The organism is Anaerozeibacter quisquiliarum (assembly GCF_051162045.1).
Classification (GTDB): domain Bacteria; phylum Bacillota; class Clostridia; order Christensenellales; family Aristaeellaceae; genus Anaerozeibacter; species Anaerozeibacter quisquiliarum.
Window position 1 is genome coordinate 1 of record NZ_JBISDI010000017.1, and the last position, 55713, is coordinate 55713.

General features: G+C 63.8%; 53 protein-coding genes, 1 tRNA gene and 1 pseudogene (1 of these 55 only partly in view). 18 read left to right on the forward strand and 37 right to left on the reverse strand.

Translation table 11 applies throughout. The annotated features are described in order from the left end of the window. Window positions 1-73: 73 nt before the first annotated feature. Window positions 74-158 (reverse strand) — tRNA-Leu (locus ACH6CV_RS08960). A gap of 150 nt (window positions 159-308) precedes the next feature. Between ACH6CV_RS08960 and ACH6CV_RS08965 the strand changes: the two genes are divergently transcribed. Beyond that, window positions 309-1004 (forward strand): D-lyxose/D-mannose family sugar isomerase, encoded by a 696-nt coding sequence (locus ACH6CV_RS08965; protein ID WP_456357843.1) that lies wholly within the window; start codon window positions 309-311, stop codon window positions 1002-1004. Between the two features lie 114 nt (window positions 1005-1118). Here the strand turns inward: ACH6CV_RS08965 and ACH6CV_RS08970 are convergent, their stop codons facing one another. The 3 genes from ACH6CV_RS08970 to ACH6CV_RS08980 all read right to left on the reverse strand — a co-directional run bounded on the left by ACH6CV_RS08970 (window position 1119) and on the right by ACH6CV_RS08980 (window position 4159). Next, entirely contained in the window at window positions 1119-1775 is a 657-nt protein-coding gene (locus ACH6CV_RS08970; RefSeq protein WP_456357844.1) for an SdpI family protein, read from the reverse strand. Further along, the gene (locus ACH6CV_RS08975) at window positions 1772-2041 is read right to left on the reverse strand and encodes an autorepressor SdpR family transcription factor (protein ID WP_456357845.1); all 270 of its coding nucleotides are present in this window, start codon (window positions 2039-2041) and stop codon (window positions 1772-1774) included. The genes ACH6CV_RS08970 and ACH6CV_RS08975 overlap by 4 nt, the downstream gene beginning before the upstream one ends. Window positions 2042-2164: 123 nt before the next feature. Continuing rightward, entirely contained in the window at window positions 2165-4159 is a 1995-nt protein-coding gene (locus ACH6CV_RS08980; protein ID WP_456357846.1) for a thioredoxin domain-containing protein, read from the reverse strand. Window positions 4160-4316: 157 nt separating this feature from the next. Here ACH6CV_RS08980 and ACH6CV_RS08985 point away from each other — a divergent pair, with 157 nt between their 5' ends. Genes ACH6CV_RS08985 through ACH6CV_RS08995 form a run of 3 tightly spaced genes read left to right on the forward strand, consistent with a single transcriptional unit; the run spans window position 4317 to window position 7863 of the window. Then, entirely contained in the window at window positions 4317-4976 is a 660-nt protein-coding gene (locus ACH6CV_RS08985; RefSeq protein ID WP_456357847.1) for a response regulator transcription factor, read from the forward strand. Continuing rightward, a complete protein-coding gene (locus ACH6CV_RS08990) occupies window positions 4973-6418 on the forward strand; it encodes a sensor histidine kinase (RefSeq protein WP_456357848.1) in 1446 nt (481 codons plus the stop codon). The genes ACH6CV_RS08985 and ACH6CV_RS08990 overlap by 4 nt, the downstream gene beginning before the upstream one ends. After that, a complete protein-coding gene (locus ACH6CV_RS08995) occupies window positions 6415-7863 on the forward strand; it encodes a hypothetical protein (RefSeq protein WP_456357849.1) in 1449 nt (482 codons plus the stop codon). Before ACH6CV_RS08990 ends, ACH6CV_RS08995 begins: the two co-directional genes overlap by 4 nt. A gap of 164 nt (window positions 7864-8027) precedes the next feature. Here the strand turns inward: ACH6CV_RS08995 and ACH6CV_RS09000 are convergent. Then, window positions 8028-8198 (reverse strand): annotated as a pseudogene (locus ACH6CV_RS09000) (DUF255 domain-containing protein); the annotation flags it as partial. A 184-nt stretch (window positions 8199-8382) separates the two neighbouring features. Between ACH6CV_RS09000 and ACH6CV_RS09005 the strand changes: the two are divergent. Continuing rightward, complete coding sequence (locus tag ACH6CV_RS09005) at window positions 8383-9525, forward strand: dimethylarginine dimethylaminohydrolase family protein (RefSeq protein WP_456357850.1); 1143 nt, start codon at window positions 8383-8385, stop codon at window positions 9523-9525. Window positions 9526-9700: 175 nt separating this feature from the next. Here ACH6CV_RS09005 and ACH6CV_RS09010 read toward each other — a convergent pair whose 3' ends face one another. Then, entirely contained in the window at window positions 9701-9838 is a 138-nt protein-coding gene (locus ACH6CV_RS09010; RefSeq protein ID WP_456357851.1) for a hypothetical protein, read from the reverse strand. A 64-nt stretch (window positions 9839-9902) separates the two neighbouring features. Further along, window positions 9903-11324: an FAD-dependent oxidoreductase gene (locus ACH6CV_RS09015; protein ID WP_456357852.1), complete on the reverse strand. Its 1422-nt coding sequence runs from the start codon at window positions 11322-11324 to the stop codon at window positions 9903-9905. Window positions 11325-11878: 554 nt separating this feature from the next. On the opposite strand from ACH6CV_RS09015, the gene thrS reads away from it, so the two are divergent. Next, window positions 11879-13780: a threonine--tRNA ligase gene (thrS, locus tag ACH6CV_RS09020; protein ID WP_456357853.1), complete on the forward strand. Its 1902-nt coding sequence runs from the start codon at window positions 11879-11881 to the stop codon at window positions 13778-13780. A gap of 264 nt (window positions 13781-14044) precedes the next feature. Further along, complete coding sequence (locus tag ACH6CV_RS09025; RefSeq protein ID WP_456357854.1) at window positions 14045-14896, forward strand: hypothetical protein; 852 nt, start codon at window positions 14045-14047, stop codon at window positions 14894-14896. A gap of 85 nt (window positions 14897-14981) precedes the next feature. Here ACH6CV_RS09025 and ACH6CV_RS09030 read toward each other — a convergent pair whose 3' ends face one another. The 4 genes from ACH6CV_RS09030 to ACH6CV_RS09045 all read right to left on the reverse strand — a co-directional run bounded on the left by ACH6CV_RS09030 (window position 14982) and on the right by ACH6CV_RS09045 (window position 18747). Beyond that, window positions 14982-15488 (reverse strand): Gx transporter family protein, encoded by a 507-nt coding sequence (locus ACH6CV_RS09030; protein WP_456357855.1) that lies wholly within the window; start codon window positions 15486-15488, stop codon window positions 14982-14984. Then, the gene (locus tag ACH6CV_RS09035; RefSeq protein WP_456357856.1) at window positions 15485-16048 is read right to left on the reverse strand and encodes a NusG domain II-containing protein; all 564 of its coding nucleotides are present in this window, start codon (window positions 16046-16048) and stop codon (window positions 15485-15487) included. Before ACH6CV_RS09035 ends, ACH6CV_RS09030 begins: the two co-directional genes overlap by 4 nt. 849 nt (window positions 16049-16897) lie before the next feature. Beyond that, window positions 16898-17305: a hypothetical protein gene (locus ACH6CV_RS09040; protein ID WP_456357857.1), complete on the reverse strand. Its 408-nt coding sequence runs from the start codon at window positions 17303-17305 to the stop codon at window positions 16898-16900. Window positions 17306-17424: 119 nt separating this feature from the next. Next, a complete protein-coding gene (locus ACH6CV_RS09045) occupies window positions 17425-18747 on the reverse strand; it encodes an aspartate kinase (RefSeq protein WP_456357858.1) in 1323 nt (440 codons plus the stop codon). 359 nt (window positions 18748-19106) lie between these two features. Here ACH6CV_RS09045 and ACH6CV_RS09050 point away from each other — a divergent pair, with 359 nt between their 5' ends. The 5 genes from ACH6CV_RS09050 (at window position 19107) to ACH6CV_RS09070 (ending at window position 23677) form a co-directional block, all read left to right on the forward strand. Then, a complete protein-coding gene (locus tag ACH6CV_RS09050) occupies window positions 19107-19847 on the forward strand; it encodes a TrmH family RNA methyltransferase (protein WP_456357859.1) in 741 nt (246 codons plus the stop codon). Then, on the forward strand, window positions 19837-20406 hold the full coding sequence (locus ACH6CV_RS09055) for a TIGR01440 family protein (RefSeq protein WP_456357860.1): 570 nt from the start codon (window positions 19837-19839) through the stop codon (window positions 20404-20406). Before ACH6CV_RS09050 ends, ACH6CV_RS09055 begins: the two co-directional genes overlap by 11 nt. A 52-nt stretch (window positions 20407-20458) precedes the next feature. Further along, window positions 20459-21280: a hypothetical protein gene (locus ACH6CV_RS09060; protein WP_456357861.1), complete on the forward strand. Its 822-nt coding sequence runs from the start codon at window positions 20459-20461 to the stop codon at window positions 21278-21280. 58 nt (window positions 21281-21338) lie between these two features. Next, on the forward strand, window positions 21339-22034 hold the full coding sequence (locus ACH6CV_RS09065) for a zinc metallopeptidase (RefSeq protein ID WP_456357862.1): 696 nt from the start codon (window positions 21339-21341) through the stop codon (window positions 22032-22034). A 437-nt stretch (window positions 22035-22471) separates the two neighbouring features. Beyond that, a complete protein-coding gene (locus ACH6CV_RS09070) occupies window positions 22472-23677 on the forward strand; it encodes an EAL and HDOD domain-containing protein (protein ID WP_456357863.1) in 1206 nt (401 codons plus the stop codon). A gap of 216 nt (window positions 23678-23893) precedes the next feature. On the opposite strand, the gene ACH6CV_RS09075 is transcribed toward ACH6CV_RS09070, so the two are convergent. The 3 genes from ACH6CV_RS09075 to ACH6CV_RS09085 form a co-directional block, all read right to left on the reverse strand. Further along, window positions 23894-24172 (reverse strand): zinc-ribbon domain containing protein, encoded by a 279-nt coding sequence (locus ACH6CV_RS09075; RefSeq protein WP_456357864.1) that lies wholly within the window; start codon window positions 24170-24172, stop codon window positions 23894-23896. A gap of 359 nt (window positions 24173-24531) precedes the next feature. Next, a complete protein-coding gene (locus ACH6CV_RS09080) occupies window positions 24532-25275 on the reverse strand; it encodes a ComF family protein (RefSeq protein ID WP_456357865.1) in 744 nt (247 codons plus the stop codon). Further along, complete coding sequence (locus tag ACH6CV_RS09085) at window positions 25272-25505, reverse strand: helix-turn-helix domain-containing protein (protein WP_456357866.1); 234 nt, start codon at window positions 25503-25505, stop codon at window positions 25272-25274. The genes ACH6CV_RS09080 and ACH6CV_RS09085 overlap by 4 nt, the downstream gene beginning before the upstream one ends. 140 nt (window positions 25506-25645) lie before the next feature. Here ACH6CV_RS09085 and ACH6CV_RS09090 point away from each other — a divergent pair, with 140 nt between their 5' ends. Beyond that, window positions 25646-25930 carry a hypothetical protein gene (locus tag ACH6CV_RS09090; protein ID WP_456357867.1) on the forward strand — a complete coding sequence of 95 codons (285 nt, stop codon included), beginning with the start codon at window positions 25646-25648 and terminating at the stop codon, window positions 25928-25930. Then, entirely contained in the window at window positions 25927-26472 is a 546-nt protein-coding gene (gene yfcE / locus ACH6CV_RS09095) for a phosphodiesterase (protein WP_456357868.1), read from the forward strand. Before ACH6CV_RS09090 ends, yfcE begins: the two co-directional genes overlap by 4 nt. 153 nt (window positions 26473-26625) lie before the next feature. Here the strand turns inward: yfcE and ACH6CV_RS09100 are convergent, their stop codons facing one another. From ACH6CV_RS09100 to apgM, 16 genes are all read right to left on the reverse strand, one after another. After that, complete coding sequence (locus tag ACH6CV_RS09100; protein WP_456357869.1) at window positions 26626-27429, reverse strand: amidohydrolase family protein; 804 nt, start codon at window positions 27427-27429, stop codon at window positions 26626-26628. Between the two features lie 13 nt (window positions 27430-27442). Continuing rightward, entirely contained in the window at window positions 27443-28225 is a 783-nt protein-coding gene (locus ACH6CV_RS09105) for an amidohydrolase family protein (protein ID WP_456357870.1), read from the reverse strand. Continuing rightward, window positions 28222-29616, reverse strand: coding sequence for an FGGY-family carbohydrate kinase (locus ACH6CV_RS09110; protein ID WP_456357871.1), 1395 nt, complete (start codon window positions 29614-29616; stop codon window positions 28222-28224). The genes ACH6CV_RS09105 and ACH6CV_RS09110 overlap by 4 nt, the downstream gene beginning before the upstream one ends. Next, window positions 29613-30812, reverse strand: coding sequence for a TIM barrel protein (locus tag ACH6CV_RS09115; protein ID WP_456357872.1), 1200 nt, complete (start codon window positions 30810-30812; stop codon window positions 29613-29615). The genes ACH6CV_RS09110 and ACH6CV_RS09115 overlap by 4 nt, the downstream gene beginning before the upstream one ends. A 23-nt stretch (window positions 30813-30835) precedes the next feature. Continuing rightward, window positions 30836-31828: a sugar phosphate isomerase/epimerase family protein gene (locus tag ACH6CV_RS09120; RefSeq protein ID WP_456357873.1), complete on the reverse strand. Its 993-nt coding sequence runs from the start codon at window positions 31826-31828 to the stop codon at window positions 30836-30838. Window position 31829: 1 nt separating this feature from the next. Beyond that, window positions 31830-32147, reverse strand: coding sequence for an L-rhamnose mutarotase (locus tag ACH6CV_RS09125; protein ID WP_456357874.1), 318 nt, complete (start codon window positions 32145-32147; stop codon window positions 31830-31832). A 1-nt stretch (window position 32148) separates the two neighbouring features. Beyond that, complete coding sequence (locus ACH6CV_RS09130; protein ID WP_456357875.1) at window positions 32149-33156, reverse strand: ABC transporter permease; 1008 nt, start codon at window positions 33154-33156, stop codon at window positions 32149-32151. A 3-nt stretch (window positions 33157-33159) separates the two neighbouring features. Then, window positions 33160-34632 (reverse strand): sugar ABC transporter ATP-binding protein, encoded by a 1473-nt coding sequence (locus ACH6CV_RS09135; RefSeq protein ID WP_456357876.1) that lies wholly within the window; start codon window positions 34630-34632, stop codon window positions 33160-33162. 100 nt (window positions 34633-34732) lie between these two features. Next, the gene (locus ACH6CV_RS09140; RefSeq protein WP_456357877.1) at window positions 34733-35695 is read right to left on the reverse strand and encodes a sugar ABC transporter substrate-binding protein; all 963 of its coding nucleotides are present in this window, start codon (window positions 35693-35695) and stop codon (window positions 34733-34735) included. Window positions 35696-35781: 86 nt separating this feature from the next. After that, entirely contained in the window at window positions 35782-36279 is a 498-nt protein-coding gene (locus ACH6CV_RS09145) for a secondary thiamine-phosphate synthase enzyme YjbQ (protein ID WP_456357878.1), read from the reverse strand. Between the two features lie 18 nt (window positions 36280-36297). Further along, window positions 36298-36906: an SIS domain-containing protein gene (locus ACH6CV_RS09150; RefSeq protein ID WP_456357879.1), complete on the reverse strand. Its 609-nt coding sequence runs from the start codon at window positions 36904-36906 to the stop codon at window positions 36298-36300. A 10-nt stretch (window positions 36907-36916) separates the two neighbouring features. Next, on the reverse strand, window positions 36917-37414 hold the full coding sequence (locus ACH6CV_RS09155) for a secondary thiamine-phosphate synthase enzyme YjbQ (protein WP_456357880.1): 498 nt from the start codon (window positions 37412-37414) through the stop codon (window positions 36917-36919). A 20-nt stretch (window positions 37415-37434) separates the two neighbouring features. Next, window positions 37435-38139, reverse strand: coding sequence for a triose-phosphate isomerase (locus ACH6CV_RS09160; protein ID WP_456357881.1), 705 nt, complete (start codon window positions 38137-38139; stop codon window positions 37435-37437). 164 nt (window positions 38140-38303) lie between these two features. Further along, window positions 38304-39092: a DeoR/GlpR family DNA-binding transcription regulator gene (locus ACH6CV_RS09165; RefSeq protein ID WP_456357882.1), complete on the reverse strand. Its 789-nt coding sequence runs from the start codon at window positions 39090-39092 to the stop codon at window positions 38304-38306. A gap of 149 nt (window positions 39093-39241) precedes the next feature. Beyond that, entirely contained in the window at window positions 39242-42358 is a 3117-nt protein-coding gene (gene ileS, locus ACH6CV_RS09170) for an isoleucine--tRNA ligase (RefSeq protein WP_456357883.1), read from the reverse strand. Between the two features lie 324 nt (window positions 42359-42682). Next, entirely contained in the window at window positions 42683-43897 is a 1215-nt protein-coding gene (gene apgM, locus ACH6CV_RS09175) for a 2,3-bisphosphoglycerate-independent phosphoglycerate mutase (protein WP_456357884.1), read from the reverse strand. Window positions 43898-44013: 116 nt separating this feature from the next. Between apgM and ACH6CV_RS09180 the strand changes: the two genes are divergently transcribed. Continuing rightward, on the forward strand, window positions 44014-44979 hold the full coding sequence (locus ACH6CV_RS09180; protein ID WP_456357885.1) for a 3'-5' exoribonuclease YhaM family protein: 966 nt from the start codon (window positions 44014-44016) through the stop codon (window positions 44977-44979). Window positions 44980-45234: 255 nt separating this feature from the next. Here the strand turns inward: ACH6CV_RS09180 and ACH6CV_RS09185 are convergent, their stop codons facing one another. Next, window positions 45235-47667, reverse strand: a complete 2433-nt coding sequence (locus ACH6CV_RS09185) for a GH36-type glycosyl hydrolase domain-containing protein (protein ID WP_456357886.1) — start codon at window positions 47665-47667, stop codon at window positions 45235-45237. Between the two features lie 231 nt (window positions 47668-47898). Between ACH6CV_RS09185 and ACH6CV_RS09190 the strand changes: the two genes are divergently transcribed. Together ACH6CV_RS09190 and ACH6CV_RS09195 are read left to right on the forward strand one after the other, a co-directional pair. Continuing rightward, on the forward strand, window positions 47899-48912 hold the full coding sequence (locus ACH6CV_RS09190) for a LacI family DNA-binding transcriptional regulator (RefSeq protein WP_456357887.1): 1014 nt from the start codon (window positions 47899-47901) through the stop codon (window positions 48910-48912). Window positions 48913-48943: 31 nt separating this feature from the next. Continuing rightward, window positions 48944-50296 (forward strand): GH1 family beta-glucosidase, encoded by a 1353-nt coding sequence (locus ACH6CV_RS09195; protein ID WP_456357888.1) that lies wholly within the window; start codon window positions 48944-48946, stop codon window positions 50294-50296. Window positions 50297-50402: 106 nt separating this feature from the next. Here ACH6CV_RS09195 and ACH6CV_RS09200 read toward each other — a convergent pair whose 3' ends face one another. From ACH6CV_RS09200 to ACH6CV_RS09210, 3 genes are read right to left on the reverse strand one after another with little or no spacing between them, the layout of a single operon-like run. Next, window positions 50403-50879, reverse strand: a complete 477-nt coding sequence (locus tag ACH6CV_RS09200) for a pyridoxamine 5'-phosphate oxidase family protein (RefSeq protein WP_456357889.1) — start codon at window positions 50877-50879, stop codon at window positions 50403-50405. Beyond that, window positions 50879-51226, reverse strand: a complete 348-nt coding sequence (locus ACH6CV_RS09205; RefSeq protein WP_456357890.1) for a cupin domain-containing protein — start codon at window positions 51224-51226, stop codon at window positions 50879-50881. The genes ACH6CV_RS09200 and ACH6CV_RS09205 overlap by 1 nt, the downstream gene beginning before the upstream one ends. A gap of 15 nt (window positions 51227-51241) precedes the next feature. Continuing rightward, the gene (locus ACH6CV_RS09210) at window positions 51242-52378 is read right to left on the reverse strand and encodes a Gfo/Idh/MocA family protein (protein WP_456357891.1); all 1137 of its coding nucleotides are present in this window, start codon (window positions 52376-52378) and stop codon (window positions 51242-51244) included. A 167-nt stretch (window positions 52379-52545) separates the two neighbouring features. Between ACH6CV_RS09210 and ACH6CV_RS09215 the strand changes: the two genes are divergently transcribed. Further along, window positions 52546-52671, forward strand: coding sequence for a hypothetical protein (locus ACH6CV_RS09215; protein ID WP_456357892.1), 126 nt, complete (start codon window positions 52546-52548; stop codon window positions 52669-52671). Between the two features lie 117 nt (window positions 52672-52788). Here ACH6CV_RS09215 and ACH6CV_RS09220 read toward each other — a convergent pair whose 3' ends face one another. The 3 genes in view from ACH6CV_RS09220 to ACH6CV_RS09230 are tightly spaced (each overlapping or abutting the next) and all read right to left on the reverse strand, a layout consistent with a single transcriptional unit that may run on beyond the window. Continuing rightward, complete coding sequence (locus ACH6CV_RS09220) at window positions 52789-53160, reverse strand: DUF1667 domain-containing protein (RefSeq protein WP_456357893.1); 372 nt, start codon at window positions 53158-53160, stop codon at window positions 52789-52791. Next, a complete protein-coding gene (locus ACH6CV_RS09225; RefSeq protein ID WP_456357894.1) occupies window positions 53157-54404 on the reverse strand; it encodes an NAD(P)/FAD-dependent oxidoreductase in 1248 nt (415 codons plus the stop codon). Before ACH6CV_RS09225 ends, ACH6CV_RS09220 begins: the two co-directional genes overlap by 4 nt. Continuing rightward, window positions 54401-55713 carry the 3' portion of an FAD-dependent oxidoreductase gene (locus ACH6CV_RS09230; protein ID WP_456357895.1) on the reverse strand. 133 nt of this gene lie beyond the right edge of the window, so only the last 1313 of its 1446 coding nucleotides appear in the window; its start codon lies beyond the right edge, outside the window — the gene reads right to left on this strand; its stop codon occupies window positions 54401-54403. Before ACH6CV_RS09230 ends, ACH6CV_RS09225 begins: the two co-directional genes overlap by 4 nt.

Consider the following 55713-nt stretch of genomic DNA (forward strand, 5'->3'; position numbering starts at 1 on the left):
ACAAAAACGCCCCGGAGCCCAGCAACCACGGGCTTTTCATAGGGAAAGGCCCGTCCTCATTGGACGGGCCTTTTGGTGCGGTCGACGGGACTTGAACCCGTACTCCTTGCAGAACACGCCCCTCAAACGTGCGCGTATGCCAATTCCGCCACGACCGCATGTCGCTGTGCAACAGAGATCATTATACCGGGAGCGCGACCGTTTGTCAACAGATTTTGTGGCAAAAAACAAGACATCCCCGGGTTGCCAATACCCGGGCGGTGCGCTATACTTATGTGGCATACCGACAAAATGGGGAGGATTGCATCATGAAACGATCGGAAGTCAACGCCTGGATTCGCTGGTCGAACGAGTTGCTTGAGAAAAACAACATCCGCCTGCCCGAGCTGGCCTACTGGTCGCTCGACGAGTGGCGCGCGCATAAGGATCGGATCGGGGGCATCCGCAAGACGATGCTGGGCTGGGACATCAGTGATTACGGCCGCGGCGAATTCGAGCGGCTGGGCGCGGTGCTGTTCACGGTGCGCAACGGCCTGGTTACCGACCCGTCGGTCGGCGTGCCCTACTGCGAGAAGTACATCCTGATGAAGGACGGCCAGCGCCTGCCCAAGCACTACCATGTCTACAAGACCGAGGATATCATCAACCGCGCCGGCGGCACGCTGGCGCTGACGCTCTACGCCGTCGATCCCTTGACCGGCCGCGAGACCGGCGAGCCGGTCAGCGTGTACATGGACGGCATCGAACACACCTTCAAGACCGGCGAGACCATCTTGGTCAACAAGGGCGGAAGCGTCACCCTGCCGCCCTACGTCGCGCACATCTTCGGGCCCCTGCCCGGCGGCGGCGACCTGGTGGTCGGCGAGGTCTCCAAGATCAACGACGACGTGACCGACAACTACTTCCTCGAGGAGATCGCCCGCTTCGCCGAGATCGAGGAAGACGAAGCCCCGCTGCATCCGCTGTGCAACGAGTACGACGCGCTGCTGGCGCGGGTGGAATGAAATTTACCCTGAGGGCAAGCGAAACGCGCCCATAGCGCGCGAAATGTGTTGAGGCACATGGGAGAGGGCGCCCTCCCATGTGCCTCAACGCATTTCACACCGAGCAGCGATATTTCATTCGGCCTCATGCCGCTGCTTATACAGCCCCCGAGCATAGAAGACCGGCAGCAGCACGAAGACCGCCAGCGCGCCGAAGAACAGGATAAACGCGGCTTTTTCGTGTCCGGCCACCCCGGCGAGCCCCCCGGCGATCATCACCGCGCCCAGCGCCACGCCCGCGTAGCCCATCAGCCGGTGCGTCTTGTTCCACACCACCTCGTCCTTGAGCGTCCAGAGAATCTTGAAGCCCAGGGTGCGGTTTCGCTTAACCTTGCCCATCAGGTTGCTCATATACACCATCAGCAGGCCGAGCGCCACGAAGATCAGGCTGAAATGCCGGGGCTGGACGTGCTCGCCCGAGCGAGCGGCCAGCAGCGCCACCCAACCCACGGCCCCCAGCGCCAGCGCGATCATCGGGATGAGCCGATCCTCGACCGCCCGGTTGCACACAATGCGCTCGTTGTGCCTCGTCAGGCGGATGTACAGCAAATATAGCCCCATCACCAGCAGCGGCAGCGCGCCCGTGAGCAGGTACCACCAGCGGCTGCCCAGCCGGTCGACTTCGCCCATAAGATTGAAATGCACCGGCACGGTGTCAGGCAGCGCGCCGATCACCCAGACCGCCAGCAGCAGGTTCACAACCGCCAGCAAAAAATACAGCATGCGTTTCATGATTCCTCGCCCCTTCCCGTCAGGTTGGCCAGCAATTCCATCAGGTCCTCGAGCACGCTGGTGCTCAGCGCGTACACCACGTTTTGCCCTGCCTTGGTCGCGCGCACCAGCCCCGCTTGCTTCAGGATGCTCAGGTGGTGGCTGATCGACGGCTTGCTCATGTCAAACCGCGCCGCGATTTCGCCCGCGTTCATGTCGCCTACGCGCAGCATTTCGAGAATCGCCCGCCGCGTCGGGTCGCCCATCGCGTTCCAGGCATCGCCCATGCCGTTCGCCCCCTTCATTTAGATATTTAGAAGATTATCTAACTAAACCAATTATATGCGCCGCCCCCGCCGTTGTCAAGCGGGGCGGCGCGATTTAACGAAGTTGCAAGCGGGGTAGACCGACTACGCGAAGCCCGGCGGCAATTGCTCGAACGCGTCGACCGGCTGGCCGCACGCGCCCCTCTGGCAGGGGTAGAGCCGCGCGCCCGCGGCGGGCAGGGGATAGTCGGCGGTGAAGGGCGCGAGGCGATCGAGCGCTTGGGCGTTGCCCGGCGTTTTGACGAGGACGTACAGCGCCCGGTCGCCCGAGGCCGACAGGCGTTCGCGCACGACACGCGCCGCGTCCTCGTCCGCGCAGGCGCACACCAATTCGCGCGAGGGGGTCAAGTGGCGCGCCGCGACCAGCAGCGCGAACGCGCAAGCCCCCGGGTGGCTGCGCGCCGCGGCGCACAGCGTGCGCAGCTGCCGCTCGGCGGCCTCGCGCCAACGCGGTTGGGCGGTGTAGCGACCCAGCTCCAGCATTGCCAGCGCGGCCACCGCGTTGCCCGAGGGCATAGCGCCGTCGTAGAATTCCTTGGGCCGATGGATCAGCCCGGCGTCCGCCGCGTTCAGGAAGAAGCCGCCGTTTTCGGCGTCACGGAACCGTTCGACCAAGATACGGGCCAGCGCCTCGGCCGCGATAAGCAGCGACGGGTCGAGCGCGGCGCGGTACAGCTCGATCAGCCCCCAGGCCAGAAAGGCGTAGTCGTCGAGCAGCCCGTCGCCCGCCGCCTGGCCGTCCGCCCAGCGGATGAACAGCCGTCCGTCGGCATCTTGCATGTGCGCCCGGATGAAATCCCACGCCTTAAGCGCCGCGTCGCGGTAGCGTGGGGCGTTCAACGCCCGGGCGGCGCGCGAGAGCGCCGCGATCATCAGAGCGTTCCAGGCGGTCAGCACCTTGCGGTCGGTGCCCAGCGCCATGCGGTCCTTGCGGTAGGCGTAGAGCGCCGCTCGGGCCGGAGCGAGCGCCGCGTCGTCGCCCTCCCAGCCTTCGTTGCCCAGCAGGTTCAGGATGTTGCGCCCCTCGAAATTGCCCGCTTCCGTTGCGCCGTACCAATCGGCCAACTCGGGTCCGGCCACGCGCTCCAGCTCCGCGCGCTCGAACAAATAGAACGCGCCTTCGCCGCCCTCGCTGTCGGCGTCCTGCGCGCTGAAGAAGCCGCCGCCCTCGCTCGTCAGCTCGCGCAGCACGTAGTCCGCCGTGCGCTCGGCCGCGACGCGATAGACCTTTCGCCCGGTCAGCGCATATGCCTCGGCGTAGGCGTAGGTCAAAAGCGCGTTGTCGTAGAGCATCTTCTCGAAGTGGGGGATCAGCCAGCGTCGGTCGGTGGCGTAGCGCGCGAACCCGCCGCCGACGTGGTCGAACAACCCGCCGCGGTACATCATCGCAAGCTGCCGCTCCGCCATAGGCAGCGCCTCGGCATCATCCGGCGCCTGTTCCATCAACAGCAGCAGATTTTGCGGCATCGGAAACCGGGGCGGCGCGCCGAAGCCGCCGTCCTTCGCGTCAAACGAGCGCTTGAGTCCGTCTACCGCGCGCGCAATCAGCGCCCGGTCGGGCGCTCGCTCGCCGGGGTTTTCCTCCCTGGCGAGGTGCTCGGCCAGCCGGGCGCCCGACGCCTCCACCGCCGCGCGGTCCTCCCGCCACAGCTTGGTCGCGCGCCGGAGCAGGCTCATCAACTGGGGCTTCGTCAGGTAGGTGCCGGCGAAGAACGGCCGGCCCTCGCTCGTCGCCAGCACGGTCAGCGGCCAGCCGCCAGATAAGTTCATCGCCATGCAGGCGTCCATGTACACCTTGTCGATGTCGGGCCGTTCTTCGCGGTCGAGCTTGATTGCGACGTAACCCTCGCGCAGCCATTGCGCCACTTCCTCGTCCTCGAACGACTCGTGGGCCATGACGTGGCACCAGTGGCAAGTGGAATACCCGATGGACAGGAAGACCATCTTGTCTTCGCGCCGTGCTTCTTCAAAAGCGTCGTCCCGCCACGGCCACCAATCGACGGGGTTGCTTGCGTGCTGCAGCAGGTAGGGGGATTTTTCATTGGCCAATCTGTTGAGGGTTGCATTTTTGTGGGTCATTTGGGATCACCTTCTATATCAAAAACTATAGTCATGCTTTTATTATCACCATTTTTCGCCCGCTCCATTCTATGGATCATGGTTAAGAGCATTTGTTACAACTTATTGAATATCCTCAGCGTCATATGTGGTACACTACACCCGCGGAGGTGTGGAGATGAAGCACATACTCATCGTAGAAGACGAGCGTCCGATCAACGATCTTATGGAGATGAGCCTGCGCATTGCAGGATACCGTGTCACGCAGGTTTTTAATGGGTCTGAGGCTTTGGATGCGCTGAACACGCACTCGTTTGACCTGATGCTGCTCGATCTGATGTTACCTGGTATTGACGGCCTTGATTTACTGAAGCACATCCGTGAACGGCGCTTGCCGGTGATTATCGTCTCTGCGCGAATAAACCTCGCGGATCGGGTCAATGGGTTGGCGCAGGGCGCGGACGATTATTTGGTGAAGCCATTTGAACCGCTGGAGTTGGTTGCGCGCGTGGAGGCGCTACTCAGACGCGCATCACCGGGTGCGTCCGAAATCCATCTGCGCGGCCTGACCATTCACCCAGATGAGCAGCGCGTTCGGCGCGATGGCTGTGAGATCGCGCTTACCAACCTCGAATTCCAACTGTTGATGGCGTTTGTCCGCCGCCCGGGGGTCGTGTTTTCGCGTGAACAGCTGTTGGCACAGGTGTGGGGCATCGATTATATGGGCGAGACGCGCACTGTGGACGTACATATCCAGCGCCTGAGAAAAAAGCTTAATTGGGAGCGGGTGATCACGACCGCGCACCGGTCGGGCTATCGATTGGAGGAAGAAGAATGAGCTTCCGATCGAAGTTGCTGCTGTGCGTCCTGCTGCTGGTAACCATCACGCTGGATGCTTGTCTGTTGCTGGCGGTGCGCCAAAGCACACAATTGAATTTGGACCGCGAGCGGGCGCGCGCACTGGCAAGCCATTATGATTTGATTCGGTCCGCGTCCGGCCATCTGCACTCGCTCCCAGACAGTGCGGACGCGATGAACACACTGCCGCTGGTTCATAACCTGCTGGTGCGCAATCTGGCCGGTGCGAGGCTTAGCTGGTATGTGGATGGTTTACCGGCGCTGAATGATGCGCCGGCATCCGTGCCGGAAGAGCTGCTTGAAGCGGATGGGCTCCGGCGCACCGTCGTCAGTGGCGGGTGGCTATATGCGGCGTCCAGCCTGCCCACGCCTTATCAGAACATCACACTGCTCAGCGCCACAAGCCTGCTACCGCTGATGGAGAGAAACAGGCAACTTACACAGCAGATGCTGATCATGGCGATGGCCGCTTCGGCGCTTTTGCTGCTATTGTCCTGGGTGCTGCTGTCCGGCCTGCTCGCGCCCGTTGCGCGACTGTCGGGTGCCATGCGCCGGGCAATGGACGGAGATTTTTCCGTGCGGGTCAAGGTTAAGGGAAATAGCGAGTTGGCGCAGCTATCGCGCGGGTTTAATCGCATGGCACATACGACTGAGCAGCACATCGCGGAGCTTTATGAATCTGTCCAGCGCAGCCAACGGTTCGCGGACAACTTGGCGCACGAGATGCGCACGCCCGTCACTTCGATAGGCGGTTGCGCGCGCTTGCTGCTGGAGCAGCCGCTAGAGGAGGCTGACCAGCGCAGGGCGCTTAAGTACATTGCCACAGAGAGCATCAGGATGCAGAAGATGAGCGAGGCGCTGTTGACGCTGGCGGGGATCAGGCAGGACGGCATCCGGCTTGAACCTGCGCCTGTGAGCCTCTTGCTTGAGCATGTCGCGCAAGCAACCGCACCGGAGCTTGATCAGAAGCATTTGCGCCTATGTGTCACTTGCCAGTTGGATAATCTGATCTGCGACGCGGCGCTGATCGAGGCCTTGCTGATCAACCTGATCGTGAACAGCGTGCGCGCGTCCGAACCCAATGGGCAGATAAAACTGAGCGCCGGGATACACCATGGCGCGGCATGCCTTACGGTCAGCGATCGTGGGCGTGGCATGACAGAGGAACAAGCCAATCACGCCACGGAGCCCTTTTACCGCACCGACAGAGCGCGCTCCCGCGAGCATGGCGGCGCAGGGCTGGGGCTGGCGCTCGTGAATCAGATTGCGCAGGCGCATGGTGCGACGCTCCACATTGAAAGCGCGCCGGGTAGCGGCACCACGGTCCGGGTCGAGTTTACAGCCCACTTACAACCGTGTGAGGACGCGGTTACACCAAATCCCCTAAACTTGAACCATAGAAAGGGGATGCGACAAACATGAAGAACAAGCATGGAATCCTGTCTGTGCTGTTGGCACTGGCTCTACTGTTGGGCAACGCGCTGATACTGCCCCGGCTATTGGCATACGCGCAGGGGTTGCCGGACGGCGAGGTGGTCACGCAGCAACCCGCGGCGGGCGGCGAGCGCGTACCACTGCCGAAGTTGCCGGAGGGATTTGGGGAACCGTACAAACTGGCGTTTTCGCGGCCGTTGAGCGAAGGCGAACAGCAGATTTGGGATGCACTGCTGGCGGAGATGGGCGACGACTACGATACTTGGTCGGGATATCCCGGCACTGATCTGACATATACCCAGCGGGTATATGACGACCTGATCGAGTTCTGGCGTACGGTATATAATGCGAGCGCATTTGAGCGATATCAGGAGAAGACCAAGATCGGGGGCGGAGCACCCGGCACGATATTGATCGACTACGGCACGGCCACGGTATGCGTCGGTGATGATCCGCTCACCCGCGAGACCGCGCTTCCATTGGTGAGAATGATCGCACCGGTCAGCGGCGTTTCGAGGGACGACGTATGCATGTCCGAGCTGGACGTGGCTTTTGAGGATGTTTACTGGCAATTCAACTGGATGGAGCCGCAAAAGAATGCGTACTATTCTACGACGCGCAGTCTGACCGGCAACGAGTTTTTGAACCAGAGCCGCCTCAAAACCGAGTACTTGCTCAGCGGGCTGCGCCCGGGTACGCCATTGGCAATCTCAGAGACGCCGGACGGTAAACTGTGGATGGACGAACAGAACACCATCCACTTGCCCATGCAGTATGAGTTGACGGACGACGAAATGCTAAACTACATCGAATTGGTGGACTCGCTCACACGTCGGGCGGTACTTCACGAGGTGCCGGATATGATCACTCAGCAGCAGGCGGAACAGCTCGCCAGGGATTGGGCGAAAAAGCTGTTTGACATGGACACGGGCGAGTTGTTTGTATTCACAGGGCTGTATGACGATGATTTCTTCGGAGGATCAAATGGTCAGCCTGTCTGGCGGGTGAAAATTGGACCGGAGGACATGTTGATTTGCCAACAACGCGCCGGTGATACGTTCGATGGCTACGAGATCATTCTGAATGTCCGGGATGGTACGCTGGATTCGGCGTCGCGATTCCATCATAATGGCAACGTTGGTGTGCGGATGGACAGGACCATTCAAGAGGTCAAGTCTGATCTGGAAAAGAAGGCCGTTGGAATTACCATGACATTGTTTGAAGGCGGCAAGAAACCGGAGAAGACCGTTATCAACACCTACAGCTTCGTGGAAGCGAAGAACAGCTGCAACGAAGACGTGGACATGATGCACGAGATCAGTTATGTGGTGAGCATGCCCGATGGCGTTGACCATGAATTGAACTTCACCACTTACGATTATGCGCTGACTTATTATCGGTACTGGCCGGATGGCTGCCGGAATATGGGTTAGCACACCCATGCAACCAGCCTGAGAAACATCGCCTGATGGGTCATGGTTGACGCCCTTTCCAAGAGTCCGAAGTCTGATGATTCCGGACTCTTTTTCACACCGCCAATGATTCACCTGTTCGAGATGCAAATGAGTATGGAATGGCGTCATTGGCGAACATGTCACCAGTGACAGGTGGAGCGGCCGATGCTCGGGAATATCGGCTTGTTTTCCCGTCGCGCCTTTACAAAAGCGACATCGCCCCGCTCCATCCAATCAACCGGGTTATAGGCGTGCTGAAGCAGATAGGGCGATTTGCTATTGATTAGTCCATTGGGTATTCTGTTACCGTTCATGGGATCACCTCCTTGCATCACGCAAATTCAAATCCAATATCAATACAATATCATTTCCATTGCGTGCCCAAACAATTCTATCAATAAATCTAAGCATTCTTTATGATAGGAAACCGTTGATCCCATATGACTTTCATGGTATAATGGCATAGAAATGGGAATCAACGCATAGGGGGATGCCACAATGTTGAAGCGCCATTCTAACTCGGTTCATGTCATCATGGCGGTTCTAACCATTGTATGTTCGTTTTCAACAACGCTGGCAGCGTATGCGGATATTCTTAATGAAACCGGGACGACGAAAACACATGTTTATATCGGCAGCGAATACGGCGCGCTAAAAGAAGTGGTCGTAGGCGAGGCCAGCGGCCTCAACCCATCCCTGGAGGCGGCATGGCTTCAGGAAGCGCTGAAGGTGTTGCCGGAGGCTGAACAAAAGGTTGCGATAGACAACGCCGGGAAAAGCTGGGATGAGTGTATTGTCGGTGCGGAAAGCGGCATAACGGAATACGACTTAATCAAGGCGGAAAACGATGAATTTGTCAGAATCCTGGAAAGCCTTGGTGTGACAGTTTACCGCCCAACGCTCCTCAGCCAACAGGATGTGGAAACTCTCTATGGCAGTGAGGCGTTGATTAACGGTTATTCTCAGGATTTTCCCCGGGATAACCTGATAATCATAGGAAATAATGTCATTGAAGCCAACTTGCGTACACCGCTGAGAAGAACGGATATTGAAGGGCTCCGGTCATTGCTTACGGAGAAATGTAGCGTGGCGCAGGTCAAGTGGACGGCTATGCCGCATATGCCTTTGCTTGGCGAATATTCCAACGATTCGCCGCTGCTTGAAGGCGGCGACATCATCGTATTGGGCAAAACCATACTGGTTGGCAATTCTGCAAACGCGTCGGTAGGCTCGAATGAAGCGGGCTATGAGTGGCTGAAAAACTATCTGGGTAATGAATATGACGTGGTCAGGGTTCCGCTTTGCGAAAATGTCCTGCATCTGGACTGCGCCCTATCCGTACCACGGAACGGGCTTGCGATCATATGCCCCGATGCATTCGAAGAAGGCATACCTGAAATATTGATGGATTGGGATTTGATCGAAGTCGGCATGGAAAAGCTCCAGTACCTTGTGGTAAATGGACTTCCAATCGATGAGAACACTTACGTCATGGGATATAACGAAAACGAAGACAACTCCGAAATCAAGGAGGCGCTGGAGAAACGCGGTATTACGGTTTATCCGATATTCTTTGGCGCGCATAATGCGCAGGGCGGTTCTTTGCGCTGCGCTACGCAGGCACTATTGCGCGAGGATTAACCGAGGCGTGTCGCTGCCATGGCCTGCCCCCAATTGTTGTGCCAAAACGAACGTCAGGAAATGCCGGCAATCGGCGTAGGAACCCTTGCTGCTGCCCGGCTGTATCGCAACGGATTCCGGCTCGGCCATCAAGGGCGGCGAAGTCGTTTGTCCTTGATTGGGCAAAACGGCTGTGCTACTGATATCCCCCGGATGGCGCGCATGGCGGCAGCTTGTTTGTTTTATTTCTTTTACGACCTCTTCTCTCGGAAATTCCTTCCCGCCAAAGCCCATTCAGGGCTTGGCTTTTTATTTGCTGGCTGTTGCCGTTCATGCGATCACCTCCCCGGGCTATCCAGGCTCATTTCTTATGCCAATGATCCCCCTTTTCTATGAGCCTACGCATCCGGCGCAACCTCGGCATCCCGCTGCGCCGGGCCGTCGAGCAGCCGGCCGTCGACGTCGAAGCGCGAGCCGTGGCAGGGGCAGTCCCAGGTGATATCGTCGGCGTTCCAGTTCAGGCGGCAGCCCATGTGCGTGCAGGCGGGCGAGGCCAGGTGGATGTGCCCGTTTTTGTCCCGATAGACGGCGGCGGCACGGCCCTCCCACAGCATGATGCGCGCCTCGCCCGGCGTGAGCGGGGTTTGCGACGCGTCCGGGGGAATCAGCCGGGCGGACAGGCCCTGAACCGCCGCGCCCGCGCCTTCGAGCACGCCCGGCAGCACGCCGAGCGGCGAGCGAGCCGGGTCGAACGCGCGCGCCCAGTCAGGCGGCTCGCGCCCGCGGATCAGGTCGGTCAGCGCGATCGCGGCGGCCATCGAACCCGTCATGCCCCACTTGCGAAAGCCGGTGGCCACATACAGCCCATCGGCGCCCGGCGCATAGCGTCCCGCGTAGGGCAGGTGGTCGGCGCTGACGGCGTCCTGCGCCGACCAGCGCGCCGCCACCCGCGCGCCCGGGTACAGCTGCGCGATCCACTGGTCGAGCCGCGCAAACTGCGTGCCCTCGTTGTGGCCGGTCGGCTCGTCGCCGATCAGGATGACCGTGTAGCGCCCGTACGGTCGAATCGACAGCCCGCCGGGCGCCGCGTCCAGGTGCATGGCCTCGGGCGGCGGGACGCCCTCGATCGCGGCCGCAAAGCTGCGCGACTGGCGCAGGTGCAGGAAGTAGAGGCCCGGCGCATTGATAAACGGGTAGTTGGTCGCGACGATGATGTGCGGGGCCCTTACCTCGCCGCGGGCGGTCGCGACGCGCCCGGCCGTAACATGCAGCGCGCGGCTGTGCTCGTAGATCGTCAGGCCTTCCGCGATCGCGCGCGCGTAGCGCAGCGGGTGGAAACAGGCCTGCGCCCCGAGCCCTACCGCGCCCGCGAGCGAAAGTTTGAGTTCTGTCTCGTCGGCCCAGAACGCGTCCAGCCCCGCTTCGCGCATGGCCTCGAGCTCTTCGCGCAGCGGTTGTCCGTCCTCGAGCGCGAACAGGTAGTGGTCGCGCTGCTCCAGAGCGAAGTCGTACCGTTTGGCCAGTTGCCGATAGCGTTCGAGCGCCATGCGCTGGGCTTCGGCGTAGTGCGCCGCATGCTTCCCGAGCTTGCTGTATACGATCTCCTGCCCGGCGCTGATCTTGCCGGTGGTGCGCGCGGTCTGACCGCCGGCGATGCGCTCGGCCTCGAGTACCACCACGCGCGCGCCCGCCTCCGACAAAAGGCGCGCGCAGTTGAGCCCGGCCAGCCCCGCGCCGATTACGCATACGTCGGCGTCCACCTTTTCTTCGAGCGCCGCGCGCGGCTCGATGGAGACCTCCTGTTCCCAGATCGACGGCATGTACATCGCCCTCCCGTAGCGATAGTGTGCGGGGGGAAGGCGCGATTTATACCGTCGCGGGGATAGGGTGCCGACCGGAACCATTTCCGCATCCATCAGGGAATGAACACAAAGGCGATCGGCCACCTTCTCCAGGGATGCGAAGATCCCGTTTTAAAGCCTTTCCTGCGGAATCGGTTGCGCAGGAATCAACTGCGGCTCACGCCATCCTTCGCCCCCTGCGCGTTGCCGGCGCTTGGCCGGCGACGCGGCCTCAATCGTCCATGAGTATTAACTTGACACCGTCCATGAGCCGGGCCTATACTCTGACCATATCCATCCACCGGGATGACGGGGAACGATCGGGCCGGATTGCCGTGATAGAGAGAGCGCGCCGTGGCTGAAAGCGCGCTTGGCGGCGGGGCGCGTGGACCAGCCTCCGATCGGTGGCGCGTGGGCGCGATATCGCCCGCATAGAGCGGCCGCGTACGCGGTCAGTTGGGTGGAACCACGGGTAAACAAACCCGTCCCTTCGCGAGGGGCGGGTCATTTTCTTTTTGGGGAGGATGGTTCACATGATGCTTACGGTCAACGGCGAGGCACGCGAGTTTCGGGACGGCATGAACGCGCTGGACATCGCGGGCGAGATGCAGGGCGATTTGAAGAAGAAGGCGCTGATCGCGCGGCTGGACGGCGAGGTGATCTCGCTGGTTGCGCCGATTGCGGGCGGCAAGGAACTGGAAATCCTGGGCTTTGAGGACGCGGCGGGGCGGCACGCGCTCAGGCACACCGCCAGCCACGTGCTGGCGCAGGCGGTGCTGCGCCTGAACCCGAAGGCGAAGCTTGCGATCGGCCCGGCGATCGACAACGGGTTCTACTACGACTTCGACGTGGAAGAGCCGTTCACGCCCGACTTCCTGGCCGCGGTCGAGAAGGAAATGCAGAAGATCGTCAAGAAGAACGACCGGCTCGAGCGCTTCGAGCTGCCGCGCGGGGAGGCCATCGACTTCGTCGAGCAGCAGGGCCAGCCCTACAAGGCCGAGCTGATCCGCGACCTGCCCAGCGACGCGGTGATCTCGTTCTACAGACAGGGCGAGTTCACCGACCTGTGCGCGGGGCCGCACCTGCCCTCGACCGGCAAGGTCAAGGCGTTCAAACTCTTGAGCATCGCGGGCGCCTATTGGCGCGGCGACGAGAAGAACAAGATGCTGCAGCGCATCTACGGCACCGCCTTTTTTGACAAGGAGGAGCTCGACGAGTACCTTCGGCGGATGGAGGAGGCCAAGAAGCGCGACCACAGGCGGCTTGGGCGCGAGCTCGACCTGTTCGCCATATTCGACGAGGGCCCGGGCTTCCCGTTCTTTTTCCCGAAGGGCATGGTGCTCAGAAACGAGCTGGAGAAGTACTGGCGCGAGCTGCACGCCGAGCACGGCTATGTGGAGTGCCGCACGCCCATCATGCTGAACCAGCACCTGTGGGAGGAGTCGGGCCACTGGGACCACTACAAGGAGAACATCTACTCGACCAAGATCGACGATCAGACCTATTGCCTGAAGCCCATGAACTGTCCCGGCGGGATCCTGGTCTACAAGCGCAAGACCTGGAGCTACCGCGAGCTGCCGCTGCGCATGGGGGAGCTGGGCATCGTGCACCGCCACGAGCTGTCGGGCGCGATGCACGGGCTGATGCGGGTGCGCTGCTTCACGCAGGACGACGCGCACCTGTTCATCACGCCCGAGATGATTAAAGACGAGGTCATCGGCGTGCACAGGATGGACGACCTGGTCTACAACCTGTTCGGGTTCAAGTACCGCGTGGAGCTGTCCACCCGGCCCGAGAACTCGATGGGCACCGACGAGATGTGGGAAGCGGCGACCGCGGGCCTCAAGGGCGCGCTTGACGAGTTGGGCGTGCCTTACACGATCAACGAGGGCGACGGCGCGTTTTACGGGCCCAAGATCGACTACCACCTCGAAGACTCGATCGGGCGCACCTGGCAGTGCGGCACGATCCAGCTCGACATGAACATGCCCGAGCGCTTTGACATGAGCTACGTCGGCCCCGACGGCGAGAAGCACCGCCCGGTGATGCTGCACCGCACGATCTACGGCTCGATCGAGCGCTTCATCGGCATCCTGACCGAGCACTTCGCCGGCGCGTTCCCGCTGTGGCTGAGCCCGGTGCAGGCGAGGATCATGACGATCACAAACCGCGCCGACGACGCGGCCCGCGCGCTCGAGGCACGGCTCACCGCCGAGGGCATGCGGGTGGAACTGGATTTGCGCAACGAGAAGATCGGCTTCAAGATCCGTGAGGCGCAAATGCAGAAGACGCCCTATATGCTGGTGTTGGGCGACAAGGAGGCCGAGCAGGGCGCTTGCGCGGTGCGCTCGCGCAAGGAAGGCGACCTGGGCGTGATGGCGGTCGAGGACTTGGTCCGGAAGCTGCGCGCGGAGATTGATACCAAGGCACTCTAGGTAAGCGCCGATCAAATCCCACGCGCGATGGCGGCTGCCTTTTCGCCATCTCGCGCCCGCAAAATCCTCGACGTAGCAGCGCTACGTCGAGGATTTTGCGAGCACGATCTGACGAAAATTCAACTCGCCATCGCACGCGCGCTTTAATCAGCGATTACCTAGCATCCAAAGTCATCTTAAATAACCCCCGGCGATATTCCCGTCGAACGATAATTCGCCCGGCCCCCCCTGCATATAACCAATCCATGCGAGGGGGGCCGTTTTATGCGCGGATGGATTCGGACAAGCCTTGTGGCGGTGCTGTTGATGGCGGTGGGCATGGCGGGGGTTGGCGCGGGCGAAAAGACCGGAGCGGCCGGTGCAACCGGCGCGACCAGTGCAACTGGCGCGACCGGCGCGGTCGGGTGCACGGTGCGGCTGAAGCTTACCGCCGAGGCGGCGTTTGACGAGCCGCTGTCGCGCTGGCTTTCCGAGGTCGCGGGCATGGTGCGGCTGACGGTGCGCTCGGCGCGCTTTCCGGACGCGCGCTTGGCGGTGCTGTCACTGACGATGGGCGAGGTGCGCGCATTCGACCTGTCGCTTAGCAGCGAGCGGGGAGTGCTTACGCTGGACGGCTCGCTGCTCGATCAGCCGGCGAGGCTTTCGCCGCTCACCGATGTGACCGGTGCGGCCGACTGGGCGCAGGCGCTGTTGGGCGCCGCGGAATCGGTTGCGGCGATGCCCTCGCTGGGGCGTCAGGTCGCGTTGTCGGGCGAAGGGCTGGCGCGGGTACTCAAGCTGGCCGCCGTGCGGCTGCGCGCCTGGGCGGCGACCGCGCGCGCCACGGCGGGCCAGGCGTGCGAGTCGTGCGGGGCATGCGCGGTGTGCAAGCGGGTCGACGTGTCGGAGGCCGTCGCGCTGGTCGCGGACGCGCTGGCCGAGCGGTTCGATATGGTGGTGGATCAAAACGTGTTGGTGATCGAGGTCGTGCCGTTCGAACTGGCGGAACAGCCCGCGGCTGTGCGGCCGGCCGAACCGGCGCCCGACGACCTCAACGTGCGGCTGGTCAAGGATGGGCTGTGGGCGATCGCGCGGGCGATTGCGGGCAACGACGCGTCGGCCTGCAGGTCGCAATGAAATTCGCCGCGGCACATAGGGGGAGCCTCCCCCTATGTGCCGCGGCGAATTTCACATCGGCGTAGACGATATTTCATGCGCCCCATCAGGAGCGCGGCGGCCTCATCGACGGCGGCAACCTGCGCATCAGCAGCTGAGCGACCGAGCCGGTGACCGCGCCCATGATGCCGCCGACGACGATCAGGTAGGACATGGGCAGCAGCAGGTTGGTCCCGAGCATGGCCATGGCCACGGCCAGCTGGCCCACGTTGTGCAGCACCCCGCCCACCACGCCCACCCCGATGGGGCTGATGTCCTTGACGCGGTGCAGCAGCGCCATGCCGACCAAGCTGAGCAAGCCGCCTGCCAGGCTGTACAGCGTGGCGGGACCCAGGCCCGCGAATGTCACGCCCGACAGCAGCACCTTTGCGCCCATCAGCAAGAAGGAGTTGGGCACGCCCAGCCAATAGAGCGCGATCAGCAGCACGCTGTTGGACAGGCCCAGCTTGATGCCCGGCACCCCGGTAGGGATCATGTGCTCGATATAACCGGTGATCATCATCACCGCGACCAACAGCGCCGACAGCGCCAATCCCTTCGTGTTTAGCTTCATGCGCCCATGTCCTCGTAGGCCGCCTGCGCCTCCTCGGGCGTGAGCAGCTCCAGCACCACCTTGTTGGGCAGACAGATCACCATGTTGCCGAGGATGCGCATGTCCTTATTGTCCGTCGTGACCTCTCCCTGCTGCACGCAGTCCTGGTTGTCGCAGGTGGACGAGTGCATCGATACGCGGCCCGGGCCGATCGAGACGACGTTCTCCTGCCCGCCCGGCTGGCGGACGTCGTAGGTAGTATCTTCGATCAGCGGCAAGAGCGCGACGACCCGGCCGTTCGCGGTGATGCGCACGTAGGCCTCGGCCGGGCGCAGCGTGGGCCGCGGGGCCGGGGTGGGGGACAGGATCATCGAAGACAACGTCGGCCCCGGCGTCGGCCCCGGCGCGGGTTCCGATGCGGGCGTCGGCGCGGGTTCGGCGGTGGGCTGGGCGGTCGCCGCAGGCAACGGAGCGCCGCCGAACATCTTCGCCAGCATCCCCCGCCCCTGCGGCGCCGCCACAAACAATGCCACCGCCGCCGCCAACACCAACACGATGATCCAAGCATCCCGTCGCTTCATGAAAATGCGTCCTCCAAAGCAAAAACACTGTCCCGCAAATTATGGCGCATTGTGATGAATTCGTCAAGCGCAGTCGTGTTAGCGTTGGCCGGTAAAAAAGTGCCCGGCCCAAAAGCCGGACGATTTGCCATCCCTGTCCCCATAAGGCGGAAAGACGCCGTGGGCAGGAACCGGAAAGCGCCCTGCGGGGGCCACCACCCCGCCTGCGGGCACCCCTCCCGGGAGGGGAATAGGAAGGTAGCCATTCCCCTCCTCGGAGGGGTGGCGCGAAGCGACGGGGTGGTGAGCCTGATGGCAGAACACGAGAAGCGGGTACGGGGGCTTGGGGGTACGCCCTGCGGGGTTACGCCCTGCGGGGGCCACCACCCCGCCTGCGGGCACCCCTCCTGGGAGGGGAATGGGAAGGGCCGCCCGCACGGCAAGTCGCGCGACAAGCCCAAGCGACCTCAGATTACCTGGCGAGCGCGAAGCGCCTCGCCGTCCGTTCTTTCATCCCGTCGTTCCCCGCGTCCCCACCCCGGGGAACGGGGGGCCGCAGCCCCCGCCACAACGCGCCCACGGGCATGTACCGGGGGCGTGAATGCGATTGCGACCAAGGGAGGCCGCAGCCGACCGACTCGCAATCGCTTCCCGTCCGCCTGCCGCCCGGGAGGGCCCGCAGGCCCGAGAGGCAGGCGGCCCCGTCCCCCTCGTTCCCCCGCCTGCCGCCCGGAATTGCCCGCAGGCGATTCAGGCAGGCGGCCCCGTTCCCCCGTCACCCAACGGACTCGAAAGATTTCCGCCCGGCCGACCGGAAGCCCGCGAAGCGGGCAAACGGGCGACCGGGCGGAAAGATTTCGAGTCCCGGCGTCAGCCGATCATCGCCATACAATCCTGCGCGAACTGTGCCGCTCTTTCGAGGTCTTCACCCTGCGGGCCGGCTCCGAACAGGTGCTTGAGCGGCGCGCTCAGCGTCAGGTCCAGCACATTGACGCCCCGCGCGGTCAGCGCCCGGCGCATTTGCGCGAGCGCCTGCCCGGCGTTGCCGCAGTGGAACAGCGCCGCGTTGGTCACGCGGTTGGGGCTGAGCGCCGCGATGAAATCCATCGTCACCTTGTCGGCGCGGTGGCCTTCGCAGCCGAGGAACATCAGAGAGACGCTCTCGGGCATGTAGGCCGGCATCAGCGGCTCGCGCGTGCATTTGAGGCTATGCGCGATCGCCTGCGCGATCTGCGCCGCCGACTCCCGGGTGCTCACATAGTAGACGCGGGGCTTCATGGTTCGCCACCTCCATCCCAATGGACGTCAACGCCCCTATGATAGTACACCCGCGTGTTAAGACTCAAGGCTGGCAGACATTCTTCACCAGGTCGAAATAAATTCGTCATATCAGACGATCAGGTACGGGATCGTTCGACGAATTCGTCGTAAATCGCGCGGACCGCGTGCTCGAACTCGGCCACATCCACGCCGACGATGATGTTGAGCTCGCTCGAGCCCTGGTCGATCATGCGCACGTTGATGCCCTCGCGCGCAAGCGCTGAGAACAGCCGTGCCGCGGTGCCGGGCGTGCGCACCATGCCGCGCCCCACGGTGGCGATCAGCGCGAGGCCGCCGGACAGCTCGATGCTGTCGGGGTGAACGAGATCCTCGATGTGCTCGATCAGCTGCTCGCGCCGGTCCTTGAGCGCGGAGTCGGCGATGATGACGCACATCGTATCGATGCCGGTGGGCAGGTGCTCGAACGATACGCCGAAGTCCTCGAGCGCTTGCAGCACGCGCCGCCCGAAGCCGATCTCGCTGTTCATCATAGCCTTTTCAATCGAGAGCAGCGTGAAATTTTTGTGCCCGGCCACGCCGGTGATGGGGTTGGCGCCGCAGTCGTCGGCATTGACCACGATCAGCGTGCCCGGATCGTCGGGGGCGTTGGTGTTGCGGATGTTGATGGGGATGCCCGCCCTGCGCACCGGGAACACGCTGTCCTCGTGCAGCACCGTCGCGCCCATGTAGGACAGCTCGCGCAGCTCGCGGTAGGTCAGCTGTTCGATCCGATGCGGGTTGTCCACGATGCGCGGGTCGGCCATCAAAAAGCCCGACACGTCGGTCCAGTTCTCGTACAGATCGGCGTTCACGGCGCGCGCGATCACCGCGCCCGTGATGTCCGAGCCGCCGCGCGAGAAGGTGCGCACCTCGCCGCCCGGCAGAGAGCCGTAGAAGCCGGGCACGACCGCATACGCGTGCTTTTTGAGCTCCTCGGCCGCCAGTTCGTTGCTCCACTCGGCCGCGTAAGCCCCCTGGCGGTCGAACTTGAGCATGTCCTTGGGATCGACGAAGTCCCAGCCCAGGTAGCTCGCCAGCACCAGCCCCGAGAAGTACTCGCCGCGGCTGGCCGCGAAATCAGGCGAGGCGTCGGCCAATTGGCGGTCGGTCTCGTCGAGCAGCGGCTCGATGTCGAGCGCCAGGCCGAGCGATTGCACGATGCCTATGTAGCGCGCCTTGATCTTCGCGTACACCTCGGCGTAGGACTCCCCGCGCCGCGCCAGCTGGTAGCACCGGTAGAGCATATCGGTGATTTTTTCGTCGTCCGCTCCGCGCTTGCCCGGCGCCGACGGCACGACGTAGCGGCGCGATGGATCCGACAGCAGGATAGCCCTTACCTTTTGGAACTGGCCGGCGTCCGCCAGTGAGGACCCGCCAAACTTGCACACCTTTACGCCCATGTGACTCCTCCGTTCTCATATAGACAAATTAAAAACGGTGATTGGCATTATATAGTGCCTGCCGGAACCGGTCAAGCACATTCCTGTTAGGGTCACGCGCATCCGGCCGCAGCCGGATGCGCGTGAGGGGGGCTGCGGAACCGGATTGCTGAATTTTCCGCGGGAGATTCCGGGCGCAATCCGGCTGATGGAGGCCTCGGCCCGGAAATCCCCGGCGAGAGCGTAAGCGGTCCCCGCATTGTGTCTTATGCCTTATTCGAACAAGAGGTGACGATCGCAGGCGGTTGCATTTGCGCGCGCGTTGGGATAGAATATACTTGAAAAAGCGATTTGCGCCGATACAACCCGGAGGGATCATCGTGCCAAAGCTCGAACCGTACGACAGGAAACTTTCCTACAGCTACGCGCTGGGCGTGTTCCCGGCGCTCCATCTGCTTAACGCGCGCCCGGAAACGGTTGTGCGGCTGCTCACGCACCCGGACGGGGCGCGCAACGAAGGCGTGCTTAAGCTGAGCGAGCGCTGCCGCCTGCTCGGCATCCGCGAGGAGGAGGCCGAGCGCGTGATTCGGCGGGAGGCGCGCAAGGACAACTGCTACGCCGCGCTGGTGTTCGATAAGTACGAAGATGCGCTTCGGGCCGACCGTCCGCATGTGGTGCTGTGCCAGATTTCAGACTTCGGCAACCTGGGCACGGCGCTTAGGGCCTGCCTGGGCTTCGGGTTTGAGGATGTGGCGCTGATCCGCCCGTGCGCCGACGTGTTCGACCCGCGCGTGATCCGCGCGTCGATGGGCGCCATTTTCCAGATGAACGTGGCCGTGTTCGATTCGTTTGAGGCCTACCGCGCGCGCCATGCGGCCCACGCGCTCTATCCCTTCATGCTTACCGGCGCGCAGCCGCTGGGCAGCGCGGCGCGCGCGGCGCGCGCCCTGTACGCGCTGGTGTTCGGCAACGAGCAGACGGGGCTGCCCGCGCAATTTGCCGAGCTGGGTACGCCGGTATTTATTCCCCAATCGGACAAGATCGACTCGCTGAACCTGGCGATGGCGGTGTCGATCGGGACCTACGCGTTTCGCGCGGCGGAGGAAGAACATGGAGATTAAGCTTCAAACGGTATTCGAGCGGGTGACGCAGCTGGTGTGCGCGCTGCTCGATGAGAATCGGCCGGGCTTCTACCCGGTGCGGTTGCTGGCGGTCGGCTGCTCGTCGAGCGAGATCACGGGCGGGCTGATCGGACAGGCGTCCTCGCCCGAGGTGGGCGAGGCGGTGGCGCGCGCGGTGATCGAGGCATGCGCATCGCGCGGGGTGGACCCGGCGTTCCAGTGCTGCGAGCATCTCAACCGCGCGCTGGTGGTTAGGCGGCCCGTCGCCGAGCGTCTGGGCCTCGAGACGGTCTGGGTGGTGCCGCAGCCCAAGGCCGGCGGTTCGCTCGCCAGCGCGGCCTACCGTATGCTTACAGACGCGGTGGTGGTGGAATCGATCCGCGCCGACGCCGGGCTCGACATCGGCGGCACGCTGATCGGCATGCACCTGCGCCCGGTCGCGGTGCCGGTGCGGCTGAGCGTCGATCGCATAGGCGCGGCCCCCGTGCTGGCGGCGCGCACCCGTCCCAAGCTGATCGGCGGGGAGCGGGCGAGGTATGTAGATACCCGGCAGGCATAGCGCCCCGGCTCCCCGCATACCCTTCAAGACCAACGTGGCGGGGGGTGCTTTTGTGCAGCCGGTGCTGATGCTTGCGTCGAAGGTTAAGGGGCTGATCTACGTAAACGGCAGGCCGGTGGGGGAGACGAGCGGGGAGGCCGGCGCGACCGGCGCGGAGGCGGTGGTGCCGGTCGCGCCGCGCGGCGCGGTCTACGTGGAGCACCGCCCGCTGGTGAACGGCTACCTGCCGCTTGCGCGCCGGCTGACGCTGTCGGGCGGGCGGGTGATGCCGGGCTCGGTCAGCGAGGAGCCGGGGCTGGCGGCGGTGCTGTGGCCGGGCGGGGTGGTCGAGATCGAACTGACCCCCGAGCCGATCGCAGCCGCAGAGCCCGAAACACGGGGCACGGCGGCCGATCCCAACGCGGTGCAGATGGACGACGGCACGGTGCGGCTGGTGGAGACGCTTGACGACGTGGTGGGCCACGCGCGGCTCAGCGTGTTCGAGGCGACGGGCGGCGATTGGCGCTTGACGCACAGCGAAATCCTATGGGACGAGGGCGCGCCGCGCTGGCCGCAGACGAGCGAGGACGCGGCGCTGGCGGCGCTCGAGGCCTGGTTCCTGGGGCTTGAGGAGGAGGCGCGGGGTTACCTGACGCCCGCGCTGGCGCAGCGGCTGCCGGCGCTGATGGCGGAGCTGACGCAGGAAGGGACGCTGGGGGCGGTCAAGCTGCGCTACGCCGCGCCGGGCGCGCGCGCGGCGGTGGGGCTGGTGCGGATGGCGCACGCGCAATGCGCGTGGGTCTGCGCGCTGCAAACCCAGGCGGTGGCGATGGGCGGCCCGCAGGGAACGTGGCGCATTTCTGATATTTCCGTTGAATCGCCGAGCGGTTATTGATTTGCCGACCGGGGTATATTATACTTATCTGAACGTATCTCACAAGGGAGGTGGCGGCATGGTTTATCCGTATATGGATTGGACGATGCTGATTGTTCTGCCGGGGCTGTTGTTGGCGATGTTGGCGCAATTCAAGGTGAGCGGCGCGTTCAGGAAGTATGCGCAGGTGCGCTCGCGCTCGGGGTTGACGGGCGCGGAGGTGGCGCGGCGGATGCTGGATCGGGCGGGGCTGGGCTCGACGCGGGTGGAGTTGGTGCGGGGCCGGCTGACCGACCACTACGACCCGCGCGAACAGGTGCTCAGGCTGTCGGACGAAGTATACGCTTCGAGTTCGATCGCGGCGCTGGGCGTGGCGGCGCATGAGTGCGGCCACGCGCTGCAGCACGGCGAGGGCTACGCGCCGCTGGGGCTGCGCAGCGCGATCGTGCCGGTCGTGGGGATCGGCTCCAACCTGAGCTGGCCGCTGTTCCTGCTGGGGCTGGTGTTCAGCTGGGACCCGCTCATCTTGGCGGGAATCGCACTGTTCGCGCTGACGGTGGTGTTCACGCTGGTGACGCTGCCGGTGGAGTTCAACGCCAGCAGCCGCGCGCTGGCGGCGCTCGAGGGCGGCGGGTACCTGGACGGGGAGGAGCTGGTCGGCGCGCGGAAGGTGCTCAACGCCGCCGCGCTGACCTACGTGGCCTCGGCGCTGAGCGCGATTTTGCAGCTGGTGCGCCTGCTGGTGCTGTCGGGCAATCGCCGCAGCCGGGACTGATTCCGGACGGTCCTCAATGGGATCCTACCCGCATGGTTAACCGGCACTCCGGTGAGTTGCCGTCAATGAAGCGATTCGGTCCATGAAAAAGTTATTCATATCCTCGCTCACGCTTGTGGCGGTCGTCATCGCGGATGCGCATTTGTCGCGCCGATGCCGGCCGCCTCTGGTTATGTCATGCCAATCTCAACCATTCCCGCGCTCTGAGCTCGGCCGGCTTATTTTACGGGAAGCATCGGTCTAAAAAAGGCGAAACTCGGATCGATATATCATTTAACAATACCGGCGCGGTTTGTTGCCGGCGGCAGTCGGGCAGTATGCGCGTTGAAGCCCATTGGGCCAAGGCGTTTGCTGCGATGGTTCGGGCGATAAATCGATGTTGCATGGAGGGATAAAGTCGGACGTCGGCGTATTCACAGGATAAGGAGGGCCTGAAAATGGACATCTATGTGGCGCGGCAGCCGATCTTCGACCGGTATATGAAGGTATATGGGTACGAGCTTCTGTATCGCCGGGACAGGATGAACAGTTTTTCCGGAATGGACGACGACGTGGCCACGGCGGAATTGATCTACAACTCCTTCCTGGTGATGGGGCTCAATGACCTGACTGATGGCGCGCTGGCTTTCATCAATTTTTCAAAAGGCCTTATCGGCAGCGAGATCCCGTATCTCCTGCCCTGCGAAAATGTCGTGCTCGAGGTGGTCGAACGTGGCGAAGTAACACAGGCTACGGTCGAGGCCTGCAAGAGCCTCAGGGCCAAGGGGTACAAGGTGGCGCTGGACGATTTTGTCCCGGACGAGAACAACTTTGTTCTTCTGGAGCATACGGACATCGTCAAGGTGGAATTCCCGGCCGTCAGCATCCCGGAACAGCGCACTTTGCTAAAACAATTCGGCGCCGCCAAGACGTTCCTGGCCGAAAAGATCGAAACCAGAGAAGAATACAGGATTGCCGCCGATTTGGGGTATAGCCTCTTTCAGGGGTACTTTTTCAGCAAGCCCGCGATCATGAACGCAAAGGAGATCGGCAGCCTCAACACCGACCTTATTCAAATAATAAAAGAACTCAATGCGGAGGAACCGGATCTCAATGCGATCGCGGCGCATGTCGAACACGATCTCGGTCTTTCCTACAAATTGCTCCAACTCGTGAACTCCGTCTATTACGGGCCGGTCTACAGGATCAAGACAATCTGGCACGCGCTGATGTACCTGGGCGTCGAGGACCTGCGCCGTTGGTTCTCAATCATGATGCTCAAGGGCCTGAAGAACGTCGAAAACGCCGAAATGATTAAGGTTTCGCTGGCCCGGGCGAAGTTGATGGAGTTGCTGGTTGAGGAACTCGGCGACGCGGACCACCGATCGGAGTACTTTTTTACCGGCATGTTTTCTTTCATCGATGTCTTGTTGAACAAGCCTATGAAAGCGATACTCAAGGGGCTCCCGATATCGGACAAAACCAAGCGGGCGCTGCTTGCGGAGGATAACGAATACCGCAGGGTATTGGACTGCGTTATCGCAAGCGAACAGGGAAGATGGGGGGAGTTGGACGAGCAAAGCCCCGCGGGGAGCATCGGCGTAAAGCGGTTCATGGAGCTTACCCTCGAAGCGCTTAAGTGGGCAAGGCGGCTGGAATACTGAGGCGGCCGCAGACGGCCTCTTTGGCGCCTGCAATCTGCCTTGGCGACAGGCTTCCCGGTTGAGCCGCGCCGCGCGCCATCGCGGGCGGTCGGGATGCCAAGGCCGCCATCCGGCGCGTCGGGCGCGGATGCGCCGCCATAGACCCGTACATATGAAACGAGGCCGCCGCGCCCGAAAGCGCGACAGCCCCGTCCTCATCTGATCTGTCAGGCCGATTTATTGCCTCTTGGCGGCAAAACACTCGCTGCAGTAGATGGGTCGGTCGTTCTTGGGAATGAAGGGCACGCGCGTGGGCTTGCCACAGTCGGCACACACGGTGTCGAACATCTCGCGCGCCTCGCCGCTCGAGCGGTTCGCCTTGCGGCTGTCGCGGCAGCCCTTGCAGCGGGTGGGTTCGTTCTGGAAACCCTTCTCCGCGTAGAACGCCTGCTCGCCCGAGGTGAACACGAACTCACTGCCACAATCCCTGCAAACCAGCGTCTTGTCATCGAACATCGGAATTTCCCCCTGTATTGATAGTTGGGTCCCTTGGCTGCCTGGTTGCGCCTGTTCAGCTGACCTGGTCTTTGCCCCCACACCCGCCGGCCGGGGTGCTCGCTCCTAGGCCGAAGCCCCCCACTACGAACCCTCTCGGCGGCCGAAAATGACCGCCGGCCGGACTGACGTCTAAGCCGCACCATGCTCGCCGGCGCTTTGGCCGGTTTATGTGGGTCGTTTTGCCTGCGACTGGCATCGACTTTCAACCACAGACCTGAACAATGGCAACCACCGCTTATTATAGCGCATAGGCATGATTCGCGCAAGTGTTTTTTAACTGGGGTTTTACTCTTTTTATGTGGCAATGAGGCATTTCTTCACAAATGCCCATGCGGACCGGCCAGCGCGATCAGCATGACATCCAGCGCGCCTGCCTGTCTAAGCGCCTCGGCCGAGCAATTGGCTGTCTCGCCGGTGGTCAGCACGTCGTCCACCAGCAGCACCCGCTTGCCCAAGACCGCGCCGGTTGCGCGGAACGCGCCTTTCAGGTTGTGTCCGCGCCGGTTCGTCGCCAGGCGCGCCTGCTGGCGGGTGCGCCTGACGCGCGCGAGGCAAGCCTCGTCCACCGGCACGCGCAACTGCGCCGACAGCGCGCGCGCCAAGAGCGCCGCGTGGTTGAACCCGCGCGCGAGCAGCCGCGCCCGGTGCATGGGCACCGGCACCAGCAGGTCGAACGGGGGGAAGTTCTCGGCGATCACGGCGTTGGCCAGCTGCACGCCCATCCAGTCGACCAGGCGGTAGACGCCGCCGTACTTCATGTGCGCGATCATGCGCCGCACGGGCCGGGCGTAGAAATGCGTGTAGCGCGCAAACGACAGTCCGTCGGGCGGCCAAGCCCCGCACAGCGCGCAGCGCTTCCCGCCGCCCGTGGGCCGGCCGCAGCGCGGGCAGCGCTCGGCGGACATACGCGCCACCGGCATAAGCAGGTGCGCGCACTCGCCGCACAAAAAGCCGTCCTCCGCGCCCAGCGCGCTGTCGCAGCCCAGGCAGTTGGCCTGCGGCGGATACAGCAGCCCGAGCGCGCCCTCGAACCAAGCGCGCAGCCCCTCGCGCGCGCTCACAGCTTCGGGCGGCGGCTGCCCGGATAGGGCGTCCGTTCGTCGGTGCGGCCGATCAAATAATCGACGCTGGTGCCGTAGTAATCGGCCAGCTTGTCGGCCGCCGCCAGTGAAAGGGCGCATTTGCCCGATTCGTAACCCGAATAAGTGCTTTGACGCACATGTAGATAGGCTGCCAACTCCATCTGCGTCTTGTCTCCGTCCTCCCGCAGATCGCGCAAGCGCAGGTTCATAAATGCTCACCTCAAGTGCATTATGAAATATCGATACCACCTATATTCAATTTTATAGCTCATATTGATAATTGCTCTTTTCAACGGGCGGCGCTTGGGGTATAATCATGATAGGACAGAGAGGAAGGGAGGCGGCGCGCATGTTCACGCCGAAAAAGCCCCCGATCGAGGGCGCGGAACTGGTGACGACGGTGTATACCCCGGTGGACGCCGCGATCATCGAGGATCTGCTCCGGCAGGCGGACATCCCAAGCATCAGGCGGCCCAAACACGGCCTCGACCCGCTGCCGGTGCTGGCCGGATTCAGCGTGCTGGGCGAGGAAATTTACGCGGCGAGCGCGCAGGCGGACGAGGCGCGCGAGATTGTGCGCGCGTTCACCGAAGGCGGCGCGCAGATTCTGCACGGGGAAGACGAGCATTTATGAAGCTGATGATCGCGTCCGACCTGCACGGCTCTGACACCCATAGCGCCAAACTGATCGGCGCGTTCGAGCGGGAAGCGCCCGAGCGGCTGATCCTGCTGGGCGACCTTTTATACCACGGGCCGCGTAACGACCTGCCGGAAGGCTACGATCCGAGAAAGGTGTTTGAACGGCTGAACCTTCTCGCGGGGCGGTTGCTCGCCGTGCGCGGCAACTGCGACAGCGAAGTCGACCAGATGGTGCTGGACTTCCCGATCATGGCCGACTACGCGCTGGTCTACCATGCGGGCCGCGAGATCTTCCTGACCCACGGCCACCTGTTCGGCCCCGACAACCCGCCGCAGCTCCGCCCCGGCGATGCGTTGATATCCGGTCACACCCATGTCCCCACCTGGGATGAGCGCGCCGGCATATGGTACCTGAACCCCGGCTCGGTATCGCTGCCCAAGCAAGACACCCCGCATGGCTACATGGTGCTGGACGATGCGGGCTTCACCTGGAAAACGCTCGATGGCGCGCCGTATCACGCGCTTGCGCTGACCTGACCTAGGTAAGCGCTGATCAAATCCCACGCGCGATGGCGGCTGCCTTTTCGCCATCTCGCGCCCGCAAAATCCTCGACGTAGCGCTGCTACGCCTTCGTCTTTTGCGAGCACGATCTGACGAAAATTCAACTCGCCACCGCACGCGCGCTTTAATCAGCGATTACCTAGCTTCAGCAAATCCTTGGCGTTGCCGGCGAATATGCGCCGCTTGCGCTCGCGCGGCAGGTCGGCGGCGTAGACCGGGTAGAGCGAGAAGTCCGGCGTCATGTACGGGGTATAGGAACCGTACAGCAGGTTGCTGCTGCCGACGGCGGCATCGAGCACCTCGTACTCGTTGAACAGCACCAGGTTGTGCGTCTCGATGTAGAAGTTCTTGTGCTTGGCGAGCAGAGACATGTAATCCCGCGCGTGGTAGAGCAGCTTCCTGTCCATGCTCTCGAGCACCACGTTCAGGCCCGGATGCCGCTCGCAGATGCGATCGACGGCATCCCAGCCGGTGTCGATGTGCCAGATGAGCAGCGGAAAGCCCAACTCCTCCAGCACTTCGCACATCCTGCCGATGGCGTACTCCCCCGTCGAGTGGCGGTAGCGCCCGGGGTACATGCGCGCGGCGACGACGCGCTGGTCGCGCAAATCGCGCAGATACTGCCGACCCTTGTCCCTATCGAAGAACATATCCGGCGTGACCACGGCGCAGCCGTAGAAGCTGTCATGCCCCTTGAGCAGCGGGGGCAGCTCGGCGTTACCGATGTACGGATCGACGTCCATCGCCGTCTGCGCGGTGACGAGGCCGCCGCCGATGCCATAGCGCGTGCAGGCCTCCACTTGCTCCTCCCAGCGCTCAAAGCGGACGAAGCCATCCACGCGCGCGGGCGCCCACCACATCGCAATGTCGAATATGTCAAACTCCGAGAGCCCACGCCTGTATTCGGCGGCCCTCTGCCCGATCATGCTCATATCGTCCCTCCTTCTAGCCGATGTCCGCGAAGTACACCTTCAGTGCGTTGTGGCGCAGGATCTTCTCCTTGTCCGCGTCCGAAATGGACGAGCCGAGCACCACGCCCAGCATCGGCCGCTGCTCGATCATGTAGCAGTCGGAGCCGTACAGAACCCGCTCCGCGCCGAGATTGTCGATCAGGTATTCCAGCATGCCATTGTCCCAGATGTCCCCGGCGATGTCGAAGTAGCAGTTCTTATGCGCGCGGCCGATGCGCACGGCCTCTACGATGCCGTCGTAGCGCCCGCCGGAATGGCCGAACACGAACGTCACGTCCGGGTATTCGGCGGCGTACTTCTCGAACTTGCCCGCCCAGGCGCTTTTTTGGCTCGGGTGGTAGCTGGAGACGTTCCAGGTGTGGGAGAGGATCGGCAGCTTCAGCTCGCGGGCGATCTCCCAGGCCGGCCGGTACAGCTCGCTGTCGGCATCGACAAACGCGCCGGAGGGATGCAGCTTGATGCCGCGGAACACGCGCTCCGCCCGGTGCGCGCGTATGGCGTCCAACGCCGGTTGCGGGTGATGCGGTCCGTAGCAAATGAAGCTGAATATCCGGCCGCCCGACGCCTCATGCGCCTGGCGGTCGAGGGCGATACCCTCCTCGTACCGGTCCCGCAGCGAGAGGCTGTGCGCGCTGATCGCGCGCTCGATATCCAGGCGATCCATCACCTTGAGCAGCGTGCCCAGGCTTTGGTCGACGGCAAGGTAGTCGGGGCTTGCGCCCAAGTGCATGTGTGCGTCTATGATCTTGAAGCTCATAGGCCAAACCTCCGCATTTCTATCGAAGTCTTTGCAAGGCCCGCGCCCAGCGCGGTGAGCTGCGCGCGGATGTTGCCCATGGTGGCGGCCTCCGGCAACCCTGCCAGCAACGGCCGCGCCAGCGCCTCCGCCAGCCGCTGGTTGACGGCGTTCGCCTGCGCGCCGCCGCTGACCACGTAGACGCGCGGAAATTTCCGATTCAGCAGGCCCTCCAGCCGCGTCAGCCCCTCGGCGGTCAGTTGGGCGAGGCTGTTGGCGAAGGCCTCGTAGAGCGCGTGCGGCGAATGGGCCGGCGCGTGCCCCGCGCGCTCGATGGCGGCGTTCAGCGCCGCAGGCATGTCCGCCGCCGCGCCCGGCACGTCCGCAAAGTCGAAACGCCGCGCCGTGCGGTGGGCCAGCGCGTAGCCGGTCAGCTGCGGGTAGGTGATTTCGCGGCCTTCCTCGCGCCACCGGCGCATGCACTGCTGTATGAAGTGCATGCCCGCGCCGCCGCCCATCAGGCATACGCGCCCGTCGCCCAGCCGCGTGTTGACAAAGCCGAGCGACAGCAGCTCGTCGTTCAGCGCCGGCTGCTCGAGCACCGCGCCGAACATGTTGTAGCTGCCGCTGGAGACCCACAGAAAGCTGCCGTCGTCCGGGATGGCCGATACGGCGCTTGCGGTGTCGTGCCCGTCCACGCAGGCCATGGGCACGGCGTCATAGTCGGTCTCCTGAAGCACCGTGTCGTTCGTGCGGCCGACGAGGGTCCCCCACTGAAGGCGGGGCGGCGTCTTGTCCAGCACGCCCAGCACCCGCGCCGTCTCGTCGGAATAGCGCAGCGTCCGCGCGTCGCACTGCTCGCCGATGGCCGGCAGCGAATCGTCGTAGCCGGCGACGCCCGTCAGCAAATACACCAGCAGATATGGAATGTAGAGATACCTGCGCGCCGCCTTGAACAGGTCCTTGCGGTGCGTGCGGTCGTACCAGAGCTGGCGCAATGTGGAGATGGAGATGAACCCCGCGCCGCTTGAGCGCGCGTGGTCGAGCGGGCCCAGCCTGAAATCGCGCTCGAAGTCGCGCGCATGCGCTTCGTTCACCGGGTCGCGGTAGCAGCGCGGCAGACCCAACACCTCGCCGCCCGCGCCGATGTAGGCGTAGTCCTGAGACCAGGCGTCGACGCCGATCGAGTCCAGTTCCACGCCGCGCGCCCGGCAGGCGCGCAGGCAGTCCAACGCGCCGCGGTAGATGCGCACGTAGTCCCAGTAGAGGCCGCCGTTCAGGCGGACGAAGCCGTTCTCAAAGCGGTGGACCTCCTCCACGCGTTCGAGCCCGCCGTCCGACGCCCGGTAGCCGAGGATGCCCCGACCGCTGCCCGCGCCGATGTCCAGCGCCAGCACCGCGCGCGGCTTCATGGCTGCCCCTCCGGCTGCGCGCCTGAGTTCAGCGCCAGCAGCTCGCTCAGCCGCATACCGTCGCGGGGGATGAATTGCCGGAGGTACTCGGTGCTCGTGCGCAGCTTGTGCAGCCCCTGATAGCCGATGTCCTTGGTGCTCAGGTACAGCTCCTGGATCAGGTAGATGTCCTCGCAGCGGGGCGGCATGCCGTAAAGAGGCTCCCGCGCGTAGCAGTCGGAGAGCGCTTGCAGGATTTTCAGCGGATGGATCTTGCCCTTCGCGTTGTGCTCCGGCAGGAACGGCGCATGTGAGGAGTGCCGCCCGTCGGTCTGCTGCAGGTGGATGACCGGAGACCAGGCCCCGAGCTGGCACAGCCATTCGTAGCAGTCGGTGTCCCCGGGCGCATTGAACTGGTCTTTGTTGCGGTCGAACTCCGCCGCCAGGCGCAAAAGTTCCTCCGCCGTCAAATGGCCCTTGCCGGCCCCGCGCGTGAAGATGTCATACGCCTCGCGGCTGCCGAGCCAGGGCTCGACAAAGCCGTCCCGCACATACCGCGCGCAGGCCGCCTGCAGTTGCTGATCGTCCGGGCGCAGGTAGAAGGGGCAGTGGTGTCCCACGTCCTCGGTCAGGTAAAACGGCGCGCCGGAATCGGCAGTGACGCCGAGGATCAACTCGCGCATGTCCTCGATGGCGAAGGGCGGCTGATGCGGCGTGTACATCTGCTCGAGGGCCACACGCTTTATGCCCGCGGCGGCCGCCATGCGGTTGACCGCCACCATGCACTCGCGCGAGCGCGAGCGCGCCTCGCGCCGGCCTTCGGGGCAATAGAGCATGGATTCGCTCGTCGCCTGCACATAGTATCCGATATCCGAACCGATGGCGGCGGCCATCTCGATAAAATTGCCAAACCAGCGCTCGACGAGGTGTCGGCGCACGCGCGCGTCCGGATGGGAGAAGCCGATGGTGTCGTAGGTGGAGTCGTTGGAATAGAACATCACCACCTGTACGCCCAGCGCTTCCCGCATGGCGTTGACCTCGCGCACCCAGTCGCGGCGGTAGCCGTCCGGCGTCAGCAGCGGCTCGCACTCGAGGTCCGGCACGGCCTCGACGTATTGCATCCCCAGCTCCTTGACCGCGCGTCCCCACTCCATCGGCGTCGTCCAGCGCTTGATCGCGAAGCAGTTGTCAATGCCCAGATGTATCCTCGGGTCCAAAATCCGTCCTCCCCCTCGCAGGCTCACTTGAGCACGTATTCCCGGAGCAGTTTATAGATCTTCGGCGTGTTCCCGTCCTGCGCCTGCAGCGCGTGGAGCTCGTCCTTCGGCAGCGTCCGCGCCAGGCGCATGATGGCGTTGGCCATCTGCACGAACTCGGTGGTCGCTTCCACGCCGTCCATGCGGGCCGGCCAGTTGTCCATGATGAACCAGCCGTCATAGCCGATCTCGTCCAGCTTCCAGAAAAACTCCAACGCCTGCCAGAAACTGACGGTGCCGAAGATCAGGTCGTCGTCGAAGCGGCCGAAGTTGTCGTTCAGATGGATCATCGAGAGGCGATTGTACATGTTGGCCAGCGCCACGCTCTCCGCCGGGTTCTCGCGTCCGAACAGCGCGTGGCCGTAGTCGACGATGACGCCCAGGTTACCCAGGCCGATCTTCTCGCACATCAGCAGCACCTTGCCGATGTCGGAGGCGTACTGGTGGGTCAGCGGCTCGTAGTTCTTGTACTCGAGGGTAACCTTGACGTCGGAGCGGTGCGCGGCGACCTCGCCGATGCACTCGAGCATGTAGTTCCAGTGCACTTCGTAGCGGTCCTGGAACGGATAATCGTAGCCGTCGTGCGCCATCCAGAACATGATGTCCACGGCGTTTGCGGCGGCGGCCCAGTCCATGCAGTCCTTGCCGTAGCGCACGATCTCGCGGCGGGTCTTGGGGTCGCGCGCGGCGAAGGTGCCGTACTTCCAGCGGGCCTTGGTGTAGTTGTCGGGGCCGACCGAACCCACGCGGAAGCCGTACTGGCGCAGCAGGTCGCGGTAGCGGATGGGATCGACCGGGTCGTCGTAGAAGCCGTAGCCCACGGCGCTCATGCCGCCGACCTTGGCGAAGATCTCAAGCTGCTGCTCGAACGTGCGCTCGGGCAGGTCGCTCTTGTAGCCCTTGTCCACGAATCGGTCGCACATGTTGGAGAACGTCGCGCCTGCGCACTGCAGTTTCAAAAGGTGCTTCTCTTCCATGTCAGTCATTCCTTTCCGTGCTGTTGAAATCGAACATGCATTGAAGCTTCGCCGCCCCGCCCTCGCCGTAGACGAGGATGTCGGCCATGTAGGCGTCCCAGCGCGCCTTGACCGGGTCGGCACGGATCACCCGCGCGGCCGCCTCGGGGTCGGCGCATTCGTAGTATTCGATCAGGCGCGTGCCCACGTTCCAGATCGAGTAGTTCTTGAGCCCCGCGCGCAGCATCATGGCGCGCATCTCGGGCCACAGCGCGTCGTGCCGCCGCCGGTATTCCTGCTGCGCGCCCTCGCGCAGCCCAAACTCATGGACGCACTTCATGTCACTTGTTGTACTGGAATCCGCCGCCGCGCAGCGTATCCACCATCACCGCCAGCAGCAGCACAGCGCCGCGCACCGCCATCTGGTAGTAGGAGGAGAGGGACAAAAGCGTCATGCCGTTGTTGATGGTCATCAGGATCAGCATGCCGAGGAACACGCCGACGATCGAGCCGCGCCCGCCGCCCAGCGCCAGGCCGCCGATCAGCACCGAGGTGGTGATGTCGATCTCGCTGCCGACGCCGGCCGCCGGCATCGAGGTCATGACGATGCTGGCCGATAGTATGCCGCCGATGCTGGAGGCGACCGACGCGAACAGCAGGCCGATGAAGCGCGTCTTGCGCACGTTGATGCCGCACAGATGCGCCGCGCGCGGGTTCGCGCCCACCGCATAGACCTGCCGGCCGTACTTCGTCTTCTTGAGCACGAAGCCGCACAGGGCGAAGACCAGCAGCATGACCAGCAGCGGCACGGGCAAGAATCCGAAGAGTCTGGTCTGGCCGATGAACTTGAACACATGGGCGTCCGGAGCGGTCATCAGCACGATGTTCTTGGCGTTTGTCAGCATGTAGGCGACGCCGCGGAAGATGCTCATCGTGCCCAGCGTGACGATAATCGGCGGCACGCGCCCGAAGGTCAGCAGCACCGCGTTGATCGCGCCGCACAAAAGGCCCACGCCCAGCGCCCCCGCGATGCTCAGCCACGCCGGCCAGCCCCAGTGGACGCACATGATGCCCAGTATCGTCGAGCACAGCGCCGACACCGCGTATTGCGACAACTCCAGCGCGCCCATCAGCATGTAGACCGTGAGACCGGCGGCCATCGCGCCGGAGACCGCCGAGGTGAGGCCGATGTTCATGAAGTTGCTGAGCGTAAAGAAGTACGGGGAGAGGGAAGACATGATGATGAAGATGACGATCATCGCGATCATCAGGCTGAACTCGTAGCTTTTGATAAAATTCTTCAAGCCACGCTTGAAGTCGCCTTCCTGTGTCTTGCCGGTCGTGTCCATCGCTTAACCTCCTATCGCGGTTTCCAGCAGCGTTTCCTGGGTGAATTCTTCGCGGGACACCATGCCCTTGTAGAGGCCCTCGTGCAGCACGAAGATCCTGTCGGACATCGCCATGATCTCCGGCAGCTCCGAAGAGACCATGATGATCGCCAGCCCCTGCCGGGACAGCTCGTTCATCAGGTTGTAGATCTCGGTCTTGGCGCCGACGTCGATGCCGCGGGTGGGGTCGTTGAGGATCAGCAATCTGGGCTCCGCCGCGAGCCACTTGGCGATGACGACCTTCTGCTGGTTGCCGCCGGAGAGCGCCTGGGCCAAGGTGTCCACGCCCGGGGCCTTAACGCGCAGCCGCTCCATCCACTTCATGCCCAGCCGGCGGCTCTTCGGGGCGCTGACCAGGCGCAGCCGGCTCAAGATGCGGTCCAGCACGTTCAGCGTAATGTTATCGCCGACCGAATGGATCAGGAACAGGCCCGAGGCCTTGCGATCAGAGGGCAGGTAGCCGATGCCGAGGCGTTTGGCGTCCTGCGGCGACTTGATATCGACCGGGCGGCCGTCGAACTTGATTGTGCCGGAGCGCTTGCGGCGGTCGCCGACGATCATCTCCACAACCTCGGTGCGCCCCGAACCCATCAGCCCAAACAGGCCGACGATCTCGCCCGCGTGCACGTCGAAGCTGACGTTCTTGATGTAGGCGCTTGAGAGGTTCGTAACCTCGAGCAGTGTCTTTCCGATGTGCTCGCCGGTGCGCCGGGGGTACATGTCGGTGATCTCGCGGCCGACCATGTGCGCGATCAACTCGTTTTTGTTTGTCTCACTCGTCGTAAGCTTCGCCACGCGCCGACCGTCGCGCATGACGACGATGTTGTCTGAAATCTCAAATACCTCGTCCAGCCTGTGGGAAATGTAGATGATGGCGATGCCCGCCTCGGACATCTTGCGCACGAGGCCGAACAGGATGCCGATCTCCTCGTCGTTCAGCGAGGCCGTGGGTTCGTCCATCACCAGAATCTTCACGTTGTGCGACATCGCCTTGGCGATCTCCACCATCTGCTTTTTTGCGATGGAGAGGCTGCCCAGCGGGGCGAAGGGGTCCTCGCCGAACAGGCCCACGCGGTCGAGCATCGCCCGCGTGTCGCGCGCAAGCCGTCGGTAGTCGATCTGCCGGGCCCTGTTCAGCGGCAGATTGCCCATGTAGATGTTCTCGGCGATCGACAGCGGGTCCGCGTTGTTGAGTTCCTGATAGATGACGCCGACGCCCAGCGAGATCGCCGTGTGCGGATCGTTTTTCGCGACCGCCTTACCCTCGATGACGATCTCGCCCTGATCGGCCAAATAGTCGCCCGAGAGGATCTTAATCAAGGTGGACTTGCCGGCGCCATTTTCGCCGAGCAGCGCCAGCACCTCGCCCTTGTGAAGCTCCAAATCGACGTTTTGCAGCGCCTTGACGCCGGGAAAGGATTTGCTGATGCCTCGCATCGCGAGGACCTGCCCGTCCGTATGCATCCTGGATCATCCCTTTCCGATGCCCGTCCCCCGGCACATGGCCGGGGGACGGGAGCCGTGATGCGCGGGTTAATTACTTTGCGGTATAGTGCTCCGCCACGTTCGCGCGATCGACCATGAAGGTCTGGGTGTTGAGTTCATGCGGCTGGTTGTCGACGCCGGCATTCAGGATGTCCAGCAGCGCCGGCACCGCGATGTCGCCGTAGCCCTTGAGGTTGAAATTGCAGCTGGCCTTCCAGCAGGAGTTCTCGACGGTGGCGAAGTGCTCGAGCGCGAAGGAATCGCAGTTGTAGGAGGTGATTATGCAGTCGGCCTCGCGCCCCATCGCCACGCAGGCGTTGTAGGAGCCGAGCGCGCCCGAGTCGTTGTTGTTGATGATGTAGACGTTTTTGGCCTGCGGATTGGCCTGCAGCCAGTTCATCACATAGCCGTAGCACAGCTCGGTGCTGGCACCGTCGAACCAGACCACATGGTCGTCCGCGGGCATGAGGCCGTTCTCACCCAGCACGTCGAGGCAACCGGTGATGCGCTGCTTGACGCCTTCGCCGGTGGAGACCAGGTACATGGCCAGCACGTAGTCGATCTTGCCGCCCCAGTTCTCCTTGACCCAATCCGCCACGTACTCGCCGTTGACGCGGCCGGAGTTGTAGTTGTTGGCGCCGACCAGGTGCGCGTAGTCATCGTACCCGACGTCGCAGGTAATCAGCGGCACGCCCTTGGCCGCGCAGGTCTGCGAGGTGACGAGGCCGACCTCGGCGCTCCAGGTGACGTCGATGATGGCATCGCAGCCGTGGTCGAAGAACATTTGCAGGTAGGTCGGGCACTTGGTGTAGTCCATCTCGATGCTGTAGGTCTCGAGCTCGACGCCATTTTCGGCGCAGGCCTTCTCCACGCCGGTGCGAATGGAGATCGTCGCCTCGTCCACCTCAGAGTAGAGCATCAGCCCAAACTTGCGCTTCGCTCCCTCCGCCGTCGCCCCAGCGCCGAGGCCAAGCACGAGAACCATTGCCAACAGGATACAGGTCAGTTTCTTCATGTTCTTTCCTCCTCGATATTTCCTGTCGTACGCACGACAATTCAGGACGCCGTGAAGTTCTTCGCCTTCTCCCGTACGGGGGAGTATTACTCGCCCTGCACCTGCACGATGACCGTGCGCGTGCGAGCGCGGATCTGGTCCCAGTCGGCGAAGTAGACGAGACCGAATTCACCCAACTGCACCTCGCCGTCGATAACGGGGATGGTGACCGAGCGGCCCATGATGACCGAGCGGATGTGTCCGTCGGTGTTGAGACACCACTCGGGTTTCTCGTCTCGGTGGAGCTTGGCCAGGCGGACGTGCTCGCCGTTGGGATGCAGGTACATGCCCTCGTTGGTGCAGGTGGGTACAATCTTCTCCAAGCAGTTAATCAAGTCCTGCATAATCAGCTCGGTTCCCCAGCAGGTCTGGCCGTCGGAGAACTCCTGAATCTGCACCGAGCAGCTCGTGTGGCCGGTGAAGACCAGGATGCTGCCGTTCTTGACGCCCGAGCGGCCCACGATCTCGCGCACCTGCGCCGTAACATCGAGCACCGTCACATGGCTGTGCCCGGTCTCCACCTGGAACTTCTCATGATAAACCATCGGAAATCGCCTCCCGTATTATTTGCTTTCGCGCAGAACTTCACCCACCTTGCCGCCCGGATGGGTCAGCAACAGGTCTGCCTTGGTGTAGCCGTTGTGGCGCATGACCGTGAAGGCCACGGCGTCCCAGACGGCGGCGATGGTGTTGCAGCTGGCCGAGGCGCACATGTCCCACATGTCGCTCTCGTGCTCCGCCACAATCTTAAAGTAGATGTCGGCCTCGCGGGCCAGCGTCGACGCGTCGTTCTGCGTGACGCCGATGATCGTCGCGCCCTTGGCCTTGCAGCAGGGGATGTAGTTCAGAATCTCCGGCGTGTTGCCGCCCTTGGAGAACAGCACCACCACGTCCCCCCGCTGGATGACGCCCATACCGCCGTGGATCGAGTTGCCGGGCGCGCAGAAGGTGGCGGGCACCTCGACCACGCACAGCGTATGCGCCACGCGCTCGGCCAGCGTGCCCGAGGTGCCGCAGCCGGCGGTAATCACCTTGCGGCCCGAAGGCTTGACCGTGAGCATCAGCTCGATGACTTCCTCCATCGTGCGCCGACAGAGGCTGCGCTTGACGGAGACGATGTTGTTCGCCTCGATGTCGAGAATCGCGTCGATCGACGCGTCGTACTTGGACATACTTAGACCCTCATTCCCCAATGATCTGCACCTGCACGGTGCGCGAGCGCTCCCGCGTCTGATCGAAGTCGATGAAGTAGATGTGGCCGTAGTCGCCGGTGTCGGCGACGCCGTCGATCACCGGCATCGTCTCGCTGCGGCCCATGAACAGCGAGCGCAGGTGCCCGTCGGTGTTGATGCAATAGGGCTTATCCTCGCCGTTCTCGTGCGACCACTGCGTCGACCAGGGGCCCGGATGCATATATTGCCCCTCGTGGCGCATCGTCGGCACGAGCTTCTCGAACACGTCCACCAGATCCTGGTGCATGAATTCGAGCCCGTTGTAGGTGATGTCCTTTGAATATTCCTGCAGGATCACCGAGCAGGTGGTGTGGTGCGAGTAGACGAGGCAGATGCCGTCCTTGACGCCGGAGCGCTTGACGATGTCCTGCACCTGCTCGTTGATGTCGACGAACCACGGCTGACGTGCTGGGGTGTCGATGTGGAACGATTCGCGGATGGTCTTCATGTGCTTTCCTCCCCTGTGATTTAGCCCTGTCGTTGTTTGAGGTCGTCCGCTGCGCGCCGGACCGCCGCCACCATCGCGTCCAGTAAGCCCGCAGGGTCGGCCGACTTGAGGATGCCGGAGGCCGCGCCGGCTCCGTCGGAACCGGCCATGATGTAGGCGTAGACATCTTCGGGCCGGGTGATGCCGGCGGCGATCTCGGTCAGGATGCCGGAGTCGATGGCCTTGACCGCGCCGACGGTGCGGGTGACGTAGCGCATGTCCGCCGACTGGCCGCTGCCGATCAGCTCGGCGGGCTCCGGGTTCATGATGTCCGGGTGCAACTGCGCCACGGCCATCGCCTCCTCGGTCGTGTCCGCGCAGACAAACGACAGCATCTCAAGCTCCCGGCAGCGCTCGATGCAGCCGCGGATATCGGCCAGCGCCATTGGCTTTTCGCAGTGGTTGATGACCACGCCGTGCGCCCCCGCCGCCTTCAGCGACTCCGGCAGCACCTTGCCCATGCCGCGGCCCGGCCGCATGTTGTCCATGTAGGGCGCGATGATGCGCAGGTGCGGGAAGCGCTCCGCGAGCGTCACGATGTTGGTGAAGGAGGAGATAAAGAGCACGTCGATGTCGTACTTCACCGCGCACGCCTCGCATAGCGCGGCGTAGTCGAGCTCGTCCTGACCGTAGATATAGCACTTGATCCCCGTCTCGAAGTATGGCGTCCTGATCGTCGGCTTCATGGTTTGCCCCTCTTCCGTTTGATTTCCATATATTTGATCGTTTTTGTCATAAATCCGATTGTTCTCTGCATCTGATCTTATAATATCTATGTTTTCAGCATTCGTCAATGTGAGAAAATAAAAAAATGAGCGATATCGCTCATTTTTTAATGTTTTGTGATCGTTTAGATTTTTCGAATGATGGGCCCCAGCGCCGCGAGTTCCTCCTCGACCGATGCGGGAATGCCCGCATCGGTGACGATCATCTTCACGTCCTCGAGCGCGGCGTACTTGATGAAGGAGCGGCGCACGAACTTCGTGGAATCGGCCAGCAGGTATACCCCCCGCGCGCGCCGGGAGACGATCTGGTTGATCTTGGCGGTGAATATGTCGGTGGCCATGACGCCGTCGCTGGGGTTGACGCCGTCGGCGCTCAGGAAACATTTTTCAAACGAAATCGACTCGAGCACCACTTCCGAGAGGTAGCCGCAGAAGTCCTGCCGCTTGATGCGAAAGAGCCCGCCGATCAGGTTCACCTCGCAGTGGTGCATCAAGATGGTCAGGTTGCGCAGCGAATTGGTGAAGATCTGCACGTCCTGCAATTCCTTGCGCTTGAAGCGCTCCACGAGCGAGAGCGCCAGTTGCTGGATCGTGGTGCCGGTGTCCAGAAAGAGTATGTCGCCGTTCTCCACCAGGCGGCTGGCATACTCGCCGATGTGCCGCTTTTGGTCCGATTGGCTGAACTGCAGGTTTTCAAACTGGTACTCGGCGTGCTTGCTGGGCGGGAACTTGATGCCGCCATAGACCCGGATCGCCTCCCCCTCCCCCTCCAGCTCGTCGAAAAGCCGGCGAACCGTGCACTCGGAAGCACCGATGATCTCGGCCGCCTCGCCCGTGGTCAGCGCCTTCTTGCGGCGCAGGGCGGCGAGGACGTTCTCCCTCCTGTATGCCTTTTTGGAAGACATCGAGCTCATGCGTAAACCCTTCCCATCATTGGTGTTACATAAATTATAGCGTATGAACAATCATAAATCAAGCACAAATATGATCGATTGACGGAGTCGTGCAAAAAGAGGCGACCGCCTGCGGCCGGGCCGCAGGCGGTCGCCATAGCCTCGACCCATTACGCCCGCTCGATACCGAACGTAGCCGGCTCGCCGTTGACCGACCACTCGCGCACGATCCCCGCGGGCTTGCCCGCCGTCAGTTCGACCGCCAGCACCGCCCGCATGATCGCGCCGCAGCCGCGCTTGATGATGGCGTTGAGCTTCTCGCCGGCCTCGTAGGTCACCTTCACCCGGTCGACCACCTCGAGGTCGGAGTCCTTGCGCATCGTTTGCAGCTTGGAGATCACCTCGCGCACGAAGCCCTCCTCGATCAGTTCGGGGGTCAGGTTCGTGTCCAGCACCACGGTCAGCGCGTTATCGCTCTCGGCCACAAAACCGGGCTTCTGCATGGGCTCGGTCAGCACATCGGCCTCGTCCAGCGCGATTTCCGTGCCGTCCAGTTCAAAGCGCAGCTGCTCGCCGCGCGCGAACGCGTCCACCACGTCGTTGCCATCCATCGCCAAAAGCGCCCGGCCGATTTGCCCCAGGAGCTTTCCGTAGCGCGGGCCGAGCGTGCGCATCTGCGGCTTGAGCCGGTAGGTGGTGAACGCGCGCGCGTCCTCGACGAAGTGAACGGCCTTGACGTTCAGTTCCTCCTCGACCAGCTTGCGCATCTCGCCCGTCAGCGGCGCGCCCTTCACGTACAGCGCCTGCGCGCTCTGGCGCACCTTCATGCCCGCCGTGCTGCGCGCCGCGCGGCCCAGCTGCACCACGCCTATGACCCGCTCCATCTCATCGGTCAGCGCCCGGTCGATCAGCGATTCGTCGGCCGTCGGGAAGTCGGTGAGGTGCACCGATTCGCGCGCGCCGGGACGCCACGCCATCAGGTTTTGGTACATCGACTCGGCCATGAACGGCACGTAGGGCGCGCACAGCTTAGCGAGCGTCAGCAGCACCGTGTACAGCGTGTCGAACGCCGCCAGTTTGTCGCCGGCCAATCCCTTGCCCCAGAACCGCTCGCGGCAGCGCCGCACGTACCAGTTCGACAGCTCGTCCACGAACTGCGCGATCGCGCGCGCCGTCTCGGTGATTTTGTAATCCGACAGGCCCTCATCGACCTGCTTAACCAACTCGTTGAGTTTCGACAGCACCCACTTGTCCATCAGCGAGCGCTCGTCGGGATTCGCGCGCTGCGCCGGGTCGTAGCCGTCGATCGAGGCGTACAGCGTGAAGAAGGCATAGGTGTTGAGCAGCGTGCCCATGAACTTGCGCTGCAGCTCGCTGACCAGCTCGCCGCTGAAGCGCGTGGGCAGCCACGGCGCGGCGCTGGCATAGAAATACCAGCGCACCGCGTCCGCGCCCTGCGCGTCCAGCACCGCCCACGGATCGACCACATTGCCCTTGTGCTTGCTCATCTTCTGGCCGTCCTTGTCCTGGACATGGCCCATGACCACGCAGTGCTCGAACGGCGCGCGGTCGAACAGCAGCGTGCCGATCGCGATCAGCGTGTAGAACCAGCCGCGCGTCTGGTCGATGGCTTCGGAGATGAAGTCGGCCGGGAACCGCCGCTCGAATTCCTCCTTGTTCTCAAAGGGATAATGCCACTGCGCGAACGGCATCGAACCCGAGTCGTACCAGCAGTCGATTACCTCGGGCGTCCGACGCATCTGGCCGCCGCATGAGGGGCACTTGAGCGCCACCTTGTCGATGTAGGGCCTGTGCAGCTCGAGATCGTGCGGCACGTCCTCGCCCATCGCCTCGAGCTCCGCGCGCGAGCCGACCACGTGGATGTGCCCGCAATCGCACAGCCACACCGGCAGCGGCGTGCCCCAGTAGCGCTCGCGCGACAGCCCCCAGTCGATCACGTTCTCGAGGAAGTTGCCCATGCGCCCGTCCCTGATGTTGTCGGGGTACCAGGTGATCGCCTGGTTGGCCGCCATCAGCCGGTCGCGCAGCTGCGTCATCTTGATGAACCAGGTCGAGCGGGCGTAGTAAATGAGCGGCGTGTCGCAGCGCCAGCAGAACGGGTAGTCGTGTTCAAATTCCGCCGCCTTGACCAGCAGGCCGTCGTCCTTCAATTGCTTGAGGATCAGCGGGTCGGCGTCCTTGACGAACGCGCCCGCCCAGGGCGTCTCCCGCGTCATGCAGCCCTTTGTATCCACCAGCTGCAAAAACGGCATGTTGTTCGCGTTGCATACGCGCGCGTCGTCCTCGCCGAATGCAGGGGCCTGGTGCACGATGCCGGTACCGTCGTCGGTCGTCACGTAGGTGTCGGCCACCACGCGCCACGCGGGCTTGTCGACCAGCGGTTTCACGAAATCGAACAGCGGCTCGTATTCCATGCCGACCAGCGCGCGGCCCGGCATTTCACTTACGATCGTAAAGCGCGCGTCCTCGCCCAGCACCTGAGCGATCAGCGCCTTGGCCATGATGATCGTTTTGCCCTCGTACATGAATCGGGCGTAGGTCTCGTCGGGGTTGACGCACAGCGCCACGTTGCTGGGCAGCGTCCACGGCGTGGTCGTCCAGGCGTACAGGTAGGCATTGTCCTCGCCCTTGATCCTAAAGCGCACGAACGCCGATTTTTCCTTGACGCACTTGTAGCCCTGCGACACCTCGTGGCTGGACAGCGCGGTGCCGCAGCGCGGGCAGTAGGGCACCACCTTGTGCCCCTTGTACAAAAGGCCCTTGTCGGCGATCTGCTTGAGCGACCACCACACCGATTCGATGTAATTATCTTCGTAGGTGATGTAGGGATTTTCCATGTCGGCCCAGAAGCCGACGCGCTCGCTCATCTTCTCCCAATCGGCCTTGTACTTCCAGACCGACTGCTTACACGCCTTGATGAACGGCTCGATGCCGTAGGCCTCGATCTGTTCCTTGCCGTCCAGGCCCAGCGCCTTCTCGACTTCGAGCTCGACCGGCAGCCCGTGCGTGTCCCAGCCGGCCTTGCGCAGCACATGCCTGCCCTTCATCGACTGGTAGCGCGGGATCAGGTCCTTGATCGCGCGCGTCTCGATGTGGCCGATGTGGGGCTTTCCGTTGGCGGTGGGCGGGCCGTCGTAGAAGGTGAACGGCTCGGCATCCTCGTGCTGCTTCATCGCCTTTTTGAAGATGTCGTGCTCGCGCCAGAAGGCCAGTACCTCCTGCTCGCGCCCCTGAAAATCCATGCTGGCTTCGACTTTTTTAATCATAGTATCCCCCTCCAAAACCAAAAACCTTCATCCCGTCATGGGACGAAGGCCTCGCGGTACCACCCAATTTGGCGCGTATGCGCCCGCTCAGCGCGCCTCAAGCGCGCACCGCTGTAACGGGCGGACCCGGACCGACCTACTTGCGCGCGCGCGTTCAGCCGGCTGCTCCGGGGTGATTCCCCTGATCCCTCGCCGTCCGGACTTACACCAGCTTCCGGCTCGCTTGGCGGCGCTTAAGATCGGGCGCTCCCCTTCATCACAAAGCTATAGGAATACATTCCATTATAACCAACCGGCGCGCGATGTAAAGCGGTTTCGGAAAGTTTAACCGCGCTCAAACAACCGCCTCATCAACGGATCGCCCGATTCGAGCACCGGTTCCCCCGCGCACGCGGCTTCGGTGAAGGGGCGGGGCGCGCCGGGATTGCGGCTGTCGTAGAGCGCGTAGGGCACGGGCGCGCCGTCGTGGGTGCGCGTCGATAAGAGGGTATAATGGTCTGCGAGCAGCAGCACGCGGTGGTCGCCGAGCGCTTGAAGCCCCGCCATCAGCGGCCTCACGATCCGGTCGTTCAGCCGCCGGATGGCCTCGAGCTTGCGCTCAAGACTGCCGTCATGGCTCATCTCGTCGGGCGCTTCGAGGTGCACCAGCGCGAAATCGTAATCGCCCCTGAGCGCGTCGAGCGCCGCCTGCGCCTTCTGTTCATAGCCGGTGTCGAGCAGCCCGGTCGCAAACGGATAGTCGGGCGCTTTGAGGCCGTTCAGCCGCGCGATGCCCTTGACCAGCGGCACCGCCGAGATCACGAGGCCGCGGACGCCGTACTTGCGCTCAAAATTCGGAAGAGCGCAGGCCGTGCCCGCGCCCCAGAACCAGGCGCTGTTGGCCGGAAGACACCCGCGCGAGCGGCGCGCTTCGTTGATCGGGTGGCGGTTCAGGCAGTCGTACGACGAGCGTTGCAGCGCGCATATTGCCTCGCCCAGCCGCCCGCCGGGCGCGTAGTCGCCAACGCGCCGGCCCACGATGTCGTGCGGCGGCGCGAAATCCGCGTCTACCCGATCCCATTTGAGCACCGCCGCGTGGCGGAAGGTGTCGGTCGGGTAGATGCGTAGAGCGTACGCTGCCATCAACTGAGCGAACGCCGCGTCCTCCATCAGGCCGGTGACCAGCGCATAGGCTTCCTCGCCCTCGACGCCGCCGCCGTTGTGCGACAGCATCGAAGCGTCCGGATAGCCCTCCTCGCCGATTGCGGCCAGGTTCATCCGGAACGCCACCTCGCCGGGCGCAAGCTCGATCCCCATGCCGGCGGCCTCCAGCGGCGAACGCCCGGTGTAGACGCGCGCGGTGTCGTTGCCCAGCAGCGTCAGAAACGCGGTATCGCTGCCCGGCGCAAGCGTGGGCGGGCAGGAGCGCAGCCGACCCAACTCGCCGCCCGCGATCGCTTGAAAGGCATCCGGGGCCAGGTGCTCAAGCGGTGTCTTTTCATTCAGTTCCGGGATGGGCAAATCGGCCATGCCGTCGCCCACGATCATTGCGTATTTCATCCTTGCCTCGCCTCTTGCCAAATACCAGCCGGCATACTATAATCTAAGGAAACATTGTAGCACAAAACGGCGGGGCGCGCAATTCGCTTGACGGCTGTTTTATAAGGAGGGGTATCATGCAATCCCAGCCGCAGCAGCCGCTCGCGCTGACCATCAAGGGGCAGATGTTCGAAGGGTTCTTGCTGGTCAAGAACAGCGAGCAGCGCACTTCGTCCAATGGCGGCAAGTACCTGGACATGACGCTGTCCGATCAGTCGGGCGACGTGAACGCCAAGATGTGGGACGGCACGGTGGCCGCGCCCAAGCCGCTCACGGTGGTCAAGATGCGCGGCATGATGCAGGAGTACAACGGCCGCGCGCAGATGCGGGTGGACAAGCTGCGCCCGGTCGAGGACGGCGACGCGGTTGACATGTCGATCTTAATCCCCTGCGCGCCCTATCCGGCGGAGGATATGCGCCGAGCGCTGACAGACCGCGCCGAAGCGATCGCCGACGAGAAGCTTCGGCAACTGGTGCTTGCGCGGCTCGAGGAGGCGGGCGAGAAGCTCGACTACTACCCGGCGGCGCAAAAACTGCATCACGCCGAGCGCGGGGGCCTGTTGCACCACGTCACAACCATGCTCAAGGGCGCGGACGCGATTTGCGCGATCTATCCGCAGCTGGACCCCGACCTGTTGGCGGCGGGCGTAATCCTGCACGATTTGTGCAAGCTGACCGAGCTCAACGCCAACGAGGTGGGCCTGGCGAGCGACTACACGCTCGAGGGGCAGCTGGTGGGGCACCTGGTGCAGGGCGTGGCGCACGTTCAGCGCGTGGGCACGGAGCTGGGCATGAGCCGGGAACTGATGATTATGCTCGAGCACATGATCCTGTCGCACCACGACCTGCCCGAGTACGGCAGCCCCAAGCCCCCGATGTTTCCCGAGGCCGAGGTGCTGCACGTGCTGGATTTGCTGGATGCGCGCATGTACGAGATGGACAAGGCGCTCGCCGCCGTCGCGCCCGGCACGTTCACCGATCGGATTTGGTCGCTGGAGCGCAAACTGTACCGCAGAAAAGAGCGACCGATCCCTCCCGCGTGAGCGCAGATTTGATGGCCCTGCCGCACAAGAGCCGTCGGAATTCGCAAATTGTCGTTCATGAAGGCTCGGGCGACCCGCTTCTTTACGCATGTCGCCCCACCGGTAACCCATCGGCCCATGCGCCATCCGGATTGCGCCGGCATGAACACGTTCGCGCCGGCTCCCGGGATGTGCGCAATCGCTCACCCCGCCGCTATTTTCTCTGACGGGCCTGGCCCATTCCCCTCCTTGGAAGGGAATGGGCCAGGCCCGCCCTCATTCAATCCGAACCTGAACCCGATAAACCCCGCCCGCCGGCCGGGCCGGCAGCAGATTCCCCTCGATCGGCGCGCCGTCCACCGCGATGCTGACTGAGCCCTTCCTTCCCTCCGCACGGTTGTCGATCTCGATCAGGTAGCGGCTGCCCCGGAACATGCGGCTGATGCGCAGCTTTTTGAGCTCGGAGGGCAGGCAAGGGTCGATCTTAAGCCCCTTGTAGTCGGGCTTGACGCCCAAGATCGCCTGCGAAATCGCGTAGAAGCTCCATGCCGCCGTGCCGGTCAGCCAGCTGTTCTTGGCCTCGCCGAACCTGCGCGCGCCCGGCCCGGCGATCGTCTGCGCGTAGACGTAGGGCTCGGTGCGGTGCAGCCCATGATCTTCTATGTAGGCCGGGCAGATCAGCCGCCAGGTCTCAAACGCGCGGTCGCCGTGCCCGAGCCGCGTCTCGGCGATCGTGATCCAGGGGTTGTTGTGGCAGAACACGCTGCCGTTCTCCTTATACCCGGGCGGGTAGGAGCTGATCTCGCCCAGTTCCACGCGATAGGATTGATAGGGTGGCGCGACGAGCGCGATGCCGTGCGCGCACTGCAAACGCTCGCGCACGCTGTCCAGCGCCTGTTGCGCCAGGCCCTCGCCGACGCCGATCCCGGCCATCACGCACATGCCCTGCGGCTCGATGTAGATCTGTCCTTCCGTACAGTCGCGGCTGCCCACCGCGCCGCCCAGCGCGTCGTAGGCGCGCAGGAACCACGCGCCGTCCCAGCCGTGTTGCAGCACCGCGTCCGTCATGCGCGCCTTCTCGGCCCGCGCGAACGCGGCCTCGTCCTCCATGCCCATGAGGCGGCACAGCTCGGCGTAGTCGTCCGCCACCGCCACATACATGCCGGCGATGAACGTAGATTCCGCGATGCCGCTGTCGAAATTTTGGCACGTTTGAAAGCTCTCGCCCGGCGTCTCGGAAAAGCAGTTCAGGTTCAGACAGTCGTTCCAGTCGGCCCGGCCGATCAGCGGCAGGCCGTGGGGACCTACGCGCTCGGCCGTGTGCCGGAACGAGCGCCTAAGGTGCTCGATCAGCGGCGCTTTGTTCGCGCTGTCGCTGTCAAACGGCACTTGTTCCGCGAGGATCGCCCGGTCGCCGGTCTCTTTGATATAGGCGGCCGCGCCGAAGATCAGCCACAGCGGGTCGTCGTTGAAGCCGCCGCCCACCTCGAAATTGCCCCGTTTGGTCAGCGGCTGGTACTGGTGGTAGGCGCTGCCGTCCGGGCGCTGGGTGGACGCGATGTCGAGGATGCGCGCGCGTGCGCGCTCGGGCACCATGTGTACGAAGCCCAGCAGGTCCTGTGCCGAGTCGCGGAAGCCCATGCCCCGCCCGATGCCCGACTCGAAGTAGGACGCCGAGCGCGACAGGTTGAACGTGACCATGCACTGGTACTGGTTCCAGGTGTTGACCATGCGGTCCATGCGCGCGTCCGAACTCTCGACCTCAAAGCGCGCGAGCAGCCCTGTCCAGTAATCCTTGAGCTCGGCGAGCGCCGCTTCGAACTGGGCGTCGGCCGCGAACGCGGCCATCAGCTGCCGGGCCTGGGCCTTGTTGATGACGCCGGGCGCTTCAAATTTCTGATCGGTCGGGTTCTCGCAATAGCCCAGCACGAAGATCATGCTCTGCGTTTCGCCGGGCGCGAGCTTCAGGCGCAGGCAGTGCGCCCCGATCGGGGCCCAGCCGTCGGCCACGCTGTTGCGCGGGCGGTCCTCAAGCACCGCGTCCGGCGCGTCGAATCCGTTGTACAGGCCGAGGAAGGCCTCGCGGTCGGTGTCAAAGCCGGCGGTTTCGCGGTTCACCGACCACAGCGCATAGTGGTTGCGCCGCTCGCGGTACTCGGTCTTGTGGTAGATCGCGCCGCCTTCGACATCCACCTCGCCGATGTTGAAGTTGCGCTGGAAGTTGGTCATGTCGTCGAGCGCGTTCCACAGGCAGAACTCGACCGCGCCGTACAGGCTGACCGGCTTCTCCCGGAGCGAGCGGTTGGTCAGCGTCAGCCGGGTCACCTGCGCGCGGTGCCCGCGCGGCACCATGACGGTGAGCGCGGCGGCCAGGCCGTCTTTTTCCCCTTCGATGACGGTATAGCCCAGCCCATGGCGGCACGAATAGCGGTCGAGCGCCGCCTTGACCGGCATCCAGCCCGGGTTCCAGACCGATTCCCCGTCGCGGATGTAGAAATACAGCCCGCCCGCGTCGGTGGGCGCGTTGTTGTAGCGGTATCGGGTCAGCCGCATCAGCCGCGCGTCCCGGTAGAAGCTGTAGCCGCCGCCGGTATTCGACAGCAGCGAAAAGAAGTCCTCGCTGCCCAGGTAGTTGATCCAGGGGTAGGGGACATCCGGGCGCGCGATCACAAACTCCCGGCGCGCGTCGTCGAAATGGCCGTAGCGCATGGGCCTCCAGCTCCTCTCACGGTATACGAAAACGATTTCGTAATGGCTTAAACCCATGATAACGTACCATCAACCCAATTGCAAGGGGTTTTCCGAACGAATTTGTGACATCGGTCAGGCGTGTGATGATTCGGGGAAATAGTTCCTTGAGGGGTATTGTGTTTTGGCCGGCCTTGGCGTATACTGGGACTTGCGAAAACGGTTTAGCTATCGATATGCGGAGGATGAAGCGTGACGACGATCCGGGAACTATCGCGTCGGCTGGGTCTGTCGGTCTCCACCGTCAGCAAGGCGCTCAACGGCTACAAGGACATCAGCCCCGAAACCCGGGATCGGGTCGCGGCTGTGGCGGGCGAGATGGGCTACCACCCGAACGCTCTGGCGCGGGCGCTCAAGACAAACCGCACGTATAACCTGGGCGTGCTGTTCGTGGACGACGACCTGAGCGGCCTGACGCACAACTACTTCGCGGCGGTGCTCGACAGTTTCAAGGTGGAGGCCGAGCGCGGCGGGTACGACATCACCTTCATCAACCACAACATCGGCAAGTCCCGGATGACCTACCTCGAGCACTGCCGCTACCGCAACGTCGACGGCGTGTGCCTGGCCTGCGTGGATTTCGGCGCGGAGGAGGTGGTTCAGCTTGCGATGAGCGACATCCCGCTCGTGATTATCGACCACCTGTTTGACGACCGCAGCTGCATCCTGTCGGAAAACCGGCAGGGCATGGAGATGCTGGTGCGCTACATACACGGCCGCGGCCACCGCCGGATCGCCTATCTGCACGGCCACCGCTCCACCGTCAGCGACCAGCGGGTGAAAGGCTTCCTTGAGACGATGGCCGAGCTTGGGCTCGAGGTACCGGAGGGCTACCTGCGCCCCAGCCCCTACCACGAACCGGCCGCGGCCTACCAGGCGGTGAAGCGCGTGCTTGAGCTGCCCGAGCGCCCCGACTGCATCATCATGCCCGACGACTACGCCGCGCTGGGCGGCATCGAGGCGCTCGCCGAGGCCGCTCTGCGCATCCCGGAGGACATCTCGGTGGCCGGGTACGACGGCGTCAAGCTGATTGGGCGGCTCAAGCCCCAGCTGACCACGGTCGAGCAGGACACGCTGCGCATCGGCCAGGAGGCGGCGCGCCAACTGCTCAAGCTGATCGAGCACCCGCGCACCGCGCGCGCCGAGATCGTGAACATCGCCTGCCGACTGATCCCGGGCGAAACCGTGCGCGATTTGAAGGAATGAACTCTACCGAAAGGGAATAGGGGGTGTTTCGATGGGTTTTCCGGCCGGTTTTGTCTGGGGTGTGGCGTCATCCGCCTATCAGATCGAGGGCGCGGCCTATGAGGACGGCAAGGGCGAGACCGTATGGGACCGGTTCTCGCGCCGTCCGGGCGCGGTGCATGACGGGCACACCGGCGACGTGGCCTGCGACCACTACCACCGCTACGCCGAGGACTTCCGCCTGATGGCCGAGTTGGGCATACGGCACCACCGGTTCTCGGTGTGCTGGCCTCGGCTGCTGCCCGAGGGCACGGGCCGGCTGAACGAGGCGGGCCTCGATCACTACGACCGCTTGATCGACGCGATGCTCGAAAACGGGATCACGCCCTGGCTGACGCTGTTCCACTGGGAGTACCCGATGGCGCTGCAACAGCGCGGCGCGTGGGAAAACCCGGACAGCCCCAAGTGGTTTGCCGAGTACGCGCGCGCGGTGGCGGCGCGCTACGCCGACCGCGTCGGGCACTTCTTCACGCTCAACGAGCCGCAGTGCTTCATCGGGCTGGGCTACGTCACGGGCGAGCACGCGCCCGGCCTGAAACTGCCGGTCGACGCCACGATCCCGATGGCCCACAACGCGCTGATCGCCCACGGGCTGGCGGTGCAGGCGCTCAGGGCGGAGTCGCCGCGCGCGAAGATCGGCTACGCGCCCTGCTCGTCGCCCATCTGTCCGGCGACAGACGCCGAAGCCGACGTGGAGGCGGCGCGCGGGGCTTATTTTTCGACGCCCGCCGACCGCGGGTTCTTTTCCACCGCCTGGTGGAGCGACCCGGCGCTGCTGGGCCGCTACCCCGAGGACGGCCTCAAGCTGTACGGGCAGTACCTGCCCGCGCTCTTCGAGCGCGACCTCGCCACGATCTGCCAGAGGCTCGACTACTATGGGCAGAACATCTACAGCGGCAGCTTTGTCAAGGCCGGGCCAAGCGGCCCGGAGCCGGTTAAGCTGCCCGTCGGCACCGCCAAGACCGGCATGAACTGGCCGGTCACCCCCGAATGCCTGTATTGGGGGCCGAAATTCCTGTCCGAGCGCTACGGCGTTCCGGTAATCATCACGGAAAACGGCATGGCGGATTTGGACGCGGTGTCCCGCGACGGCAAGGTGCACGACCCCGCGCGCCAGAACTACCTGTCGCGCTACATCGAGCAGTTCCGCCGCGCGGCGGACGACGGTGTGCCGGTCGCGGGCTACTTCTGCTGGTCGTTCCTCGACAACTTCGAATGGGCGATGGGCTACCGCGACCGGTTCGGGCTGGTATACGTCGACTACGAGACGCAAAGGCGCATCCCGAAGGATTCGGCGTATTGGTATCAGGGGGTTATTGAGAGCAATGGGGCTGTGTTGTTCTGATGGTCCTCGACTTGCTGATTGCGTTTTCGCAATAAGCGTGACGAGCAAAGGTAAGCGAACCGCCGCGTAGGTACCGACTACACGGCGGCTCCTTTTTGCAGGTCCCTTACTCCGGCATCGGGCGCTTCTTGGCCGATATCGTCTCGACCGTCAGCTTGAACACCGCCGTGTGCCGAACCGCCTGCTCGTCGATCTCATGGCGCTTGCCGGTCATGTGCTCCATCAGCGCTTCCAGGCCGCGCGTTTTTTCCGCCATATTCGTAACCAGCGTCGCCGCGCCCGTGCCCATCACGCATTCGTAGGCGTAGCTGTACTGGTCCGCCCGCTCGCCTTCGATCAGCGCGTGCGCGCCGTCCATCTCAAAGCCGGCGTGCCCGACCGATTGGATCAGGCTGGCCTTGCGTCCCTCGCGCGCGCCGTGGAAGTACAGCGTCAGCCGATCCCCGTCCCGTTCATACCCGAAATTCACCGGCACGATGTAGGCCTCGCCGCGATCCACCAGCCCCAGCCGGACGACCTGGCAGCGCCGTACGATCGCCATGATGTCGTCCATATGCTTCACTTCGCGGTCCGATCGGCGCATTAGCGTGTCTCCTTCACGATAACCGCCAGGAGCACCAGATCCTCACTGCCGGTATTGACCACCGAATGCCGGTGGCCGTCGAACGTCGCCATCGAGTCGCCGGCCGAGACCGGGGTCTCCGCCCCGTCGTCGATGACCACGCCCGCGCCCGACACAAAGTAGAACAGCTCGGTCTCGCGCTCGTGCACATGCTCCCCGATCGAGGAGCCCGGCGTCAGCACGATCCGGCTGAACAGCCGCACGGCGTCCGGTAGCTCGGCGCTCAGCGCGGTCAACCGGGCCGATCCGCTGCCGCCGCGCATCCGCTCGCGCAGTTCGGTCGATTGCGTTTCTTTTTTTGTTACCATCGTCTGCCGTCCTCCTTACATATCCACCCAGATGTTGCCGCCGCGCGCGCTCCTGAGGCAGGCGTCGACGAAGCGTATGCCCTCAAGGCCGTCCTTTACGGTCGGGAAATCCACCATGTCCGGATCAAACTCACCCGCCTGCACGGCCTGCAAGCAGCGCGTGAACCCGGCGTACAGGTTGGCCATCGCCTCGTACACGCCCTCGGGATGGCCGCTGGGCAAGCGGCTGTAGCGCGCGGCCGCCGGCAGGATGTTCCCGTGGCCCCGGCGCTGCTCGCATACCTCGCCCCGCTCGTCGGCCAGGATCAGCTTCTCCGGCTCCTCCTGCGCCCAGGTGATCGAGCCGCGTTCGCCGTAGACGCGCACGCGCAGTCCGTTATCGCTGCCGAGCGCGACTTGGGATGTCCAGTACAGCCCGGTCGCGCCGTTTTCGTACTCCACCATCACCATGTCGTTGTCGTCGAGCACCCGGCCGGGCACCAGCCGGTCCATCCTGCACAGCAGGCGCTTGATCGAAAGCCCTGTGATGCGCGAGACCGCGTTCTCCACATGGGTGCCGATGTCGCCCAGGCAGTTGGTCTCGCCCGATCGACCGGGATCGCAGCGCCACACATTTTGCTGCCCGCCGCAGTCGTCCTCGTGCGCCAGCCAGCTCTGCGCGTACTCGGCCATCACCATCCGCACCCGGCCGATCGCGCCCGATTTTACCAGCTCGCGCGCCTGCTTGGCCATGACGTAGCCCATGTAGGTGTAGGTGACGAGAAGGATCAGCCCCTTCTGCTCGGCCAGCGCATGGAGTTCCTCGGCTTCGCGCACATTCACGCACAGCGGCTTGTCGCAGGATACGTGGACGCCCCTTTGCAGGAAGGCCTTGCAGGCCGCGTAATGCGCGTCATTCGGCGTGACGATCACGGCGAAGTCGATGCCGTCCGCGCGCGCCGCCTCGGCCTCGGCCATCGCCTCAAAATCGGGATAGCAGCGCTCCTCGGCCAGCCCCAGCTGTGCGCCCAGCGCGCGCGTCTTTTCCATGCTCCTCGAAAAGCAGCCGGCGGTCAGTTCCGCCGCGCCGCCCATGCTGATGGCCTTGCGATGCACATCGCCGATGAACGCGCCGGGCCCGCCGCCCACCATGCCGTACCTGAGCTTTCTCATCGGTTTCATCCTTTCCGCCCCCGGTCCGCCGGGTATACTGCTGATTATACCATGCCCCGACCCGCCCGGCAACCGCAAGCTTCGATCGGGCTATTCCCCGGACAAACGCGCAAGACTCCGACCGCGGCATCCGGCGAAACGTGGAGGGGGAGGCAAGCCTCAACGCCATGGCGGCGGACGGGAAGGCCCTGTCGGGCGGCATGGACGACGCCTCGTCCTACATCGACTTCGGCCCCGGCATGAGCCGCTTTGTCTGGTTTCACGCCATGCAAGCCTTTATGCCGGTGTCGTAGGCGTGGCGCTCGGCCTGCTGGTGTCGCTGCTGTTCAGCGGTATCTGGATCATGACGGCCGCCAATTCCTACGCGTCGGCGGCGAATATGCTCGGATCGACGGCGGTTATTCGCCGATCTATTCGCCGACCGCCACGCTCGAGGTGGCGACCAGATTTACGCCGGTACGGGCGATGTCCTCCTTAAGCACCTGGCCGGCGCGGATGGGGGCGTCGATGCGCAGCGCGTGAATCTCGCCCAGCACTTCGCCGATGGCCGACCTGGGCACGACATCGAAGGTCTTGACCGAGCACAGCGGGCGCAGGCCGCCTTTGACCCGCACGCTCGAAGTGACCGTGCGCATCGGGTTTACCATCTCCTGGCGCGCATACTGAGCGCCCCGGGCGCATTCGTTGCCGGCCACCGCAATGCCGTCGCCCGGGACCGAAACGGTCATCCGGCAGCCGATCGGGCAGCGGATACAGGTCATCTGCACACTCTCCACGCTCACGCCCCCTCGATTTCCAGCGTTATCTCCCCGGCGCCCGGCACAATGGGCACCACGACCTTTTCCATCTCGCCCGGCGTCATGACCGCGCGCTTGCGGCGCTTAAGCACCGCGTCGCCGCATTTGACGGCGACCGTCGCCGACCGGTAGACCGCCGAGACGCGGAAGTATAGATCCACCTCGCCCGCGCGCGCGGACGTAAGGCGCTGCGGCACCACGTATCGCACGCCCTTTCCCGCGCGCGTCTCGCGCCATCCGTCCGGCGCGGGCGATTGCCCCTTCGCATACGCCGCCGCCGACCGGCCGGCGAGGATGGCCTCCTCGCTGACGTTGTCCACCAGGTCGTGCACATGCAGCACATTGCCGCAGGCGAAGATACCGGGAACAAAGGTCTCGCGGTCTTCGTCGACCGCGGGGCCGCCCGTCACCCGGTCGAGCGCAATGCCCGCGCCCTTCGACAGCTCGTTCTCGGGGATCAGCCCGACCGACAGCAGCAGCGTGTCGCAGTCGTAACGGCGCTCGCTCCCGGGGATCGGCCGGCGCGTCGCCGGGTCCACCTCGGCGATCGTCACGCCCTCCACGCGCTCGCGCCCGTGGATTTCGCTGACCGTGTGATTGAACAAAAGGGGCGTGCCGTTGTCATCCAGGCACTGCACGATGTTGCGCGTGAGGCCGCTCGAATAGGGCATGACCTCGGCCACCACCGGCACCTCGGCGCCCTCCCAGGTCAGCCGCCGGGCCATAATCAGCCCGATGTCGCCCGAGCCCAGGATCACCACGCGCTTGCCCGGCATGTAGCCCTCGATGTTGACCAGCCGCTGCACGCTGCCCGCGGTGTATACGCCCGCCGGCCTCGTGCCCGGAATGTTCAGCGCGCCGCGCGTGCGTTCCCGACACCCCATCGCCAGCACCACGGCGGCGGCTTCCAGCTCGATCAGCCCGGTCTGCGGGCCGATCGCAAGGATCCTCCGGTCGGCCGTCAACTCAAGCGCCATGGTATCGGTCAGCCATTCGATCCCCGAGCCACCCAGCCTTTCGATGAAGCGCCCGGCGTATTCCGGGCCGGTCAGCTCCTCCTTGAAGAAGTGCAGGCCGAACCCGTTGCGGATGCACTGTTGCAGGATACCGCCCAGCATCCTGTCCCGCTCGAGGATCAAGACCGATAACTCCGGCGCGACCGCCTTAGCCTCGAGCGCCGCCGCCAGGCCGGCCGGGCCGCCGCCGATCACCACCACGTCGTACTTCATTGCGCGTCCTCCTTCAGCGAGCCGGCCAGCAGGTACGAGCCGCCGCCGAACTTGGTCAATTGCTCCATCGGCACGCCCAGCTCGCGCGAAAGGATATCCATCACGCGCGGAGCGCAGAAGCCCCCCTGACAGCGCCCCATGCCGGCGCGGGTGCGGCGCTTGACGCCGTCGAGCGAGCGCGCGCCGCGCCGGATGGCCTCCACGATCTCGCCCTCGGTCACCGTCTCGCAGCGGCAGATTACCTGGCCGTACCGGGGATCGGCCTCGATCAATTGACGGCGTTCGTCCGCCGTCATCTCCCGGAAGCAGGGGATGGCGGTCATGCGCGCCTGATAGCAGGGCTTGGGGTTGAGCGGCAGGCCGGCCCCGCGCAGCACCTGTTCGATCTTCTCCGCAATCGCGGGCGAGGCGGTCAGGCCCGGCGAGCAGATGCCCGCCGCGTGCACCAAGTGGCGGCTGGCGGCCGACAGGCCGATGATGAAGTCGTCGGTCGAGGGTTGGGCGCGCACGCCCGCAAACGAGGTGATGATCGCGCGTAGGTCGATGTCGGGCACGCTCCTGCCCGCGAGCTCGATCATCGTGTCGAGCCCCTGTTGCGAAACCGCGCAGTCGTCCCGGTCGGACAGGTCGAAGGCGGTCGGGCCGGCGAACATGTTGCCGTCCACCGTGGGCGATACCAGCACCCCCTTGCCCATCGCCGAGGGCGTCTGGAAGATCACCATATCAACCGCGCGGGCCGAGCGGTCGAAGATCACGTACTCGCCCTTGCGCGGCTGAATCGAGAAGGATTCGTCGCCGAGCATCCGCGCGACCTCGTCCGAATACACGCCCGCCGCGTTGACCACGTAGCGCGCGCAGATGCGCGCGTCCCCGGCCTCGATCAGCACGCGGTCGCCGTCTTCGGCCATGGCGCTGACCGGGCTGTTCAGGATCATCACGCAGCCGTTGGCGCCCGCGTTTTCCGCGCAGGCCATCGTCAGTTTGTAAGGGCAGGTGATCGCGGCCGTGCGCGCGAGCAGCGCGCATGTAACATCGGGATTCAGCGAAGGCTCGAGCTCGCGGGCGTGATCGCCGTTCAGCACAAAAAGCCCCTCCACCCCGTTTTGCAGCCCGCGTTCATAGAGCGCGCGGATGTGCGCCTCATCCTGCTCGCCCATGCCCACGACCAGCGAGCCGGTGCGCCTGAACGGCACATCCAGTTCCTCGCATACGCTTTCAAACAGCTGGCTGCCGCGCACGTTGAGCCGGGCCTCGGTGGAACCGGGCCGGCAGTCGTACCCGGCGTGCACGATGGCGCTGTTGGCGCGCG

Coding starts and splice junctions, on each gene's coding strand:
- ACH6CV_RS09030 (WP_456357855.1), bottom strand. CDS start 15,488: ATGAAGCTAAACACGAAGGGATTGGCGCTGTCGGCGCTGTTGGTCGCG.
- ACH6CV_RS09130 (WP_456357875.1), bottom strand. CDS start 33,156: ATGGACACGACCGGCAAGACACAGGAAGGCGACTTCAAGCGTGGCTTG.
- ACH6CV_RS09045 (WP_456357858.1), bottom strand. CDS start 18,747: ATGGGCGTAAAGGTGTGCAAGTTTGGCGGGTCCTCACTGGCGGACGCC.
- ACH6CV_RS09180 (WP_456357885.1), top strand. CDS start 44,014: ATGCAATCCCAGCCGCAGCAGCCGCTCGCGCTGACCATCAAGGGGCAG.
- thrS (WP_456357853.1), top strand. CDS start 11,879: ATGATGCTTACGGTCAACGGCGAGGCACGCGAGTTTCGGGACGGCATG.
- ACH6CV_RS09150 (WP_456357879.1), bottom strand. CDS start 36,906: ATGTCCAAGTACGACGCGTCGATCGACGCGATTCTCGACATCGAGGCG.
- ileS (WP_456357883.1), bottom strand. CDS start 42,358: ATGATTAAAAAAGTCGAAGCCAGCATGGATTTTCAGGGGCGCGAGCAG.
- ACH6CV_RS09110 (WP_456357871.1), bottom strand. CDS start 29,616: ATGAAGCCGCGCGCGGTGCTGGCGCTGGACATCGGCGCGGGCAGCGGT.
- ACH6CV_RS09085 (WP_456357866.1), bottom strand. CDS start 25,505: ATGAACCTGCGCTTGCGCGATCTGCGGGAGGACGGAGACAAGACGCAG.
- ACH6CV_RS09090 (WP_456357867.1), top strand. CDS start 25,646: ATGTTCACGCCGAAAAAGCCCCCGATCGAGGGCGCGGAACTGGTGACG.
- ACH6CV_RS09015 (WP_456357852.1), bottom strand. CDS start 11,324: ATGCCGTCGATCTGGGAACAGGAGGTCTCCATCGAGCCGCGCGCGGCG.
- ACH6CV_RS09160 (WP_456357881.1), bottom strand. CDS start 38,139: ATGAAGCCGACGATCAGGACGCCATACTTCGAGACGGGGATCAAGTGC.
- ACH6CV_RS09100 (WP_456357869.1), bottom strand. CDS start 27,429: ATGAGCATGATCGGGCAGAGGGCCGCCGAATACAGGCGTGGGCTCTCG.
- ACH6CV_RS08985 (WP_456357847.1), top strand. CDS start 4,317: ATGAAGCACATACTCATCGTAGAAGACGAGCGTCCGATCAACGATCTT.
- ACH6CV_RS09140 (WP_456357877.1), bottom strand. CDS start 35,695: ATGAAGAAACTGACCTGTATCCTGTTGGCAATGGTTCTCGTGCTTGGC.
- ACH6CV_RS08995 (WP_456357849.1), top strand. CDS start 6,415: ATGAAGAACAAGCATGGAATCCTGTCTGTGCTGTTGGCACTGGCTCTA.
- apgM (WP_456357884.1), bottom strand. CDS start 43,897: ATGAAATACGCAATGATCGTGGGCGACGGCATGGCCGATTTGCCCATC.
- ACH6CV_RS09105 (WP_456357870.1), bottom strand. CDS start 28,225: ATGAGCTTCAAGATCATAGACGCACACATGCACTTGGGCGCAAGCCCC.
- ACH6CV_RS09155 (WP_456357880.1), bottom strand. CDS start 37,414: ATGAAGACCATCCGCGAATCGTTCCACATCGACACCCCAGCACGTCAG.
- ACH6CV_RS09195 (WP_456357888.1), top strand. CDS start 48,944: ATGGGTTTTCCGGCCGGTTTTGTCTGGGGTGTGGCGTCATCCGCCTAT.
- ACH6CV_RS08980 (WP_456357846.1), bottom strand. CDS start 4,159: ATGACCCACAAAAATGCAACCCTCAACAGATTGGCCAATGAAAAATCC.
- ACH6CV_RS09070 (WP_456357863.1), top strand. CDS start 22,472: ATGGACATCTATGTGGCGCGGCAGCCGATCTTCGACCGGTATATGAAG.
- ACH6CV_RS09145 (WP_456357878.1), bottom strand. CDS start 36,279: ATGGTTTATCATGAGAAGTTCCAGGTGGAGACCGGGCACAGCCATGTG.
- ACH6CV_RS09040 (WP_456357857.1), bottom strand. CDS start 17,305: ATGAAGCCCCGCGTCTACTATGTGAGCACCCGGGAGTCGGCGGCGCAG.
- ACH6CV_RS09065 (WP_456357862.1), top strand. CDS start 21,339: ATGGTTTATCCGTATATGGATTGGACGATGCTGATTGTTCTGCCGGGG.
- ACH6CV_RS09125 (WP_456357874.1), bottom strand. CDS start 32,147: ATGAAGTGCGTCCATGAGTTTGGGCTGCGCGAGGGCGCGCAGCAGGAA.
- ACH6CV_RS08975 (WP_456357845.1), bottom strand. CDS start 2,041: ATGGGCGATGCCTGGAACGCGATGGGCGACCCGACGCGGCGGGCGATT.
- ACH6CV_RS09025 (WP_456357854.1), top strand. CDS start 14,045: ATGCGCGGATGGATTCGGACAAGCCTTGTGGCGGTGCTGTTGATGGCG.
- ACH6CV_RS09165 (WP_456357882.1), bottom strand. CDS start 39,092: ATGAGCTCGATGTCTTCCAAAAAGGCATACAGGAGGGAGAACGTCCTC.
- yfcE (WP_456357868.1), top strand. CDS start 25,927: ATGAAGCTGATGATCGCGTCCGACCTGCACGGCTCTGACACCCATAGC.
- ACH6CV_RS09215 (WP_456357892.1), top strand. CDS start 52,546: ATGGCGGCGGACGGGAAGGCCCTGTCGGGCGGCATGGACGACGCCTCG.
- ACH6CV_RS09005 (WP_456357850.1), top strand. CDS start 8,383: ATGTTGAAGCGCCATTCTAACTCGGTTCATGTCATCATGGCGGTTCTA.
- ACH6CV_RS09120 (WP_456357873.1), bottom strand. CDS start 31,828: ATGGAAGAGAAGCACCTTTTGAAACTGCAGTGCGCAGGCGCGACGTTC.
- ACH6CV_RS09185 (WP_456357886.1), bottom strand. CDS start 47,667: ATGCGCTACGGCCATTTCGACGACGCGCGCCGGGAGTTTGTGATCGCG.
- ACH6CV_RS08970 (WP_456357844.1), bottom strand. CDS start 1,775: ATGAAACGCATGCTGTATTTTTTGCTGGCGGTTGTGAACCTGCTGCTG.
- ACH6CV_RS09075 (WP_456357864.1), bottom strand. CDS start 24,172: ATGTTCGATGACAAGACGCTGGTTTGCAGGGATTGTGGCAGTGAGTTC.
- ACH6CV_RS09205 (WP_456357890.1), bottom strand. CDS start 51,226: ATGGTAACAAAAAAAGAAACGCAATCGACCGAACTGCGCGAGCGGATG.
- ACH6CV_RS09010 (WP_456357851.1), bottom strand. CDS start 9,838: ATGAACGGCAACAGCCAGCAAATAAAAAGCCAAGCCCTGAATGGGCTT.
- ACH6CV_RS08990 (WP_456357848.1), top strand. CDS start 4,973: ATGAGCTTCCGATCGAAGTTGCTGCTGTGCGTCCTGCTGCTGGTAACC.
- ACH6CV_RS09135 (WP_456357876.1), bottom strand. CDS start 34,632: ATGCGAGGCATCAGCAAATCCTTTCCCGGCGTCAAGGCGCTGCAAAAC.
- ACH6CV_RS09200 (WP_456357889.1), bottom strand. CDS start 50,879: ATGCGCCGATCGGACCGCGAAGTGAAGCATATGGACGACATCATGGCG.
- ACH6CV_RS09035 (WP_456357856.1), bottom strand. CDS start 16,048: ATGAAGCGACGGGATGCTTGGATCATCGTGTTGGTGTTGGCGGCGGCG.
- ACH6CV_RS09225 (WP_456357894.1), bottom strand. CDS start 54,404: ATGAAGTACGACGTGGTGGTGATCGGCGGCGGCCCGGCCGGCCTGGCG.
- ACH6CV_RS08965 (WP_456357843.1), top strand. CDS start 309: ATGAAACGATCGGAAGTCAACGCCTGGATTCGCTGGTCGAACGAGTTG.
- ACH6CV_RS09055 (WP_456357860.1), top strand. CDS start 19,837: ATGGAGATTAAGCTTCAAACGGTATTCGAGCGGGTGACGCAGCTGGTG.
- ACH6CV_RS09210 (WP_456357891.1), bottom strand. CDS start 52,378: ATGAGAAAGCTCAGGTACGGCATGGTGGGCGGCGGGCCCGGCGCGTTC.